This is a genomic window from Methylobacterium brachiatum (assembly GCF_900113845.1).
In the GTDB taxonomy this organism is placed as follows: domain Bacteria; phylum Pseudomonadota; class Alphaproteobacteria; order Rhizobiales; family Beijerinckiaceae; genus Methylobacterium; species Methylobacterium brachiatum.
Genome location: NZ_FOQW01000019.1, coordinates 1 through 57,293, shown reverse-complemented (window position 1 = coordinate 57,293; position 57,293 = coordinate 1). Strand labels below are relative to the sequence as shown.

49 protein-coding genes and 2 tRNA genes (1 of these 51 running past the window's edge) are annotated in these 57,293 nt (G+C 68.6%); 30 read left to right on the top strand and 21 right to left on the bottom strand.

All coding sequences use genetic code 11. From position 1 onward, the window contains the following. Positions 1-585: the 3' portion of a 3-hydroxybutyryl-CoA dehydrogenase gene (locus BMZ47_RS22455; RefSeq protein ID WP_007568718.1), read on the top strand. 297 nt of this gene lie to the left of the window's left edge; only the last 585 of its 882 coding nucleotides appear in the window; the start codon falls outside the window, past its left edge; its stop codon occupies positions 583-585. 57 nt (positions 586-642) lie between these two features. On the opposite strand, the gene BMZ47_RS22450 is transcribed toward BMZ47_RS22455, so the two are convergent. The 4 genes from BMZ47_RS22450 to upp form a co-directional block, all read right to left on the bottom strand. After that, complete coding sequence (locus BMZ47_RS22450; RefSeq protein ID WP_007568717.1) at positions 643-948, bottom strand: flagellar basal body-associated FliL family protein; 306 nt, start codon at positions 946-948, stop codon at positions 643-645. Positions 949-1,046: 98 nt separating this feature from the next. Further along, positions 1,047-2,060 carry an NAD(P)H-quinone oxidoreductase gene (locus BMZ47_RS22445; RefSeq protein WP_091864275.1) on the bottom strand — a complete coding sequence of 338 codons (1,014 nt, stop codon included), beginning with the start codon at positions 2,058-2,060 and terminating at the stop codon, positions 1,047-1,049. Positions 2,061-2,168: 108 nt separating this feature from the next. After that, the gene (locus tag BMZ47_RS22440; protein WP_091864274.1) at positions 2,169-3,410 is read right to left on the bottom strand and encodes an ABC transporter substrate-binding protein; all 1,242 of its coding nucleotides are present in this window, start codon (positions 3,408-3,410) and stop codon (positions 2,169-2,171) included. Between the two features lie 163 nt (positions 3,411-3,573). Continuing rightward, positions 3,574-4,209: a uracil phosphoribosyltransferase gene (gene upp / locus BMZ47_RS22435; RefSeq protein ID WP_007568711.1), complete on the bottom strand. Its 636-nt coding sequence runs from the start codon at positions 4,207-4,209 to the stop codon at positions 3,574-3,576. A 453-nt stretch (positions 4,210-4,662) separates the two neighbouring features. Between upp and BMZ47_RS22430 the strand changes: the two genes are divergently transcribed. After that, the gene (locus tag BMZ47_RS22430; RefSeq protein WP_091864273.1) at positions 4,663-6,354 is read left to right on the top strand and encodes a methyl-accepting chemotaxis protein; all 1,692 of its coding nucleotides are present in this window, start codon (positions 4,663-4,665) and stop codon (positions 6,352-6,354) included. A 53-nt stretch (positions 6,355-6,407) separates the two neighbouring features. Here the strand turns inward: BMZ47_RS22430 and BMZ47_RS22425 are convergent, their stop codons facing one another. Both BMZ47_RS22425 and BMZ47_RS22420 read right to left on the bottom strand, forming a co-directional pair. Further along, positions 6,408-6,869 (bottom strand): DUF2852 domain-containing protein, encoded by a 462-nt coding sequence (locus BMZ47_RS22425; RefSeq protein ID WP_091864272.1) that lies wholly within the window; start codon positions 6,867-6,869, stop codon positions 6,408-6,410. Between the two features lie 166 nt (positions 6,870-7,035). Next, positions 7,036-7,686, bottom strand: coding sequence for a TetR/AcrR family transcriptional regulator (locus BMZ47_RS22420; protein ID WP_091864271.1), 651 nt, complete (start codon positions 7,684-7,686; stop codon positions 7,036-7,038). Between the two features lie 271 nt (positions 7,687-7,957). Between BMZ47_RS22420 and BMZ47_RS22415 the strand changes: the two genes are divergently transcribed. From BMZ47_RS22415 to BMZ47_RS22405, 3 genes are all read left to right on the top strand, one after another. Next, positions 7,958-8,254 (top strand): hypothetical protein, encoded by a 297-nt coding sequence (locus BMZ47_RS22415; RefSeq protein ID WP_091864270.1) that lies wholly within the window; start codon positions 7,958-7,960, stop codon positions 8,252-8,254. Positions 8,255-8,376: 122 nt separating this feature from the next. After that, entirely contained in the window at positions 8,377-8,769 is a 393-nt protein-coding gene (locus BMZ47_RS22410) for a thioredoxin family protein (protein WP_091864316.1), read from the top strand. 288 nt (positions 8,770-9,057) lie between these two features. Beyond that, on the top strand, positions 9,058-10,233 hold the full coding sequence (locus BMZ47_RS22405; RefSeq protein ID WP_091864269.1) for a glycosyltransferase family 2 protein: 1,176 nt from the start codon (positions 9,058-9,060) through the stop codon (positions 10,231-10,233). Positions 10,234-10,310: 77 nt separating this feature from the next. Here BMZ47_RS22405 and BMZ47_RS22400 read toward each other — a convergent pair whose 3' ends face one another. The 3 genes from BMZ47_RS22400 to BMZ47_RS22390 form a co-directional block, all read right to left on the bottom strand. Then, entirely contained in the window at positions 10,311-11,153 is an 843-nt protein-coding gene (locus tag BMZ47_RS22400) for a helix-turn-helix domain-containing protein (RefSeq protein ID WP_244536908.1), read from the bottom strand. A gap of 407 nt (positions 11,154-11,560) precedes the next feature. Continuing rightward, positions 11,561-12,514, bottom strand: a complete 954-nt coding sequence (locus tag BMZ47_RS22395) for a helix-turn-helix domain-containing protein (protein WP_007568695.1) — start codon at positions 12,512-12,514, stop codon at positions 11,561-11,563. A gap of 536 nt (positions 12,515-13,050) precedes the next feature. After that, positions 13,051-13,827: a zinc-ribbon domain-containing protein gene (locus tag BMZ47_RS22390; protein WP_007568693.1), complete on the bottom strand. Its 777-nt coding sequence runs from the start codon at positions 13,825-13,827 to the stop codon at positions 13,051-13,053. Between the two features lie 198 nt (positions 13,828-14,025). Between BMZ47_RS22390 and ftsE the strand changes: the two genes are divergently transcribed. The 3 genes from ftsE (at position 14,026) to BMZ47_RS22375 (ending at position 16,776) form a co-directional block, all read left to right on the top strand. Continuing rightward, positions 14,026-14,718 carry a cell division ATP-binding protein FtsE gene (gene ftsE / locus BMZ47_RS22385; RefSeq protein WP_007568691.1) on the top strand — a complete coding sequence of 231 codons (693 nt, stop codon included), beginning with the start codon at positions 14,026-14,028 and terminating at the stop codon, positions 14,716-14,718. After that, positions 14,715-15,683 carry a cell division protein FtsX gene (locus tag BMZ47_RS22380; RefSeq protein WP_091864268.1) on the top strand — a complete coding sequence of 323 codons (969 nt, stop codon included), beginning with the start codon at positions 14,715-14,717 and terminating at the stop codon, positions 15,681-15,683. Before ftsE ends, BMZ47_RS22380 begins: the two co-directional genes overlap by 4 nt. A 316-nt stretch (positions 15,684-15,999) precedes the next feature. Next, a complete protein-coding gene (locus BMZ47_RS22375) occupies positions 16,000-16,776 on the top strand; it encodes a YdcF family protein (RefSeq protein WP_007568687.1) in 777 nt (258 codons plus the stop codon). An 82-nt stretch (positions 16,777-16,858) separates the two neighbouring features. Here the strand turns inward: BMZ47_RS22375 and BMZ47_RS22370 are convergent, their stop codons facing one another. The 3 genes from BMZ47_RS22370 to BMZ47_RS22360 all read right to left on the bottom strand — a co-directional run bounded on the left by BMZ47_RS22370 (position 16,859) and on the right by BMZ47_RS22360 (position 18,386). Next, a complete protein-coding gene (locus BMZ47_RS22370; protein ID WP_091864267.1) occupies positions 16,859-17,188 on the bottom strand; it encodes a hypothetical protein in 330 nt (109 codons plus the stop codon). After that, on the bottom strand, positions 17,188-17,655 hold the full coding sequence (gene ptsN / locus BMZ47_RS22365) for a PTS IIA-like nitrogen regulatory protein PtsN (RefSeq protein ID WP_007568683.1): 468 nt from the start codon (positions 17,653-17,655) through the stop codon (positions 17,188-17,190). Before ptsN ends, BMZ47_RS22370 begins: the two co-directional genes overlap by 1 nt. A 134-nt stretch (positions 17,656-17,789) precedes the next feature. Then, on the bottom strand, positions 17,790-18,386 hold the full coding sequence (locus BMZ47_RS22360; RefSeq protein WP_007568681.1) for a ribosome hibernation promotion factor: 597 nt from the start codon (positions 18,384-18,386) through the stop codon (positions 17,790-17,792). A 158-nt stretch (positions 18,387-18,544) separates the two neighbouring features. Between BMZ47_RS22360 and BMZ47_RS22355 the strand changes: the two genes are divergently transcribed. The 3 genes from BMZ47_RS22355 (at position 18,545) to BMZ47_RS28690 (ending at position 22,618) form a co-directional block, all read left to right on the top strand. After that, positions 18,545-20,125, top strand: a complete 1,581-nt coding sequence (locus tag BMZ47_RS22355) for a glucan biosynthesis protein D (protein WP_091864266.1) — start codon at positions 18,545-18,547, stop codon at positions 20,123-20,125. Positions 20,126-20,163: 38 nt separating this feature from the next. Next, positions 20,164-22,329 carry a glucans biosynthesis glucosyltransferase MdoH gene (gene mdoH, locus BMZ47_RS22350; RefSeq protein ID WP_091864265.1) on the top strand — a complete coding sequence of 722 codons (2,166 nt, stop codon included), beginning with the start codon at positions 20,164-20,166 and terminating at the stop codon, positions 22,327-22,329. A gap of 130 nt (positions 22,330-22,459) precedes the next feature. Beyond that, positions 22,460-22,618, top strand: a complete 159-nt coding sequence (locus tag BMZ47_RS28690; protein ID WP_167369087.1) for a hypothetical protein — start codon at positions 22,460-22,462, stop codon at positions 22,616-22,618. Positions 22,619-22,690: 72 nt separating this feature from the next. Here BMZ47_RS28690 and BMZ47_RS22345 read toward each other — a convergent pair whose 3' ends face one another. Further along, positions 22,691-22,891, bottom strand: a complete 201-nt coding sequence (locus BMZ47_RS22345; protein WP_091864264.1) for a hypothetical protein — start codon at positions 22,889-22,891, stop codon at positions 22,691-22,693. Positions 22,892-23,275: 384 nt separating this feature from the next. Between BMZ47_RS22345 and BMZ47_RS22340 the strand changes: the two genes are divergently transcribed. Then, positions 23,276-23,512, top strand: a complete 237-nt coding sequence (locus BMZ47_RS22340) for a hypothetical protein (protein WP_091864263.1) — start codon at positions 23,276-23,278, stop codon at positions 23,510-23,512. Between the two features lie 75 nt (positions 23,513-23,587). After that, positions 23,588-25,906 (top strand): Tex family protein, encoded by a 2,319-nt coding sequence (locus BMZ47_RS22335; RefSeq protein WP_091864262.1) that lies wholly within the window; start codon positions 23,588-23,590, stop codon positions 25,904-25,906. A 67-nt stretch (positions 25,907-25,973) separates the two neighbouring features. Here the strand turns inward: BMZ47_RS22335 and BMZ47_RS22330 are convergent, their stop codons facing one another. The 3 genes from BMZ47_RS22330 to BMZ47_RS22320 all read right to left on the bottom strand — a co-directional run bounded on the left by BMZ47_RS22330 (position 25,974) and on the right by BMZ47_RS22320 (position 30,364). Then, positions 25,974-27,164 carry a flagellin N-terminal helical domain-containing protein gene (locus BMZ47_RS22330; RefSeq protein WP_091864261.1) on the bottom strand — a complete coding sequence of 397 codons (1,191 nt, stop codon included), beginning with the start codon at positions 27,162-27,164 and terminating at the stop codon, positions 25,974-25,976. A gap of 713 nt (positions 27,165-27,877) precedes the next feature. Beyond that, the gene (locus BMZ47_RS22325; protein ID WP_244536907.1) at positions 27,878-29,965 is read right to left on the bottom strand and encodes a tetratricopeptide repeat protein; all 2,088 of its coding nucleotides are present in this window, start codon (positions 29,963-29,965) and stop codon (positions 27,878-27,880) included. 309 nt (positions 29,966-30,274) lie between these two features. Next, positions 30,275-30,364 (bottom strand) — tRNA-Ser (locus tag BMZ47_RS22320). Positions 30,365-30,532: 168 nt separating this feature from the next. Between BMZ47_RS22320 and BMZ47_RS22315 the strand changes: the two genes are divergently transcribed. From BMZ47_RS22315 to BMZ47_RS22260, 12 genes are all read left to right on the top strand, one after another. Then, positions 30,533-30,606 (top strand) — tRNA-Gln (locus BMZ47_RS22315). 460 nt (positions 30,607-31,066) lie between these two features. Then, complete coding sequence (locus BMZ47_RS22310; protein ID WP_139221048.1) at positions 31,067-31,396, top strand: hypothetical protein; 330 nt, start codon at positions 31,067-31,069, stop codon at positions 31,394-31,396. A gap of 34 nt (positions 31,397-31,430) precedes the next feature. Then, positions 31,431-32,612 carry a S1C family serine protease gene (locus tag BMZ47_RS22305; protein ID WP_091864258.1) on the top strand — a complete coding sequence of 394 codons (1,182 nt, stop codon included), beginning with the start codon at positions 31,431-31,433 and terminating at the stop codon, positions 32,610-32,612. 100 nt (positions 32,613-32,712) lie between these two features. Further along, positions 32,713-33,078 carry a hypothetical protein gene (locus BMZ47_RS22300; RefSeq protein WP_007568661.1) on the top strand — a complete coding sequence of 122 codons (366 nt, stop codon included), beginning with the start codon at positions 32,713-32,715 and terminating at the stop codon, positions 33,076-33,078. A 39-nt stretch (positions 33,079-33,117) separates the two neighbouring features. Next, positions 33,118-34,500: a PepSY-associated TM helix domain-containing protein gene (locus tag BMZ47_RS22295; RefSeq protein ID WP_091864257.1), complete on the top strand. Its 1,383-nt coding sequence runs from the start codon at positions 33,118-33,120 to the stop codon at positions 34,498-34,500. Positions 34,501-34,525: 25 nt separating this feature from the next. Further along, positions 34,526-34,915, top strand: coding sequence for a DUF2946 family protein (locus BMZ47_RS22290; protein WP_091864256.1), 390 nt, complete (start codon positions 34,526-34,528; stop codon positions 34,913-34,915). A gap of 66 nt (positions 34,916-34,981) precedes the next feature. Then, positions 34,982-37,294: a TonB-dependent receptor family protein gene (locus BMZ47_RS22285; protein ID WP_091864255.1), complete on the top strand. Its 2,313-nt coding sequence runs from the start codon at positions 34,982-34,984 to the stop codon at positions 37,292-37,294. Between the two features lie 118 nt (positions 37,295-37,412). Continuing rightward, on the top strand, positions 37,413-38,390 hold the full coding sequence (locus BMZ47_RS22280) for an ABC transporter substrate-binding protein (RefSeq protein WP_091864254.1): 978 nt from the start codon (positions 37,413-37,415) through the stop codon (positions 38,388-38,390). Then, on the top strand, positions 38,387-40,420 hold the full coding sequence (locus BMZ47_RS22275) for a sensor histidine kinase (RefSeq protein ID WP_091864253.1): 2,034 nt from the start codon (positions 38,387-38,389) through the stop codon (positions 40,418-40,420). The genes BMZ47_RS22280 and BMZ47_RS22275 overlap by 4 nt, the downstream gene beginning before the upstream one ends. Further along, the gene (locus BMZ47_RS22270) at positions 40,417-40,815 is read left to right on the top strand and encodes a response regulator (RefSeq protein WP_007568653.1); all 399 of its coding nucleotides are present in this window, start codon (positions 40,417-40,419) and stop codon (positions 40,813-40,815) included. The genes BMZ47_RS22275 and BMZ47_RS22270 overlap by 4 nt, the downstream gene beginning before the upstream one ends. Further along, a complete protein-coding gene (locus BMZ47_RS22265) occupies positions 40,812-42,077 on the top strand; it encodes an adenylate/guanylate cyclase domain-containing protein (RefSeq protein ID WP_091864252.1) in 1,266 nt (421 codons plus the stop codon). The genes BMZ47_RS22270 and BMZ47_RS22265 overlap by 4 nt, the downstream gene beginning before the upstream one ends. Before the next feature lie 145 nt (positions 42,078-42,222). Beyond that, the gene (locus tag BMZ47_RS22260) at positions 42,223-43,209 is read left to right on the top strand and encodes an ABC transporter substrate-binding protein (RefSeq protein ID WP_091864314.1); all 987 of its coding nucleotides are present in this window, start codon (positions 42,223-42,225) and stop codon (positions 43,207-43,209) included. 240 nt (positions 43,210-43,449) lie between these two features. Here the strand turns inward: BMZ47_RS22260 and BMZ47_RS22255 are convergent, their stop codons facing one another. Continuing rightward, the gene (locus BMZ47_RS22255; RefSeq protein WP_091864251.1) at positions 43,450-44,136 is read right to left on the bottom strand and encodes a response regulator transcription factor; all 687 of its coding nucleotides are present in this window, start codon (positions 44,134-44,136) and stop codon (positions 43,450-43,452) included. A 425-nt stretch (positions 44,137-44,561) separates the two neighbouring features. On the opposite strand from BMZ47_RS22255, the gene BMZ47_RS22250 reads away from it, so the two are divergent. Beyond that, on the top strand, positions 44,562-45,539 hold the full coding sequence (locus tag BMZ47_RS22250) for an alginate O-acetyltransferase AlgX-related protein (protein ID WP_091864250.1): 978 nt from the start codon (positions 44,562-44,564) through the stop codon (positions 45,537-45,539). Here BMZ47_RS22250 and BMZ47_RS22245 read toward each other — a convergent pair. After that, on the bottom strand, positions 45,469-46,029 hold the full coding sequence (locus BMZ47_RS22245; protein WP_244536906.1) for an STM3941 family protein: 561 nt from the start codon (positions 46,027-46,029) through the stop codon (positions 45,469-45,471). The genes BMZ47_RS22250 and BMZ47_RS22245 overlap by 71 nt on opposite strands. A gap of 196 nt (positions 46,030-46,225) precedes the next feature. Here BMZ47_RS22245 and BMZ47_RS22240 point away from each other — a divergent pair, with 196 nt between their 5' ends. From BMZ47_RS22240 to BMZ47_RS22235, 4 genes are all read left to right on the top strand, one after another. Further along, positions 46,226-46,495: a hypothetical protein gene (locus BMZ47_RS22240; protein WP_091864249.1), complete on the top strand. Its 270-nt coding sequence runs from the start codon at positions 46,226-46,228 to the stop codon at positions 46,493-46,495. A gap of 229 nt (positions 46,496-46,724) precedes the next feature. Continuing rightward, a complete protein-coding gene (locus BMZ47_RS28200) occupies positions 46,725-46,997 on the top strand; it encodes a hypothetical protein (RefSeq protein ID WP_139221047.1) in 273 nt (90 codons plus the stop codon). Further along, positions 46,997-47,143 carry a hypothetical protein gene (locus tag BMZ47_RS28685; RefSeq protein WP_167369086.1) on the top strand — a complete coding sequence of 49 codons (147 nt, stop codon included), beginning with the start codon at positions 46,997-46,999 and terminating at the stop codon, positions 47,141-47,143. The genes BMZ47_RS28200 and BMZ47_RS28685 overlap by 1 nt, the downstream gene beginning before the upstream one ends. Positions 47,144-47,286: 143 nt before the next feature. Further along, the gene (locus BMZ47_RS22235) at positions 47,287-48,384 is read left to right on the top strand and encodes a hypothetical protein (protein WP_091864248.1); all 1,098 of its coding nucleotides are present in this window, start codon (positions 47,287-47,289) and stop codon (positions 48,382-48,384) included. A gap of 1 nt (position 48,385) precedes the next feature. On the opposite strand, the gene BMZ47_RS22230 is transcribed toward BMZ47_RS22235, so the two are convergent. The 3 genes from BMZ47_RS22230 to BMZ47_RS22225 all read right to left on the bottom strand — a co-directional run bounded on the left by BMZ47_RS22230 (position 48,386) and on the right by BMZ47_RS22225 (position 57,165). After that, positions 48,386-49,456 (bottom strand): IS630 family transposase, encoded by a 1,071-nt coding sequence (locus tag BMZ47_RS22230; RefSeq protein ID WP_139221046.1) that lies wholly within the window; start codon positions 49,454-49,456, stop codon positions 48,386-48,388. Positions 49,457-49,662: 206 nt separating this feature from the next. After that, complete coding sequence (locus BMZ47_RS28195; protein ID WP_139221045.1) at positions 49,663-49,986, bottom strand: hypothetical protein; 324 nt, start codon at positions 49,984-49,986, stop codon at positions 49,663-49,665. 48 nt (positions 49,987-50,034) lie between these two features. Further along, on the bottom strand, positions 50,035-57,165 hold the full coding sequence (locus BMZ47_RS22225) for a hemagglutinin repeat-containing protein (protein WP_208601087.1): 7,131 nt from the start codon (positions 57,163-57,165) through the stop codon (positions 50,035-50,037). Between the last annotated feature and the right edge of the window lie 128 nt (positions 57,166-57,293).

Genomic DNA, 57,293 nt, shown 5'->3' with positions numbered 1-57,293 from the left:
CGCGAGATCTTCTCCAGCCTCTGCGCCTCGCTGCGGCCCGACGCGATCGTGGCGACCAACACGTCGTCGATCTCGATCACCCGGCTCGCCGCAGCGACCGACCGGCCGGAGCGGTTCATCGGCATCCACTTCATGAATCCGGTGCCGGTGATGCAGCTCGTCGAGCTGATCCGCGGCATCGCAACCGAGGATTCGACATACGAATCGGCCAAGGCGTTCATCGCCAAGCTCGGCAAAATCTCGACGATGTCGGAGGATTTCCCGGCCTTCATCGTCAACCGCATCCTGCTGCCGATGATCAACGAGGCGATCTACACGCTCTACGAGGGCGTCGGATCGGTCGAGTCGATCGACACCGCCATGAAGCTCGGCGCGAACCACCCGATGGGCCCGCTCCAGCTCGCCGACTTCATCGGCCTGGATACCTGCCTGTCGGTGATGCAGGTGCTCTACGAGGGGCTCGCCGATTCGAAGTACCGGCCCTGCCCGCTTCTCGTGAAGTATGTCGAGGCCGGCTGGCTCGGCCGGAAGGCCAAGCGCGGCTTCTACGATTATCGCGGGCCGACGCCGATCCCGACGCGCTGAGGCGCCGGCATCGACCGTCAGGCCGGGCGGCGCCGGGCGCCGCCCCTCATCACATTCTCACTTCGCGGTTCCGCCATTCGCGTTCGGCTGGGCCGGCTGCGGATAGGACGGGTTGCCGCCCGGGACTGCGCTGCTGTTCGACGGCGTCGCGCCGCCGGACTGGCCGTTGACCGAGCCGGTCACCTCGCGCCGCGACGCGTCCTGGCTCTGGCTGGCGTAATCCTTCGGCGAGTTGGCGCCGTTCCAGGTCAGCAGGCCCACGGTCGCGATCGCCAGGAGGACGAGACTGGCGACCAGGACCCACAGCACGGGCTTGCCGCGCTCACCCTGCCGGCTTTCCTGCTGATTGAGTTTCTCGGCCATATCCAGTTCCTCCCGCTCGACCGCGGCGCGCGCGACACGATTTCGTTACCGGCCGCCAACGCGGCGCCGTCGAAGCGGGTTCCTGCCGATCGCGCCGGTCAACGACCGGTGGTGAGCAGGATCTTGCCGAGATGGGCGCTCGACTCCATCAATGCGTGGGCCTTCTCGGCCTGCTCCAGCGGGAACGTGGCGTGGGTGACCGACCGGATCCGTCCGGCCTCGAGCTCCGGCCAGACATCCCTGCGCAGCCCGTCGGCGATCGCGGCCTTGTCGGCCTTCGGGCGGGGCCGGAGGGTCGAGCCTGTGAAGGTCAGGCGGTTGCGCATGATCGGGGTGATGTTCAGGCCGTCGACCTTGTACCCGCCCATCAGGGCGATCATCACCAGCCGGCCGTCGGGGGCCAGGGACTTGAGATTGCGGGCGAGGTAGCTCGCGCCGATCATGTCAAGGATCACGTCGACGCCGCGCCCGTCGGTGAGGCGCTTGATCTCCTCGGCGAAATCCGCCTGCTTGTAGTCGATCGCCGCATCGGCCCCGAGCTCTTCGCAGAACCGGCACTTCTCGGCCGACCCTGCCGTGGCGAAGACCCGGGCGCCGACATGCTTGGCGATCTGGATCGCGGTGGCGCCGATGCCGCTCGACCCGCCATGCACCAGGAAGCTCTCGCCCTTGGCGAGCCGGCCGCGCTGAACGACGTTGGAATAGACCGTGAAGAAGGTCTCCGGCAGACCGGCCGCGTCGACCAGCGACAGGGACTTCGGGCGCGGGAGGCAATGGGACGCCTCGGCCACCGCGAATTCGGCGTAGCCGCCGCTGATCACCAGGGCGCAGACCTCCTCGCCGACCGTAAGAGTGTCGACGCCCTCGCCGAGCGCGGCGACGCGGCCGGCGACTTCGAGGCCCGGGATCTCGGTGGCGCCGGGCGGCGGCGGGTACAGGCCGGCGCGCTGCATCACGTCCGGGCGGTTCACGCCGGCGGCGACCACCTCGATCAGCACCTGTCCCGGCCCGGGGCTCGGCAGCGGCGCCGTCTCGACGGCGATCACCTCCGGCCCGCCCGGTCCCGTGAAATGGATCCGGCGCATGGTCTCGGGCAGGGCAGTGCTGGCCATCGAAGCATCCTCAACGCGTGCGAATTCCGGGCCGGGCCCGGAGGCGCGGTCCGGCTGTACTTGCGGCAATGGGGGCGCTTGGCAAGCACGCGCCCCCGGGGCGCGAGCCTAGCGCGCCGCCGCCTTGACGGACGGGGGCAGCACGATCTTGCCCTGGGCGAGGCTGGTCGGCCAGATCGCCACCTGCTTGCCGTCCTGCCACTGCGCCATCAGGCCGGTGACGAAGCCCGGCCCGTACTTGATCGAGTGGGTGAACGGTTCGTCCTTGCCGTAGAATTGGGTGCGGCCGACCGTGCCGACCCAGTCGGTCTTCTCCAGGGCGTCGACCAGCTTGTCGGCCTCGGTGCTACCTGCGCGCTTCACCGCGTCAGCAGTGTAGTAGACCTGATCGTAGGCCATGTAGCCGGCATAGGACGGATCGCTGCCGAAGCGCTTCTTGAACGCCTCGCTGAAGGCGAGGGACTTGTCGGTGATCGCGGCGCCCGGCACCGCGATGCTCTGGAAGATGACGCCCTGGGTCGCCCCATTGGTGTTGGCCCAGAAGGTCGAGGAAGTCGCCTGCGAGTTCATGCCGGTCATGGCCAGCGGCACCTGCTGGTTGCGCCATTGCACGGTGGGCTGCACGCCGACATGCGAGATGCCGGTGACGATCAGGTCGGGCTTGCCTGCCTCGATCTTCTTGTAGATCGGGGTGAAGTCGCCCGTATCCGGCGAGAACCGGATGTGGTCGACGACCTTCACGCCGATCTCGGGCAGGCATTTCTCGTAACCGGCATCCAGCGGGCGGGTCCAGGCGGCGTCCTCGCTCATGATCGCCGCCGTCTTCACCTTCATCAAGTCGAGCAGCATGTCCTTGGTCGAGTCGCAGATCGACTGCGCCAACGCCGCGGAGGTGAGGTATCCGTGGAAGGTGTACTTGTTGCGGGCGTAATCCTTATGGACCGCGAGGCTGATCTCGTTGGAGGCCGCGCCCGGTGTGATCATCGGGGTCTTGAGGCGGGCCGACCACGGCATCAGGGCCAGCACGACCTCGGAGATGTAGCTGGCGATGACGAGGTGGACCTTGTCCTCCGAGACCGCGCGCTGGAACGCCCGGACGGCGTCGGAGGCCGAGCTCTTGTCGTCGTAGGAGACCACCTGGATCTGACGGCCGTCGATGCCGCCCTTGGCGTTGATCTCGTCGGCGGCGAGCTGGACCGCCTGCGGGATCGAGGCGCCGACCACCGACTGCGCCTCGGCGATCACCCCGATCCGGATCGGGTCGGCCGCCCGCGCCTCACCCGCGGCCAAGAGTCCGGCGGCCGCCAGCAGGGCCAGAGCCCGGCTCGTCACGCTGCGATCCATCGCCATGCTGTTTCCTCCTCCGGGCCGTGCGGCTTGTGGCGTCGCATCGGGGGTCGGACGATTTTTGTAGCATTCGGCGGCGTGAATACAATGTGCACTTGGCCGGACCGAGTAACACCGCCCGGAACGGCGATCGTCCTCTGCGGGGGACCGCGCCGGGAGCGCGGACCTACCGGGTGCCGTACATCCGGTCTCCGGCATCCCCGAGTCCGGGCACGATGTAGCCGTGGTCGTTCAGGTGGCTGTCGATGGCGGCCGTCCAGACCGGGACATCCGGATGCGCGGCCTGGAACTTGGCGAGCCCTTCCGGGGCCGCCAGCAGACAGACGAAGCGCAGGTCCGAGGCGCCCCGGGCCTTCAGCAGGTTGAGGGCCGCGATGGCGGAATTCGCGGTGGCGAGCATCGGATCGAGCACCAGCACGGTCCGGTCGGCGAGATCGGACGGCGCCTTGAAGTAGTACTCGACCGCCTCGAGCGTCTCCGGGTCGCGGTACAGCCCGATATGGGCGACCCGCGCCGAGGGGACCAGCGACAGCATCCCGTCGAGGAAACCGATCCCGGCCCGCAGAATCGGGGCGAAGACCAGTTTCTTGCCCTGGATCTGCCGCCCCTCCATCGGCTGGATCGGCGTCTCGATGGTGACGGGCTCCAGCGGCAGGTCCCGCGTGACTTCGTAGGCCAGCAACATGCCGATTTCATTCAGCAGCTGGCGAAAACCCTTCGTCGACCGGTCCTTGTCCCGGAGATAGGTGAGCTTGTGCTGCACCAGAGGGTGATCGACCACCGTGACCCGACCCGTCGGCATCGCACATCCCTCCATTCCGCCGGGGCAGGAATGCCGGAGCGTGCACCGAGGTGCAACGTCGAGCGGCGCGAATATGCATATTCGCGCCGCGACGATGCGACGGGTCCGCCCGGTTCGGGCTTGGTGCGCAAGTCGTGCGGTTGCGAGTTCGCACTACTTTACGGCGAGCACCCGCCGCGGCACGTCAAAAATATTTTCTCCTTCGTCTCGGCAAGTCCAATCGAATTTGATTGGGCGAAGCGGAAGGATATTTCGAACCCGAGAAACACAATTTTCGAATACGATCCTCAATGCCATAGAAGGCCATAGAATAACCATTCACATCTAATATTAATAGCGCAGATAAATTTCTCGTCAGGCCGCGGATTAAACAGGACTCGCCTCCGCCAAGGTCTTTCCAAAGAGAACCACGGGCTGCTAGCTGGCGCCGTCCCCGTGAACTCGGTCACAGCCATGCGCCTCACCGTTTCCCTCAAAACGACACTTGCCGCGATCTTTGGGCTGTTTGCACTGATGGCGGTGGGACAGGGAAGCTTATCGATCATCGAGCTGGCCGATATCCGGCAGTCGATGACGGACGTCGCGGGCAACTGGCTGCCATCCGTGACCCGGATCAACGAGGTCGAGGTCGCCACCTCGGAGGTGCGTATCAAGCAGTTCCGCCTGATGACGCTCTCCAACAATCCCGAGCACCTGCGCGCCGGCGAGGCTCAGCTTGCGGCAACGCTCGCGCAGCTCAGCGAGCGTCGGAAGGCTTACGAGGCTCTGATCTCGGGCGCCGACGAGCGGAGCCTCTACGATGCATTCGCGGATCTCTGGAGCCGCTACGAGCGGGTCGATGGCGAGATGCGCCGCATGATCGCCTCCGGGAAGCAGGCGGAGGCCCTGGCCCTGCTCAGCGGTGCCGACACGGTCAAGATCTACGACGACGCCCGCGCCACGCTCTCCCGCCTGGTCGCCCTGAACGAGCGGAACGCGACCCGGGAAGTCGGCGAGGCCGTCGCGCGGGCCAAGACGGCCTCCGCGGCCGCCTGGGTCAACGTGATCCTCTCGGTCGTCGCGGCGCTCGGGGCTGCGACCTTCTCCCTGCTGCGCATCTCACGTCCGATCCAAGGGATGACGGACGTCATGTCGCGGCTTGCCGGCGGCGATACCGGCGTGGCGGTGCCCGCGCGCGAGCGGCGCGACGAGATCGGCGCGATGGCGGCCGCCGTGGAGGTGTTCAAGGACAACCTGATCCGCACCCGCGCTCTCGAAGCGGAGGCGGCCCAGTCGCGGGTCGCCGCGGAGCAGCAGCGCAAGGCGGCCCTGCGTCAGATGGCCGAGAACTTCGAGAAGGCGGTGGGCGGGATCATCGGGCGGGTCTCGTCATCGGCCACCGAACTCCAGGCGACCGCCAGCGCGATGTCGACCATAGCGGGGCGGACATCGGCCCAGTCCGACGCCGTGGCCTCGGCGGCGGAGGAGGCGGCGAGCAACGTCAACACCGTGGCGGCCGCCGCCGAGGAGCTGGGCTCGTCGGTCCAGGAGATCGGGCGGCAGATGGACAGCTCGGCCAAGCTCGCTCAGGGCGCCGCCGACGAGGCCGGGCAGACCAGTGCGCTGGTGCATGAGCTGAGCAGCGCCGTGGCCCGGATCGGCGATGTCGTCGGGCTGATCTCCTCGATCGCCGGGCAGACCAACCTGCTGGCCCTCAACGCGACGATCGAGGCGGCCCGGGCCGGCGATGCGGGCCGGGGCTTCGCTGTGGTGGCTTCCGAGGTGAAGGCGCTCGCCGAGCAGACCGCCAAGGCGACGGAAGAGATCGCCGGGCAGATCGCCCGGGTCCAGGCGTCCACCGGCCAGGCCGTGACGGCGATCGGCACGATCACGACCCGCATTCAGGAAATCAGCACCGTAGCGACCTCGATCGCCGCGGCGGTGGAGGAGCAGGGCGCGGCGACCCAGGAGATCGTCCGCAACGTCGCCCAGGCGGCAGCGGGCACCGGTGAGGTCACCAGCAACATCGCGGGCGTCGCCGATGCCGCCGAGGGGACGGGACGATCGGCGGCGCAGGTGCTCGACGCCGCCTCGGAACTGTCGCGCCAGTCCGAGCATCTCACGGCGGAAGTCTCCCGCTTCCTCGACACGGTGCGGGCGGCGTAACGCATCCCGGGCGGGCCCCGGCTTGTCGGCCGGGGCCCGCCCGAAAGGGGCGATCAGGCGGTGAAGGAACCGCCCTCGCTCCGGCGCTTGGCCATGAAGGCGTCGAACTGCTCGCGGTCCTTGGCCCGCCGCAGCTCCTCGACGAAATCCGTGAAGGCACGGCTCTCGTCTTCCAGCGCCTTGCGCTGGGCCTCGAGCCGGTCGAGCTCGGCGCGGCGATAGGCGTCGAAGGCGGCATTGCCGGTCCCACCGCGATTGGCCGCCTCGAAGGCACGGGCGAAGCGGGAGGCCGAACGGCCACCGCCCTCGAAGCCGGCGACACCCCGGCGCGCGGCGTCCCGCATTTCGGCGAAGGCCGGGTAACCCGCGAACTTCCAGGCGATGAGTGCGAGGCCGACCGGCCACCAGTAGATGAAGCCGACGACGATCGCGCCGATCTCGAGGGAACGACGGGGAAATGGGCCGGAGCGGCAGAGCTTGCCGGTCGCCCAGGGAGAGGAGGTTTGCGTGGTCACGGCTTGGCTCCGCTGCTCATGTGAACGGAGTTAACATGCGGGTGCCCCGGCAGCCTTTCAAGGCCGGGCGGCCGTGTTCGCGAACGTCATCGCGACGCGTCGGCGGCACCTCCGCGAAACGTGACGGGGCGCGATACGGGCGGATGATCGGTCCCGGATCCGGTCGTCAGACCGCGTTCCTGGGTCCGCCGGGCTGCGCGACGCCGTGGACCAGGGCCAGCACCCCGGCGCGCAGAAGCTCGTACTTGTCCGGAAAGCCCGGCCCCCGCGGCAGATGCCCGGCAGCCGACAGGGTCGCGATGCCGTGCGCCAGCGCCCAGACTTCGAGCGCGATGAACCGGGGCGCGACGCCCCCGAACCCGTCCGCGAAGGTCGCCTGCAGCGCCTCGACAAGCAGGTCGAACGGCGATGGCCGACCGGGCGGCGCATCGGTGTCGGACGGCTCGGCGGGCATGCCCCGGGTCTCGAAGATCGCCGCGTAATAGGCCGGCTCCTCTTCGGCGAAAGCCAGGTAGGCCTCGCCCATGCGGGTGAAGCGTTCGAGGGGCGTGCCCCGGGAGGTCAATGCCCGGGCGAGCCGCGCCGCCAGTTCCGCGAAGCCGCGCCCGGCCAGTTCCTCCAGCAGCGCCTCGCGGCCACGGAAGTGCCGGTACAGGGCAGCCGGCGTCACCCCGACAAGGCGGGCGGCGTCCACCAGCGCGAAACCGCCGATCCCGCGTTCGGCGATGAACCGACGCGCGGCCTCGATCAGGGCCTCTTTGAGGTTCCCGTGGTGATAGCTCCGCCGGTCGCCCGGTCCGTCTCGCCAGGGTCGCAACTTCTCATGTCCTCTGCCCGCGCGCAGGCATTACGGTCGAGCACGTCGTTTGTTTCGGTCACGATCGGGGGCCGACTGCTTGACCCGAAGGAGAGCCTCTCACAAAACTCCCACCGCCCTGTTCAGCGCAGGACGACACGCTCCGCAACGGGCGATTTGCAAGGTCCCCTGAAAGGCGCAACACGATCGGATCGCGCTCGGTCGAATCGCATCGCGTCCCCGTGGGACGGGCATAGCAGAGCGGCCTTCGCCAGAGGGATGACCATTCGGCATGGCTTTCGTAAGTCTGAAAGCGTGGCGCGCGCGCTCGGCCGAGCGAGCGGAGATCGCGGCGCGGCTGAAACGGGACCTGATCGGCGCTCTGGGCCTGAGCGAGGCGGATGCGCTCGCGGTCAACGAAATCGCCTGCGCCGATCCCGGCTGCCCCGACATGGAGACCATCGTGCTGGTGATGCGGGCCGGAGCGCCGACGCGCGCCCTGCGGATCCGGCGGCCGATGGACGCGGTGGATGCGCAGGACATCGCGGATCTGGTCGAGCAGGACCGGTCGGGCGTGGCCTCTCGATGATGTGACGCGCCGGGATCGCGGGAGACGCGCGACCGCGGAGGCGTTCCCGCCGCTTTCGTGTAACGACCGGCGAGTGGACGCCGAAGGACGATAACAGTCGGTGCCGCCGGAGGAATCCCATGATGACGTGCCGTCGCGGCGTGCTAGCCCTGGCCTGCCTGGCCCTCACCGCCTGCCTCACGCCGGCCGAGGCCGCTGAGGCGACGCCGTTCTCGGCCGCGGCCTTCGAGGCGGCGCAGAAGGGCGGCAAGCCGATCCTGGTCGCAGTGAGCGCGCCCTGGTGCCCGATCTGCAAGACGCAGAAGCCGATCCTGGCCAAGCTCGCCGCCGAGCCGCGCTTCAAGGAGTTGCAGATCTTCGACATCGACTTCGACAGCCAGAAGGATCTGCTGCGCCGGTTCAACGCCCGGATGCAGAGCACGCTCATCGTCTTCAAGGGCACGGCGGAGACCGGCCGGTCGGTGGGCGAGACCCAGCCGGAATGGATCGAGGGTTTGCTGGAGAAGGCGCTCTGAGCGTCCGCCGGGCCCGGACATCTCGCCTGCGCCCATTCTGGTGTGACGGAGCGAGACAGGGCCCCCGGTTCCGCGATCCGCCGGAGTTTCCTTCGCGGTCTGGCAATCGGCGATGCGAGGAAACCGCGATGTCACCCGAGCTTCGCCGGCGCCACAGGGATGGACCGAGGCCGGAGACGTCTGCCTGCAAGCGCCAAAACCTTCCGGTTTCGTTCAGGCGGCATGCGGCATAGGCGAAGCGCCCCCGCGCGGACCCGTCCGCGAAGGGCCAGACGGAGACCGTAGACGGTGACGCCCACCACCCAACCAGCCGAGTCCGTGCCCAGCGCGATCATCGCGATCCCGGTGCGCAACGAGATCGAGCGGATCGAGGCCTGTCTTCGCGCCGTCGACGCGCAGGTCGGGCTGGCCCCGGGCAGCCTCGGGCTGGTGCTGTTCCTGAACAATTGCACGGACGGGACCGACGCCCTGGTGGCGCAGCTGGTGCCGACCCTGTCGATTCCGGTCCGGGTGGAGAGCGAGGATTTTTCCGGTGCGCATGCCGGCTGGGCGCGGCGCCGGGCCATGGATTCCGCGGCGGCCTGGCTCGGGGATGCGGGGAATGCGGGGATCATCCTGTCCACCGATGCCGACAGCCGCGTGCCGCCGAACTGGGTGGCCCGCAACCGCGCCGCCATCGAGGCCGGGGCCGACGCGGTCGCCGGCCGGGTGGAGCTCGACGCCGCGGAAGCCGCCTTGCTGCCGCCGTCGCTGCCGGCCCGCGGGCGCCTCGAAGATCTCTACGACGCCCTGATCACCGAGGCCGAAGCCCGGATCGATCCGGACCCGCACGATCCCTGGCCCTGCCATCGGACCGCGATCGGCGCGACGCTGGCGGTGACCCGCGCCGCCTATCGCGCGGTCGGCGGCATGCCGGAGATCCCGCTCGGCGAGGACGGCGCCTTCATCGCCCGGCTGATCGAGCAGGGTTTACGGGTCCGGCACGCGACCGATGTCTGCGTGACGATCTCGGCCCGGCTTACCGGCCGCGCGCCGGGCGGCGTCGCCGACACGATCCGGTCCCGCTGCGAGGAGCCGGACGCCCTCTGCGACGCCCGGATGGAGACGTTCCCCCGGGTCGTGCGCCGCCATCTCTGGCGTCGGCAGTTCCGGCGCCTGCATGGCGCGGGACGGTTGCGCACGGACCGGGCCTGGGCGCGTACCCTTGGGATCCCGCCCATGGAGGCGGACCGGATCGCCGCGCTGCCACTCGGGCAGGCCATCGCGGAGGCCGAGCGGGCCAGCCCGCGCCTGGCGTATCGTCCGATCGGTCCGCGTCAGCTGCCGGGTCAGATCCGGGTCGCCCGGGTCGGGGTCGCGGCGATCCGGCTTGTCCAGCGCGTCGCCGGCTCGGCCAGGGATGCGGCGGATGCCGCAACGGCTTCCGGGAATCCGGTCACCGATCCCCGCGGCGGGCGGATCTGATCGGAGCGCGCGACAGGTCGCCCGGACCGGGACCGATCCGGAGACCCGGCACTCGCGGGCTGCGCCGAGCTGCTCTGCTACGCGCGCAGAGCCAGGGGCCGTGTATCCTCGGACCGGTAGCCGCCGTTCTGGACGGCACCCCAGCCGCGCCCCTGGGCGGCGAGGTCGCGCGGCGAGAAGCCGAAGCGCTGGCGGAAGGCGCGGCTGAACGCAGCGGGGTCGGTGAAGCCGCAGCTGGCCATGATCGACCCGATCCGGGCGCCGGCGCTTCCCATCATCACGATCCGGTCATGCGCGCGGTCCAGCCGCGCGTCGCGGATCGTGGCGGCGATCCCCTGTCCGCCGGAAAACGCGGCGTAGAGGCGGCTGCGCGAGATCTGCAGGGCGGCGGCCAGGGCATTCGGGCCGAAATCGGGCTCGTGCAGACGGCGCTGGATATGGGCGAGCGCCAGCGAGCGCACCGCCTCCGTCGAGAGTTCGCCGTCCGCGGAACCGGCCTGTCCGTGAATGACGCCGCGGAGCAGGTGCAGCACGCCTTCGACGGCGATCCCGGTCTCCGCCTCCGACATGGTGGACACGGACGACGCCAGCGCGCCGAGATAGGCCTTCAGCAGCCCCTTCAGCGGCGTGTCGCCGAGCTTGCGCCCGACCACGTCCTGCGGGTTGCCGACCTGCTCCAGGAAGGCGGTACGCGGCACCATCAGGCGGATCTCATCGTAGCCGTCCCGGCTGCCGGCGGCGCCGGGCTGGCCCATGGCGCGGAACGTGAGATCGCCGGGCCGCAGGAGAGCGCCGTTATTGCCCTGCTCGACATAGCCCCGCCCCGCGGCGATCAGCATGATCGAGATCTCCTCGCTCCCGTCGCGGCGGATGTGGCGCGCCGTGCGCTCGACATCGATCGGGCCGCTGACGGTGCGCATGATCGTTCCGTGGGCGGAGACCGCCATCATACGGCTGGCCGAGAAGGGCATGACCGAGTCGAAGGGCGCGATGTCCGCGGCTGGCAAGACAGTATCACACCAGTACTCGAACGCTTTGCTTGGATCTACGTCGTCCGTACTCTGGAACAGGACCGGGACTTTATCTTTGACACGCACCGTGCCCTCGCTTCGCAACGCTCGAGCCGGCCGAAACTCTTGCCGGCATACGCTTGAGTCGCATCGGCGTTTCAGATTCGGCAGCTTCGCGCAATCGGTTAAAGGTCCGATCCGCCAGGTCTGCCGCGCTGGCGCCGGCCTCCGCACCGTCATGCGGCAGCCCTCCGGCCGGCGCGGTGCCGGGCCGCACGCGGGAACGGCCGCGCTCGGTCGATGCCGCGCCCGCCCGGTCACTCACCCTGGGCGAGGAGGTCGCGGGGCGAGCAACCGAAGCGCTGGCGGAATGCGCGGCTGAAGGCGGCCGGATCGGTGAAGCCGCAGCTGGCCATGATCGATGCGATGCGGGCGCCCGCCTTGCGCATCATCACGATCCGGTCATGGGCACGATCGAGCCGGGCGTCGCGGATCGTGGCGGCGATCCCCTCTCCGCCGGCGAAGGCCGCATAGAGGCGGCTGCGCGAGATCCGCAAATCCGCCGCCAGGGCGTCCGGACCGAATTCGGGATCGTGCAGCCGATGCTCGATCCGCGCCAGCGCCAGGGAGCGGAGCGCGTTGGCCGAGAGCTCGCCGTCGGCCCGCGCATTCTGGCTGGTGATGACGCCGCGCAGCAGGTGCAGCGCGCCCTCGACGGCGATGCCGGTCTCCGCGTCCGACATCTTGGTGACCGACCCGGCGAAAGCCTTGAGATAGGCGGCGAAGAGTTCGTTGAGCGGGCCGGCGGCGAATTTGCGGGCGGCGAAATCGTCGACATTGCCGACATGCGCCAGGAAGGTGGCCCGGGGCACCGTGAGCCGGATCTCCTCGAAATCGGTCAGGCCCGCCGCGGAGCCGGGCCGGCCCCAGGTCTGGAAGCTGATATCGCCGGGGCCCAGCAGCGACCCGTTATTGACCTGCTCGAGATAGCCGTTGCCGCGGACGATCAGCATGATGCCGACCTCGTCACGCCCATCCTGGCGCATGTGGCTCGGCCTGCGCTCCAGGATGTAGGGGCTGCTGTTCGTGTGGAAGATCGCCCCATGGCTGGAGGAGGCGACCAGGCGGGACGCCGCGAACGGCTTCTCCGAATCAGGCTGCGCCAGGTCCGTGCCGGTGATGACCGTACTGCGCCAATAATCGAACGCCCGCTTCGGCTCGACGGATTCTGTCGTTCCGAAAAAGACCGGGACCGTTGTCTTGGCGCTCACGGCAGATTGGCCCTACAACCTTGAATTCGAGCACGCGGGGCTGCCTGCCGGGGCCGCAGCACACCTAGAGTTTCAGATCCGACATCGATAAGCAATAGCGATGCGCAGGTCTCTCAAAAGACCCGAAGCGTCGTGAACAACGCCTTTTCAGAGCCTGTGCATGGGTTTTAGCCGACTTATCAGGGCAAAAGGATGGCAACGTTGCTCGACATTTAGGCTCTGAGCAAGTGCCTGCCAGCTTTCTCAGCGGAACCTGCGGGAAATGGGATCCTGCCCAACGGAACATTGCGGTCTTAACCAAATAAGTTCCGATTAATACTAGTATTGACCGAATTTATCTGAGGGCAAGCTGTTCTGAAACCTGATCCCCCGGTATCCCGACACGGTGATCGAACTGGCGGACAGACGGGCCAGGCCGTCGGCCACCCCAGCGCGGAGAGAACGGGCGACCGGATCAGCCGACATCCGGGGAGCCTGTGGCCGCGCGACCACGATCCGCGCGGGAGCAGGACGGGCGCGGCCCCTCGCGCCTCCGCTCAGTCGCTGCCCGTGCCTGCCCGCGGCACGTCGCGCACCGGCTGGGCGTCGGCGAAGCGCAGCACTACGGCGCGTCCGGCGGCGGGCGGGCTCACCAGGCTGCCGCGGAACCGGGCCGTCTCGGCCGCGCCGAGCACCGCCCGGGGCGCGGCGACCGGGAAGGTCCGCAAGGCCCGGCCGGCGGCGTCGCGGATCTCGACACTCAGGGTCGAGACCGGAACGTCGGTCCGGGCAACGCCGACGAGGTCACCCTCGATCACCAGTTCCGCCGGTCGGCCATCCTCCGCGGGGTTGCTGAAGGCCACGACGTCGCGGATCTCGATACCCCGGACATTCACCGGCAACCCGACCCGGGCGAACAAGGCGGCGCTCTGAGGCACCGTCCGGACCACGCTGGTGCGCGCCAGGCAGATCAGGGGCAGCGCGGCGAGCAGCGTCAGCCCGACGGCGAGCGACGGCGACAGGCCGGGAATGCCGCGCCAGCCCGTCGCGCGCGGCGGAGGCGGCGGTACCCGGCGACGGGCGGGCGACGGGTCGGACGTCTCGGAGGCGGCCCGGACCGTGGCCGCGGCCTCCTGCCAGGCGGCATCGGCGACCGGGTCTGGCTCTGCCCCCTCCCGCTCGGCCAGCTCGGCCTCGTGGCCCGCCAGGACGTCGGCCGGGCTGATGAACCAAGTCTCGCGGCAGGCGGCGCAGCGGACCGAGCGGCCCTCCATCCCGACCTTGCCGGACTCGATGCGGTACTCGCTCGCGCAGCTCGGGCAGACGATCAGCATACGCGCGCCATTCGTTCCATTAGGGGCCGTTTCCGATCGGACAGTCCGGAGCCCGACGGCAAAATCAGTTGAGAAACCGTGCCCGAACAGGGTTAAGCGTCGGTGAAACTGCGCTGGCCTTGAAAACGCCCGCCCATCCGGCGATTGGCGAGCGATGGATCGGCGAGACCCGGCACGGCTTTGAACGTACAGGCGAGCATGAAGAGCCTGCTGCCCGGCGCGGAACGGCCGGTTGTGCAGTTCGAGAATGTCGGCATGCGCTACGGCCTCGGGCCGGAGGTGCTGTCGGACGTGAGCTTCCGGATCGCGCCGCGCTCGTTCCAGTTCCTCACCGGTCCCTCCGGTGCCGGCAAGACGACGCTGCTGCGCCTGATCCTGCTGTCGGTGCGCCCGACCCGCGGCCTCGTGTCGATCTTCGGCGAGGAGGTCAGCGGCATCTCGGCCAAGGCGCTCACCGGCCTGCGGCGGCGCATGGGCGTGGTGTTCCAGGATTTCCGCCTGCTCGACCACCTCACCACCTACGAGAACGTGGCGCTGCCGCTGCGCGTCCAGGGCCGGTCCGAGACCAGCTACCGGGCCGAGGTGGTCGAGCTGCTGCGCTGGGTCGGCCTCGGCGAGCGCATGCACGCGCTGCCGCCGCTCCTGTCGGGCGGCGAGAAGCAGCGTGCCGCCATCGCGAGGGCGCTGATCGCCCGGCCGGACCTGCTGCTCGCCGACGAGCCGACCGGCAACGTCGATCCCGGGCTTGGCCGCCGGCTGCTGCGGCTGTTCCTGGAACTCAACAAGCTCGGGACCTCGGTGATCATCGCGACCCACGATTTCGGCATCATGGACGCCGTCGACGCCCGCCGCATGGTGCTGGGCGAAGGCCGGCTGCGGATCGAGGAATGAGCGCACCGGCCACCACCCGGAACCAGGCCGAGTCCCCGTCCGGCCCTGCGGATCCGAGCCTGCCGACCAATCTGCGCCGCAACGCCGCCCTGGTCCCGACCGATACCGCGGCCGGCCGCTCGCTCGCGGCGGTCATCGCGATCCTGACCTTTCTGGCCGGCCTGTGCGCGGGCGCCGCCGAGATCGTCGCCACCAATGCCGGGCAATGGCAGGGCGACGTCGCCCAGGAGGTGACGATCCAGGTACGGCCCGGCCCCGGTCGGGACGTCGATGCCGACGTCGCCCGGGCCGAGACCATCGCCAAATCCGAGCCTGGGATCGCCGAGGCGCGGGTCTTCTCAAAGGCGGAAGCCGAGCGGCTTCTGGAGCCCTGGCTCGGCAGCGGCCTCGATTTGTCGGACCTGCCGGTGCCGCGCTTGATCGCCCTCAAGCTTGCCGAGAGCCGGAGCGCGGATCTCAAGCGCCTGCGAACCCGCCTCACCGAGGCCCTGCCCGGCGTGGCGAGCCTCGACGACCACGCGCTCTGGCTCCAGCGGCTCTCCACCGCGGCCAACGCCTTCGTGGGGATCGGCGTCGGGATGGTGATCCTGGTGCTGGTCGCCACCGGCCTCGCCGTGACCTTCGCGACCCGCGGCGCCATGGCGGGCAACCGCGAGGTGGTGGAGGTGCTCCACTTCGTCGGTGCCGACGACGACTACATCGCCCGCGCCTTTCAGCGCCGGTTCTTCGGGCTCGGCCTGCGCGGGGGCGCGATCGGCGCCGGGCTGGCGATCCTGGCCTTCGCGGTCGCCGGGCTGCTGGCGCGCGCGGCCAGCTCGGGCCCGGCCGGCCAGGAGGTCGAGGCCCTGTTCGGCGCCTTCCAGGTCGGGTTGCGCGGCTATGCCAGCGTGATCCTGATCGGGGTGATCGCTTCGCTGGTCACGGGCGTGGTCTCACGGATCACCGTCCGCCGGTTCCTGTCCTGATCGAGGGGGCGGTACGGCCGCGACGCCCCGGCGCGTGCGGCCGAACGGAACCTTGCCTCACCGCCCGCAGCGCGCGCAGGCCCTCCCGCCCCGGCGGGCTTCGTCGGTCACACATAGGCCCGGCGGGCCGTGACACGCGCCCTCTCCCGCACGCGGCTGAGAGCCCGGCTAACGACATGGGCGCGCAGGGGAAACAGGGGGTCGCGGCGAAACGTTAACGGTTGAGAAAGGTTATCGCGGCGGTGTGGAGGGGGCCGATCGTGCTGCCTCCGGGCCGCCGCAATCGACGCCGATCCTCCGGAGGATGACCACGCGGATGCAACGCGCACCGGCACCCGACCCGACCGACGCCCTCGGCTGGGCTTGGCACGAGTGGGCGCATCCGCACCGCGCGCCCGCGGCGGACCGGTCCCGCGGCCATTTCGCTCTGTGGGCCTGCGGCCTCGGCGCCGGCCTCGCTGCCCTGGCGCTGTTTGCGGGCTTCCTGGTCTTCGTCTCCACGCTGGCGCGCCATGAGCGCAGCCCGGCCGACCGGGCCGACGGGATCGTGGCCCTCACCGGCGGGGCGCAGCGGATCGGCGACGCGATCGACCTCCTGGCCGGCGGCTACGGCCGGCGCCTGCTCATCACCGGCGTCAACGAGCGCACCAGCCGCGACGAGATCGCCCGGCTCAACCCGACCCAGCGCGCCCTGATCGATTGCTGCGTCGATCTCGACTACCGGGCGCGCAACACGATCGGCAACGCCATCGAGACCCGCCGCTGGATGCGGGCGCACCGCTTCAACACCGTCGCGGTGGTGACCTCGAACTACCACATGCCGCGCACCCTGATCGAGCTCGACCACGCCCTCCAGGACAGCGACCGCATCCTGCCGCATCCGGTCGTCACCGAGGGACTCGACGCCGACCGCTGGTGGCAGAGCCCGCCCGCGGCCAAGCTCCTCGCATCCGAATACGTGAAGTTCCTGGCGAGCTGGGTGCGCACCCGCTTCGAGGACGACCCGGAGCGCTCCCGGGCGGCGATCCTGATCGGCCGAGGCAAGCCGGTGAAGATGGTGGCCGAGCCGCTGATGCTGCGCGGCATCGATTGAGGATCTGACCGCGGCCTTCCACCCTGAGGATGAGCGCGTGGATCAAAGAGCCGCCGCGCGCGGTTCGGCGGTCGGTCCCGCCTCAATGCCCGCCGCAGCGCGCCTTGATGGCCGCGGAAAACTCCCGGTCGGATCCCTGCACCTGGGCGAGCCGCTGCGCGCGTTCCGAGCCCGAGAGGCATCGGCCGTAGACGCTCGCGACCCGGCGCATCGTGTCGACGTGGCGGCGCCAGACGCGGCAATTCTTGGCGTCGTCGCCATCCGCCTGCTCCAGCTGTTCCAGGGCCTGGCGCTGCATCGATTGGGCCACCAGGACATCGCGCCCGCAGGTCGCCTCGCTCTGCGCCCGCGCGATTCCGGACAGACTCACGAGGATCGTGAGGCTCGCGGCGAGACGAAACACCGTCGACATCAGGCGGCCTGGGGCGCCGTGGAGCGGGTCAGAAGCGCGTAGAGGGCGCCGGCATCGCGGGCGGCCCGGATATGGGTGAGCATGCCGGGCTCGCGCAGGACGCGGGCGACCTGGGCGAGCGCCTTCAGGTGGTCGGCCCCCGCGCCCTCGGGCGCCAGCAGCAGGAACGCGATGTCCACCGGCTGACCGTCCAGGGCCTCGAAATCGATCGGCCGGTCGAACCGCGCGAACAGGCCGAACAGGCGGTCGAGACCCGGCAGCTTGCCGTGCGGGATGGCGACGCCCTCCCCGATCCCGGTCGAGCCCAGCCGCTCGCGCTGGAGCAGCGTGTCGAAGACCGGCCGCTCGTCGAGCGCCGGCAGCCGGCGCACCGCCTGCGCGGCGAGTTCCTGAAGCACCTGCTTCTTGGCGCGCGCGCGCAGGGACTGCACGACCGATTCGGGGTCGAGGAATTCCAAAATTGGCATCGATCGACCGTTGCCCCGTCGCCCGTCCGCGTCGGAGCGGGCCTCGTCGCAGGGGCGTCCTGTCCGGCGCCCCTGACTATCAATGGGCCGGAGAACGGGCCGGTTCCGGCTCCGTTCCTCCCGGTCCACACGCGTCAGTCGACGGCGCCCGGCGGGTCCACCCAGCCGATCGCTCCGTCGCTGCGCCGGTATACGACGTTGACGCGCCCGGTGCCAGCGTGGACGAACACAACCACTGGGGATCCCGTCATATCGAGGGCGGTCACCGCCTCGCCGATGGTCCGGCGCTGCAGGGTCTTGGTGCTCTCGGCGACGATCGGCGGGTGGGCGTCGCCGTCCTCGGGCTCGTCCTCGTCCACCTCGTCCGGCGGGGCGAACACCGCGTAGGCGGCCTCGATGGCCGCAGCCTCGCTCGGACCGCTGGCGTGCTGCTTCAACCGATGCTTGTAGCGACGCAGGCGCGTCTCCAATTTATCGGCGGTCTGCTCGAAGCTCGACCGCGCGTCGTGGGACACGCCCACCGCCTCGATGGTCAGGCCCGACGCGAGATGCAGCACGCAACCCGTCCGGTACGCAGTTCCGTCGCGCCTGAGCGTGACGTGGCCGGTGCAGGAATCGTTCATGTGCGAGTCGAGGTATTTGTCGAGCGTTCCCGATATCCGCTCGTCGATACGGCCGCGCAGACTCTCTCCGAGATCCACGCCGTGGCCCGTGACCCGCAACGATCCCATGCTGCCTCCCCCGTGCGATTCAGTCCCCGGAATTAGAGAGCCGGCTTGCGCTAAGTCAACGGAGGCACGCCCGTTCCGTCCGGAGCGTCGCTTAACCCTGGGTTCAGCCGGTCTCCCGGTATACAGGCACCGTTCCGCCCTCTGAGACGCAGGCCCGCATGACCACCGCCGCCGGATCCGCCGCCGTTCCCACCCGCCGCGCCGTCCTGGCCGGAGCCGTGGGCACCGCCGCGGGTTTCCTGCCGGCGATCCCGCGCGCGGCCGAGCCGGATCGGGGCACCAACCCGGCGACCACGCTGCCGGGCGCCGGCGCGCCGTTCGAGGCCAACACCCTGGCCGACATCGCCCGCGCCCGCGCCGCCGCGCCCTACGCGGCGCCCCGGACCGACGACGTGCCGGCGGTGCTGAAGGGCCTGTCCCGGGACGCCTACGAGGCGATCCACCCGGTGCCCGGCCGCGCCGTCTGGGCCGGGCGCGATTTCGGCTACGAGATCGAGCCGCTCCTGCGCGGCTCGATCTTCGACACGCCGGTCTCGCTGTTCACCGTCGAGAACGGGCGGGTCCAGCCTCTGGCCTACGACAAGGACAGCCTGATCGCCGCCAACATCGCGCTGCCGGAGCTGACCGCCGACACCGCCTTCTCGGGCTTCCGCCTGCGGGCGCGCTTCGGCGACGGCGGGGACGTGTCGAACTTCGCGCTGTTCCAGGGCGCCTCGTTCTTCCGCCTGGTCGCCGAGGGCCAGGATTTCGGCATCAACGCCCGGGCGCTGGCCCTGCGGCCGGCCGATTCCCGCGGCGAGGAATTCCCGCTGTTCCGGGCGCTGTTCATCGAGGCGCCCGCCCCCGGGCAGCCGATCGTCGTCCACGCACTGGTCGAATCCGAATCGGCGACGGCCGCGTTCAAGCTCACGCTGACGCCGGGCCGGGAGGCTTCCGTCGCCGGCATCGACGGCACCGTGTTCGCCCGGGCCGAGCTCGACCATATCGGGCTCGGCGGCATGCAGGGCAGCTACCTGTTCGGGCCGCTCGACCGCCAGAAGGTCGACGACCTGCGCGCCGCCGCCTTCTCGGTAGAGGGGCTGGCGATCCGCAACGGCTACGGCGAGCCGATCTGGCGCCCGGTCCACAACCCGGAAGCGCTGCAGGTCTCGGCCTTCCTGGACCGGGGTCCGAAGGGCTTCGGCCTGATGCAGCGCGCCCGCGCCTACGACGATTTCGAGGATGACCGCCGGCACTGGGAGCAGCGCCCGTCCCTGTGGATCGAGCCGCAGGACGATTGGAGCGAGGGCGCGGTGACGCTCCTCGAGATCCCGAGCGATTCCGAGCTGAACGAGAACGTGTTCGCCTATTGGCGCCCGAAGGCGAAGCTCGCCAAGGGCGGCGAGATGCGCTTCCTGTGCCGCCAGCACTGGTCCAAGGGCTGGCCCGATCCACTGCCCCCCGAGCTCGCCCGGGTGAAGGACAGCCGCTGCGGCCGTGGCAGCACCGGCACGCGCCGCCTGTTCGCGGTCGATTTCCAGGGCGACGGGCTGGCCCGGCCCGAGGAGATCGAGGTCGCGCTCAGCGCCTCGGCCGGGACGATCACCCGGCAGGACCGGTTCCACTACCCCGAGCGCCGGACCCTGCGGGTGCTGTTCGAGCTCGATCCCGGCAGCGAGCGGGCGAGCGAGCTGCGCCTCGGGCTCCGGCGCGGCCAGGACCGCGCCAGCGAGACTTGGCTGTTCCGCTGGACGCCGTAATTCCTATCCGCCCATCACCCCGAGGATCACACCCGACCGTGCGCCTGGACGAGACCACCACCCTGCCGCCGCCCGCATCCCGCCCGGATGCCGGCGCCGCGCGTCCCGACACGAAAGCCGCGATGCCGCCCGAGGCGCCCCTGGCGATGCCGGTGCAGGATCTCTCGACCTGGGATCGCGCGGCCGCCCACCGGCCGGCGCGCAAGGCGAGAAGCCCCTGGGCGGCCCGGCTGTTCGTGTTCGGCGGTGCCCTGGCGCTCACCGGCTACGGCGGCTGGCAGATGGTCGAGACCGTGTCGGTCTCCGGCAGCCCGACCGCCCTCCAGCTCGTCCTGGTGGTGCTGTTCTGCCTGACCTTCTCGTGGATCGCGCTGGCCTTCACCAGCGGCCTGCTCGGCTTCGCGCTGCTGCTGCGCCGGAAACGGCCGGACCCGGTCCCGACCGCGCTCCACAGCCGCACCGCCGTGCTGATGCCGGTCTACAACGAGGCCACGGCCCGGACCTTCGCGGGCGTCGAGGCCATGCGCGAGGCCGTGGAGGCCACCGGGCTCGGCGACCATTTCGACTGGTTCGTCCTCTCCGATTCGACGCAGCCCGATGCCTGGATCGCCGAGGAGCGGGCCTTCCTCGACCTGCGCCACCGCCTCGGCCCCGGCGCCCGGCTCTACTACCGGCACCGGCCCAAGAACCATCACCGCAAGGCCGGCAATATCGGCGACTTCGTCACCCGCTGGGGCGGCCATTACGACCACATGCTGGTGCTCGACGCCGACAGCCTGATGAGCGGCCCGGCGATCGTGGCGCTCGCGGCCGCCATGGAGGCCGACCCGGATGCCGGCATCATCCAGACCCTGCCGCTGATCATCAACCGCAACACCCTGTTCGCCCGCCTCCAGCAATTCGCGGCCCGGATCTACGGGCCGGTGATCGCCGCCGGGCTGTCGGCCTGGTCGGGGCGCGACGGCAATTACTGGGGCCACAACGCCATCATCCGCACCCGCGCCTTCGCGCAATCCTGCGGCCTGCCGGACCTGCCCGGGAAGCCGCCCTTCGGCGGCCACATCCTGTCCCACGATTTCGTCGAGGCGGCCCTGATCCGCCGGGCGGGCTGGGCGGTCTACATGCTGCACCGCCTGCCGGGCTCCTACGAGGAGAGCCCGCCCTCTCTGATCGACGTCGCGGTGCGCGACCGGCGCTGGGCGCAGGGCAACCTCCAGCACGCACGGGTGATCGGCGCCGCCGGTCTGCACCCGGCGACCCGCCAGCATTTCGCCACCGGCATCGCCGGCTACCTCGCCTCCCCGCTCTGGCTGTGCCAGCTCGTGGTCGGTATCCTTCTGGTCCTGCAGACCGCCACCGAGCGGCCGGATTATTTCGGCGGTGCCGGGTTCTCGCCGGTCTTTCCGCGGTTCGACCCGGTCCGCGCGCTCCAGCTGTTCGGCCTGACCATGGCGGTGCTGCTGGCCCCGAAGGTCCTGGGCCTGATCCTGGCCCTGCTGGACGGCCCGGTGCGCCGGGCCTGCGGCGGCGCCGGCCGGCTGGTCCTATCGAGCCTGGTCGAGATCCTGCTCTCGGCCCTGGTCGCCCCGGTGGCGATGGTGATCCAGTCCGGCTCGGTGATGGGCATCCTGCTCGGGCGCGACACCGGCTGGAACCCGCAGCGGCGCGACGACGGCTCGATCCCGATGCGCGACATCGTCGCCCGCCATCGCTGGCACACCGCGCTCGGCCTGGTGGCCGGGATCGCGGCCTTCGCGCTCGCGACCTCGCTGTTCCTCTGGATGAGCCCGACGATCCTCGGCTTGGTGCTGGCGATCCCGATCTCCTGGGCCAGCGGCCAGCTCGGCCTCGGCCTCGCCCTCAAGCGCCGCCTGCTGCTCGCCACCCCCGAGGAGGCGACCCCGCCCGAGATCGCCCTCCGGGCCGGTGCGCTCGCGGCCCGCAACGCCGCCCAGGGTCTCGACGATGCCGACGCCCTCGAGGCGCTCCACGCCGACCCGGCCCTGGCCGAGGCCCATGCCCGCATGCTGCCGGTCGGCCTGTCGCGCCCCCGGGGCGCCATCAATCCGGACCAGACCCTGGCGACCGCCAAGATCTGCGAGGCCGAGACCGTGGCCGAAGCCCGGGCCTGGCTCTCGCCCAAGGAACGCATGGCGCTGCTGCACGATCGCGCGCTCCTCGACCGGCTGGTGCGGCTGAACTAGCGCCGGCTGTCGAGGGGGATGCCGGTTCGGCGGCGTGTCGTGTCGGCTCGAGCGCTCGAACCCGGGCCGCCGCCGACAGGAGTGATTAACCATCGGGCCCTAGTTTCGGCTGGCCCGAAGGGAGCTCTCCATGACCCTGCTGCTCGCGTTCCTGCTTCTGCCCCTCGCTCTCGCCATCGTGCTGGCCCGCGGGGAGCCGGTGCGCACCATCAGCTGCCTCGGCGCCATGGGCGTCGGCTGCTTCATCGCCTGCTGGAGCGTGATGGGATTGCTGCGGCACCGGGCCTGAGCGCCCCAGTCGCCTCCGTCTGCACGGTATGACGCCGACGGCCTTTTGCGAGCGTCCTGAGGCCGTTTCGTTTTAGAGAAAGCCGCCGGCGCGCGGGACACCCGCGAGATTGCGCCCGGCCCGGGCGACCAGCTGCGCGAAGGCCATCGCGGCCGCCGTCGCCTGCGCCTGAGAGGGGAAGCCGCGCCGGGACTCGACCACCGTCTCCTCGGTCTCGTTCACGAGGACCCAGGACCAGTGCGACCGGTTGCTGGCGCGGATCTCGAAGCGCACGGGCTTCTCGCCATCCAGGACGTGTTGCCGAGAATCGAGCACGCACCGGTGACAGGGCGATGACGCCCGCGCGGCGCGGGGCTCAGGCGCCGCCGATGCCGGTCCACACCCTCACCGTTCGATGGTCTGATTGCGTACCGTCACCGGAAGGTTTCCCCGCGCACCTTGACCGTAGAGGCCCGAATCGGTTCGATCCCGGCGCGATGGAGCGCGGGCGCGTTGCAACGCTTTGCAGCCCCGGCGCGTCTCGGCCCGCGCGTCGCTCCAGGTCAAGCAACCCGGCGGCGATCGGTCCGACCGGATCTCTCGTCCATCACGAGCTGCGACTGTTCAGCGGATACCTGTGCGGCATCGCTTGCTGAGGCGACGAATCGGACCCAATTCATGGCGAATGGCAGCGAATCCTCGGCCGAACGGTCGCGCCTGACGCTCCAGAACCTCGCTCGGACGCTCGGCTGCTCGACCGAGGATTTCTTCGGCGAGACGACGCCCGACCGCCTGGCAGACGCCGAGGAGTTGCTGCGTCTGTGGCTCGCCCTCGAAAACTCATCGGAGAGACGGCGCGTCCTGGACTTCGCCCGCTCCGTCAAATCCGCCGACGAGCCGCAGCGCGACGACTGACCGGCACCGCCGGCGCCTTGCATCCGGGCGTCCGGTGGCTATGGCAGGGCCCCGCCCCTCGCTGCCGGAGCCCGCATGACATCCGTGAACGCGCTGATCGCCGAGGAACTCGGGGTCGGAGAGGCGCAGGTCGCCGCCGCCGTGGCGCTGCTCGACGGCGGCGCCACCGTCCCGTTCGTCGCCCGCTACCGCAAGGAGAATACCGGTGGCCTCGACGACACCCAGCTGCGCAAGCTGGACGAGCGTCTGGCCTATCTGCGCGATCTCAACGACCGGCGCGCCGCCATCGTCGAGAGCGTCCGCGCCCAGGGGAAGCTGACGCCGGACCTCGCCGCCGCCCTCGCCGCCGCCGACACCAAGGCGCGCCTCGAGGACCTCTACCTGCCCTACAAGCCCAAGCGCCGATCGAAGGCGCAGACCGCCCGGGAGGCCGGGCTGGAGCCCCTGGCCCAGGCGCTGCTCGCCAAGCCCGAGCTCGCGCCCGAGCGCGCCGCGGCGCCGTTCGTCTCCGAAGCGAAGGGGGTCGCCGACATCGAGGCCGCCCTGGAGGGCGCCAGGGCGATCCTGATCGAGCATCTCGCGGAGGACGCCGATCTGGTCGGCCGCCTGCGCGCGGATTTCTGGCGGATCGGTCAGCTCGCTTCGAAGATCCGCAAGGGCAAGGCGGCCGAGGGCGCGAAATTCTCGGATTACTTCGACTGGTCCGAGCGGCTGGAGCGCATGCCGTCGCATCGGATCCTCGCGATCCTGCGCGGGGAACGCGAAGGGATCCTCGATGTCGCCTTCACCGCCGAAGGCGAGGATTCGGAACCGGGCCGGCCCGGACCGTTCGAGGCCGCGATCTGCAGCCGGCATCGCATCGCCGCGCGGGGCCGGCCGGGCGATGCCTGGCTGATGGAAACCGTGCGCACCGCCTGGCGCACCAAGATCCGAACCGGGATCAAGCAGGATCTGCGCACCCGGCTGTTCGAGCGGGCCGAGGACGAGGCCGTGAAGGTCTTCGCCGGCAACCTGAAGGACCTGCTCCTCGCCGCCCCCGCGGGCGGCCGGGCGACGCTTGGGCTCGATCCCGGCTACCGCAACGGCGTGAAGGTCGCGGTGGCCGACCGGACCGGGCGAATCGTGGCGGTCGAGACCACCTATCCGCACGAGCCGCAGCGGCGCTGGAAGGAGGCGGTGGCGAGCCTCGGCCGGCTCTGCCGCCAGCACCAAGTCGAGCTGATCGCCATCGGCAACGGCACCGCCTCCCGGGAGACCGAGCGGCTGGCCGCCGAGGTCGTGGCCGCCAATCCCGACCTGACGCTCGCGAAGGTCACCGTCTCGGAGGCCGGCGCATCGGTCTACTCGGCCTCGGAGATCGCGTCGCGGGAGCTGCCCGATCTCGACGTGTCCCATCGCGGCGCCGCCTCGATCGCCCGCCGGCTCCAGGATCCGCTCGCCGAGCTGGTGAAGATCGACCCGAAATCGATCGGCGTCGGGCAGTACCAGCACGACGTCAGCGAGACGAAGCTGTCGCGCCAGCTCTCGGCGGTGGTCGAGGACGCGGTGAACGCCGTGGGCGTCGACGTGAACACCGCCTCCCCTGCCCTGCTCGCGCAGGTCTCGGGCCTCGGCGCGTCGATGGCCGACCGGATCGTCGCCCACCGGGACGCGAACGGCCCGTTCCGGACACGGGCGGCGCTCAAGAAGGTGCAGGGTCTCGGTCCCAAGACCTTCGAGCTGGCCGCGGGCTTCCTGCGCATCCAGGGCGGCGACGATCCGCTCGACGCCTCCGGCGTCCATCCGGAAGCCTACCCGGTGGTGCGGCGGATCCTTCAGGCGACCAAGAGCGATATCCGGGTGCTGCTGGGCAATAGCGCGACCCTGAGCCAGCTTTCCCCCGAAGCCTTCACGGATACGCGCTTCGGCCTGCCGACCGTGCGCGACATCATCGGTGAGCTGGAGAAACCCGGCCGCGATCCGCGCCCGGCCTTCCAGACGGCGCGTTTCCAGGAGGGCGTCGAGACCATCGGCGACCTCCGCCCCGGCATGCAGCTCGAAGGCGTGGTCACCAACGTCGCGGCGTTCGGCGCCTTCGTGGATATCGGCGTCCACCAGGACGGCCTCGTCCACATCTCCGCCATGGCCCGCCGGCGCATCGCCTCGCCCGCCGAGGTGGTCCGGACCGGCGAGGTCATCCGGGTGCTGGTGCTCAGCGTCGATGTCCCGCGCAAGCGCATCGGCCTGTCGATGCGGCTCGACGACCCGATCGAGCCGGGCGCGCAGCCGCGGCGCTCCAGCGAACCGGCGCCCGACCCGCGTCACGCGCGATCGAAGCCGGCTCCGGAAACCGGCGGGGGTGCCCTCGCCGAGGCCCTCCGGCGCGCGGGGGCGCCGTCGTCTCGACGCAGCTGAGGCCCGGGGCCAAAAAGAAACGGCCGGGGCGAGGCCCCGGCCGTTCCGACGTTGATGCGGCTGACGCTTAGCGCAGCAGCTGCAGGATGCCCTGCTGGGCCTGGTTCGCCAGCGACAGGGCCGAGATGCCCAGCGACTGACGGGTGGACAGGGCCTGCGAGTTCGCAGCCTCCTGGTTGAGATCGGCCGCCGTCAGGTTCGACGAGCCGGTATCGAGCACGTTGATCAGGTTCTTGCTGAAGTCCTGACGGTTCTGCACCACCGACAGGTTCGAACCGAAGGTCGAAGCGTCGGTCCGCAGCTGGCTCGATGCGGTCGTGAGCTTGTTCAGCGTCGTGTTGATGTCGGCGTTGAGCAGGAAGTTGCCCTGCCCGACCGTCGACGTCTTCGTCGAGGTGCTGGTGATCGACGTCAGGCCGAGACCGCTCGAGGTCTCGTCAGTCGCGGTGACCGTGAGGTTCGAGTTGCCCTTCGGATTGAAGTTGATCGTCAGGTTGTTGTTGTCGCCCTTGCCGTTGATCAGGTTCGTGCCGTTGAAGCTCGAATCGCCGGCGAGCTGATCGATCTGGGTCAGCAGGCTGTTGTACTGCGAGGCGAGCGTCGCGCGGGCCGTGACGCCCGACACGCTCAGGTCCGAGCTCTGACCGACTGCGGTGGTGGTGCCGTAGGTCGGGCCCGACGCGGCCGTACCGGCCGAGAAGCCCAAGATCGTCTGGTCGCCCGCGGATGCAAATTCCACGTCCGAGGACGCGTTCATCACGATCTTGGTGCCGTCCGTGCTCTTTGTGAAGCTGCCGGCGCCGACGACGGCGTTGAGCTTGGTCAGAGCTCCGTCGAGCGTGTCCGTCGTTGCCAGTGCGACGCTGGTGGCCGCACCGTTGACGAACAGGTTAATCGTGCTGGCGGATGCAGCACTGTAGGCGGTCGAGGCGGTGCCGGTGGTGGTGATCTGCGTGGACAGCGCCTGGTTGGCAACCGACTTGGCCTGATCGACCAGCTTCTGGATCGAGGTGATGCCCTGGTTGGCGGCCTGGATCGACTGGATCCCGTTCGAGATACCGTCGAGCAGGTTGCCGAGGTCGCCGGACCGCTGGCTGAGAGCTTGCGAGGTGAAGAAGCTCACCGGGTTGTCGAGCGCCGAAGAGACCTTCAGGCCGGTGGAGAGCCGGTTCTGGGTGGTCGCTGTCAGCGAAGCCGTATCCTGCAGCGAGAGCAGGTTCTGGCGGGTGGCGGCGGTGAGGGTGACGCTGGAAGACATCGTAACGATCCTTTTGATCGAGAAGCCGTCTTATTGGCGGCTCCGGCGGTGTATCACCCAAGGGCTTGCCGAGATATTGATTTGATAGCCGAAAAAGGGCGTTCGATAAACGTGGTTAACGAGTTTTTTCTGGGATCGCACAACAATCGGGAAATTGATGATCTTCCGGCTGCACCAGAAAAGCGGGCCCTATATTTCAAGAGCAGCAGAAACAACGCATCGCTCGACAGGATCCACGGTCACGGCCGCAACTTCTATTCGCGCACTCGATAGTGCGCAGATCAATGTGATCGGTCCAAATTGCCGCTCTCAGCGGGCCGGAGGTTCGGATCGCACGGTTCGACCACGGATCCGCGCCCGGTCATGAGCGAGCGTTCGGCGAGAGCCGCGCCCGGTGGCGTTACCGCACGACACGACACGACAGGGCTCGCTCCGGAACCGAAGGGCCCCCCACCGACGCGAGCGCCCTCCCTCCGGAGGTGCCCGCATCGCCGAGCCCCGAAAGCGTGCTTCTGACGGCCACGCGACCCGTGACGGCTCGCTCCTTCAAGCCTCTCGCCGACCCCGACGACGAGGACAGGAGGAACCGTATGCTGTGCCTGAGCCCGCTCGGACCCGCAGCCCGGTCCTCGAATCGACGGCTTCGCGACCGCCGAACCGGTATCCGGATCGGCGGCGGGCGGCGGTTTCCGCACGTCGCGCCGAATCGCGCCTCAAACCTGCTCCTCGGAGAGCCAGTTCCGCCACATCGCCCGGAACGCCGCGTCGACATCGGCGGCGAGGCCGCCATGGTCCATGAGCGGGCTGGCATAGAAGCGCTCGCGCAGCCCCGCCCTGACCGTGCGCAGGCGATCGCGATCGTGGGCCAGATCCCGGGCGATGGCCACGTAATCCGCCTCGCTGTCGGCGATCAGCTCCGGCAGGTCCATCGCGGTGAGCACCGAGACGCCCGTGCGCGCCGCCGCATGGCCGCCGCGCAAGGTCACGAACGGCACCCCCATCGATAGGGTGTCGTAGCTCGTCGTGCCGCCGTTATACGGGTACGGATCCAGGGCGATATCCACCCGGTGATAGAGCTCGTGGTAGCCGGTGTTGACGCGTGGCTGGAAGATCACCCGGTCGAGCGGCAGCCCGGCCGCAATCAGACGGGTTTCCACGGCTTCGCGGACCTCGGGGGTCCCGATGTCGCCCACCACCATGAACAGCCGGGATTCCGGCACCGCGTCCAGGATGCTCGCCCAGGTCGTGAGGACGGCGTCGCAGACCTTGGTCAGGCGGTTGAAGCAGCCGAAGGTGATGTGGCCTTCATCCTCGAAGGGCGCCCGCTCCCGCACCGGCGGCAGGTTGTCGACGCCGGCATAGGTGGCCGTGACCCGCGGCAGGCGCCACAGACGCTCGGCATGCAGGGGCTCGGCGAGGCCGGGCGGATCGGTAATCGCGTCGGTCAGACGGTAATCGATCGCGGCCAGTCCGGTCGTGCCGGGATGCCCGATCCAGGTGACCTGGACGGGGGCGGGCTTGCGCGCGAACACCAGCAGCCGGTTGCCGGCACTGTGGCCCGACAGGTCGACGAGGATGTCGATCGCGTCGGCCTCGATCCGGTCGGCCGCCTCGTCGTCGTCGAGGTTCGCGAGATTGTGCCAGCCGTCGAACAGCGGCTTCAACCGCCGCGAGAACGCGTCCTCGCTCGCATGCGTCATGTAGGCCAGCACCGACATGCTGTCCCGGTCGATGGCGCGCAGATACGGCTCGAAGAAGCGAACCAGGGCGTGGTTGCACAGATCGCCCGAGACGAAGCCGACGCGCAGCTTGCGCTCCGGGTCGCGATCGTTGGCGAAGGGGCGGCGGCGCAGGAGCGGGTCCGCATAGCGGCGGCCGTAATCCAGGGCGTCGGCGGCATATTCCGCGTGCGGAATGTCGGCGGCGTAGAGCTTGGCGAACAGGCGGTTGGAGGCGACGAACAGCTTGGACGGATCGAGGCCGAGGGCCCGGTCGAACGCCTCCACGGCCTCGCCCAGACGCCCGAGGGCCAGCAGCGCGCTGCCGCGGTTGCTGTGGGCGCCGGCATTGCCGGGCTCCAGCACGATCGCGCGCTCGGCGTGGCGCAGGGCCTCACCGTACCGGAACCGGCGCTGATAGACCCCGGCGATGTTGGCATGCGCCATCGCGAGGTCGGGATCGAATTCGAGGGCCTTCTCCAGGGCGGAGATGGCGCCGTCGTGGTCGCCGCGATTGGTCAGGACCGTGCTGAGGCCGCTGAAGAACAGGGGGTTCTTCGGCTCGCGGTAGAGCGCGATGCTGATCAGGTCATAGGCCAGTTCGGGCCGGTTGGTCCGGGCCGCGATGACGCCGGCGAGATAGGTGGCGTGCGCGTGGGTCTCGTCGAGGAGGAGGACGAGGTCGAGCAACGCCTCCGCCGAGCGGTATTCACCCCGGTCGTAGCGCAGCTGCGCCGACGCGAAGGTGCTCTCGAGAAAGGCCGCGTTGAGCGGCTGCGCCTCGGGGTTGAAGCTCTGCGCCTTGTAGCGCTCCAGGATCGCGCGCGCGTCCGGCTGACGATCCATGGCGAGCAGCGCGGTGGCCAGGGCCAGCCAGTAGTTCGGCCGTTCGGGCGCGCCCCGCAGCGCCGTGACGAAATGGGTCACGGCCTTCTCGGGGGCGTGGCGCGCCGCGATCTGGCCGAGCTCGTAATGCGCCTCGGGATGGTTGGGCTCGGCGCCCAGCACCCGCCGCAGGGTCGATTCGGCCCGGTCGAATCGTCCGCGGGCCCGATGGTCCCGTGCCTTGGCCAAGCTGCGCATCGCAGCCCCACCGGACGCGGCGCCGCTTGCCCGCCCGCCATATTGATCGAGCATTCCGCGCCCTCCCGTCGCGCGGAGATTGCGATCGCAGCGTTAAGGACGGGTAAATGCGTGGGAGATTTGGGTTATCAGCGGTATCGTCGGCGCTCGGACACCCGGCCGATCGACACTGCGTCGTAACATTGGAGCGCCGGAGACGTGTTCCGAAGCGCGAATGCTGGACACGCGGTCAGCGGTTACGACCGGCCCATGGCGGCTGCTTTGACTTCCACAGAGGTCGCGGCCGCTCGCCCGCGATGTGTTCTGATTTGGCGGAAGGGGTGGGATTCGAACCCACGGTGGAGTTGCCCCCACGGCGGTTTTCAAGACCGCTGCCTTAAACCACTCGGCCACCCTTCCCGGCCGCAAACGCGGCGTCCCGGTTATGGACGCCCCGGGCGCCGCGTCAACCGCAGAACGCACGGTTGACCTGCCGCGGCATTCCGCATATCCCACCGCCCACGCCCGGAGCCGCCAAGCCGGCAGGGGCGCTGTCCGGTCGCGTGGGTTATGGATCCACCGGCCTGTTGGGGGATAGTTTAACGGTAGAACGGTGGACTCTGACTCCTCTAGTCCTGGTTCGAATCCAGGTCCCCCAGCCACCTCACGTCACTTACATCGCTAGCGAGACCGCCGGACGCCGCTGAGCGTCGGGCACAGGATGCGTGAGCGCCGCGCTTGGCATTGCGCTGCCGCCTCCTGCCGGCGCGGCATGACCGAATCGTTCGGATCGCGTTGCGGCGGCGCCCGTCACCCGTCCAGGCAATCAATCTCGGGCCGCGTTCGGCGTGCTGCTGCGCCATTGCAGACCCCTGCGGTTGGCCAGATGGCCGCGTGTTCAGCATCCCGTCGCGATATCACTCAGCATTGTTTACGCACCGGCGCGCGAATCAATTAGTCTGTCGGCAACCTTAAATACGTAGCCCTCAACGAAGCCACTTCACAAGACCGGGCGTCGAGATAAGCTTTCACCGGATCCTGATTCGATTCTGATCTGATGAGGGCAAGCTTATGACGGGGCGTTTCCTGGTTGCCGCCTGTGCGGCCGGCGCGGTTGCATGGATGGGTCTCGCGCCCGTGCCGGCCCAGGCGCAGAGCGCCGGTGCCGTGTTCGGGGGCCTGGCCGGCGGCGTGCTGGGGGGCGTCATCGCGGGCTCGATCGCCGCGCAGGCCGCGCGGGAGCGCCCGGTGGTCATCTACCGTGCGCCGACGCGCACCGTCCGGGTCATCCACGAGGTGCGGCGTGCGCCGCACCGGCGGGTCGCGCGGGCGCGTCAGCGTCCGATGCAGCCGGCGGCGGGACCGTCGGGGGCGCAGGTGGTGAATGCCTCGGCCGATCCGTTCGCGCCGTCGCAGGGCAGCGCCACCACGGCGGTGAGCCAGAAGCGCTGAGCCGCTTCCCCCTGACGCAGACCGGATCGCCCCCATGCCCCGATCGAAGCTTGCCTGGTCTGCCCTGTTGACGGCGAGCCTCGCGGCGACAGCCGCCGCGGCCTCGCCGGCCCCGCCGAACCTGACGGTCGACAAGACCTTCGGGAAAGTCGCCGGCTGGTCGATCGGCTACAGCGAGAGCCTCGGCGGCTGCCTCGCCGCTGCGAGCTACGGAGACGGCACAACCCTGTGGTTCGGCTTCGGCGGTGCCCGCGGCTCATCCTATCTGGCGTTGACGAACCCCAAATGGCGGTCGCTGGAGGTCGGCGGGCAATACGAGCTGCAGATGCTCGCCGGCCGCGAGAAATGGCGCGGCACCTTCACGGGCTTCGAGCGCGGGGAGGCCCGCGGCCTGTTCCAGTCGGGCCTCAAGGAACGGTTCGTCGCCGATCTGTCCGCTTCGGGCACGATCAGCGTGATCTTCCAGGGGCGGCAGATCGCGGTCCTGTCGCTGGTGGGATCGACCGAGGCGTTCGACGCCGTGATGGGCTGCCAGAAGGACGTGATCTCCGCCGCCGCGAAGGAGGCGCCCGGCCTTCCCAAGTCGCGCAAGCTCGAGGCCGGCATGGTCAGCACCGGCACCGGTTTCTACGTGTCGGAGCGCGGGCACCTGCTCACCAACAATCACGTGGTCGAATCCTGCTCGGAATTCTCCGTCCGGCAGCCCGGCCGCCCCTCGATCCCGGCGCGGCTCGTGGCCAAGGACGCGACCAACGATCTCGCGGTGCTGGCCACCGATACCCCGCAGAAGGTCGTCCCGCCCCTGTCGGTCCGGGCGCGGCTCGGCGAGAACGTCTATGTCTACGGCTACCCGCAGAGCGATGTCCTGGCCTCGACCGGCAACTTCACCATCGGCAATGTCACCGCCACTGCGGGCTCGGGCGACGACACGCGCAAGATTCAGATCTCGGCGCCGGTCCACCAGGGCAACAGCGGCGGCCCGGCCCTGGACCAGTACGGGAACATCGTCGGCGTGGTCCAATCGAAGCAGGTCGCCTTCGCGTCCGGGGACGTTCCGCAGAACGTCAACTTCGCCATCAAGTCGACGATCGCCCTGAACTTCCTCGAGGCGAACGGCGTCGAGGCGCCGATCAATGTCCGCACCACCGACCCGATGGACGGTGCGGGCATTGCCGAGAAGGCCCGGGATTTCACGGTCCAGATCATCTGCCACTGATCGCGGGGCCGGTCGCGCCTGTCTGCGGCGACGCGATCGACACGTGAATGCGCCTGCGCCCCGTTGACGGTGGGCGGCGGCGACGCCTAACAAAAGACCCATGCGCCGGTGCCTGCCCCAGACGGTTCAAGGCCGCGCGATCATCGGGATGGTCGCGCTCTACGCGCTGCTGCTCCAGGCCTTCCTCGGCTTCGCCACACCGGCCCACGCTTTCGGATCACCCGGGGCGGTCCTGTGCGCCGAGCACGCGTCCGGCGCGCCGGAGGATGGTCCGGCCCCGCTCCACGCCCATCCGTGCTGTACCCTGGTGCAGGTGACCGGCGTGGCGCTGCCGGCATCGGAGCCGGTTGCCGTGGCCTGGCCGTTCGCACCGTCCCTGCGCCTCGTCTGGCGCGCGGAAGCGGCGCATCCGAAGACCGGGCCGCCGCTCACCGCCACCAGCGCCCGAGGTCCGCCCGCCGCCTGACGATCCCGTCTTCCGATCGTTCAGGCCCGGACCAATCCCATGTCGATTCTCCTGCACGGCAGCGCCCCCGCCTTCGGGGCCGTCGCCGCTCTGCGCGCCTCCCGCGAGGCGGTCTATCGCGCCGTGTGGCGCTGGCATTTCTATGCCGGGCTGCTGTGCCTGCCGTTCCTGATCACCCTTTCGGCGACCGGCGCGCTCTACCTGTTCAAGGATGAGATCAATGGCAGCCTGTTCGCCTACCGGACCCGCGTGGCGATTGAGGCCACGCCGCCGCTCGGGCCGGACCGGCTGATCTTCAACGCCCTGCAGGCCGAGCCGGACGGGGTGCCGCTCTCCTACACGGACCCGGCCGCACCCGACGCCTCGGCCCTGGTCACCCTCTCGGAAGGCGGCCGCAAGCGTCTCGTCTACCTGGACCCCTATACCGGATCGGTGCTCGACCGCGTCGACCGCGACGGCGAGTTCATGATGGTCGTGCGCGGCCTGCACAGCCTCAGCTATGTCGGCACCTTCGCGAACGCGGTGATCGAGGTGGTGGCGGGCTTCGCCATCATCCTGGTGATCACGGGCGTGTATCTGTGGTGGCCGCGGGGCCAGGTGGGCGGCGTCGTGAGCCTGCGCGGCAGCCCGCGTCGCCGGGTCTGGTGGCGCGACCTGCACGCCGTGACCGGGTTCATCGCCGGCGGCGGATTGCTCTTCCTGGCGATCACCGGACTGCCCTGGTCGCTCTGGTGGGGGCAGCAGCTGCGCAGCTGGTCGAATGCCGCGGGCCTCGGCCAGCCCACGATCCTGTGGGCCGGCCGGCCGGTCTCCACGGTGCCGATGCGCGCGCGTCTGCCGGATGCCGGCTGGACCCTGCAGGATGCGCCGGTGCCGCGCTCGCAGCCCTCCGGGAGGGCAGCGGAGCCCATCGGCATCGATCAGGCGGCCGCGATCCTGGCTCGGCTCGGCATGCCGCGGGGCTACGAGCTGGCGCTGCCGGTCGGCGCGGACGGCGTCTACGCCGCGGCGTCCTATCCCCACGACGTCGCCCAGCAGCGGATGATCTCGCTTAATCAATATACCGGGGCGCCCCTCGTCGACGTGCATTTCGCCGATCTCGGGCCGGTCGGTCGGGCGATCCAGTACGGGATCGGCATCCACAAGGGCGAGCATTGGGGCCGGGCCAACCAATTCGCCATGCTGGCCTTCTGCCTCGCCACGATCCTCCTCGCCGTCACCGCCGCCACGATGTGGTGGAAGCGCCGGCCGGCCGGCGGGCTCGGCGTCCCGCCCTGGCCGCGGGATCGGCGCGTAATCGTCACCGTCACCCTGGTGATCGCGGGCCTCGGTGCGCTGTTTCCCCTGACCGGCTTGGCGATCCTCGGCATGATCGGCCTCGACCTCGCCGTGCAGGCCGCACGCGGTCGCGGGGCGGCCTGATCCCCGGCCGACGGGCTCGAAGCCCGTGTCGACCCACGTCGATCCCCCGCGCAGGCGGCCGGGTCCCCTCGGGACCGGACTGATCCTGCTCGCCCTCTGGGTGCAGCTGCTCGCGCCGATGGCAACCCTCCGGATGGCTCTGGCGGCACCCGACATGCCCGGCGCGATCCTGTGCGGTCACGCGCCCGGGGATGACGCGATTGCCGCCTCCGCGAACCGGCCGGTGGCGCCCCACGACTGCGACGTCTGCCGGCTGTGCCGCGCCGGCATGGTCCCGCCGCCCCTTCCGGCGGTCCCGAGCGCGGCGCGCCTGCTGCGCTGGACCGCGCCGGCCTGGCCGATCCCCCCACCGTCGGATCCGAGGCCGGTGCCGCGCGTCGTCGGCCAGCCGCGCGCACCGCCCATCACCGCCTGATCACGGCTCCTCCCCGTGCGGCCGCCGCGCCGTCCGGCCCCTTGATTGATCAGACGAGAAATTGGGATGTCGATTCACCAGGCCGCCGCGCGGTTCGGAACATTGGCGCTATTGGTGGCCGGCGGCACGCTGCCCGCCTCGGCGCAGCAGGCCGTCACGCTGGACGAGCTGTCCGTGGAGGGCGAAGCCGCGCCCGGCGCGGGCCGAACCGCCGTTGTCGTGCCGTTCGGCGTGGCCGCCCCCCAGGGCTCTGCGCCCTCGGTCATCGAGCACCCGGTCGGCCAGGTCGTCACCGGGATCGGGCGCGAGAACACCATCGCCAACCGTCCGGCGACCAGCATCGGCTCGGTGCTCGCGAACAGCCCCGGCGTCACCGTCCGCCAGGGCAATGGCGGCCGCGACGTGATCATCTCGATCCGCGGCAACAACGCCCGCTCCAGCGGCGTGATCAAGAACACGGTCGTGCTGGAGGACGGGTTCATCCTCACCCAGGCCGACGGGGCGTCGCGCTTCGACCTGACCGACCCGCGGGCCTACAGCCGGATCGACGTGTTCCGCGGCCCGCAATCGCCCCTGTTCGGCAACTATGCCACGGGCGGCGCCATCGCGTTCCGCACCCGCACCGGCCGCGAGATCGACGGCTACGAGATCGGGACCGACGCCGGGAGCTTCGGCTACCTCAGCAATTCCTTCACCGTGGGCAAGGCCAGCGGGCCGTTCGAGATCAGCCTGTTTGCCAGCGACGTCCGGGCCAACGGCTACCAGGACCATTCAAGCTACGACACGCAGACCATCAACCTGCTGGCGAGCTACACGCCGACGCCGGACAACCGCTTCACCTTGAAGGTGATCAACAACAATCTCGACGCCAATATCGCGGCCCGCTCCTCGTTGGCGCAGTATCGGATCAATCCCTACCAGCGGGGCTGCGCCGCGGCCGCGAGCGCGGCGCCCGGCTGCACCACCTTCGCCCTGTTCGGCAACGGCGCGTTCGGTGCGACCGTGCCGGTGACCGCCGACGAGGGCGGGTTCGGACGCAAGGACCGGCGGACCATCGTGGCGGCGCGCTGGGAGCACGATATCGACGCGTTCACGACCTGGCGGACGCAGCTCGGCTTCGACGAGCGGAACTTCGACCAGCCGTTCTACACGACCGCGAGCCAGGGCTCTTACCCGTCCTGGAACGTCCTGACCGACGTGACACGCCGCGGCGACCTGTTCGGCCTCCCGGCCGTGGGCTACGTCGCGCTCGCCTACAGCACGATCGACACCCACATCGCGACCTACAACCGCGCCCCCTATGGCGGACCCCGGCTCGGGGCGCTGATCGGTGTCCAGGACGCGGTCCAGTCGAATCTCGGCGGCCGGGCCCGCCTCGAACTCGCCCTGTCCGATCAGTGGACCGGCGTGCTGGGCATCAGCGCCGAGGGGACATCCATCACCGGACGCAACCTGGCCTACAGCTACAGCGCCGGCGGCGCGAACCGGACGGTGGCGGATGCCGACCGGACCTTCCTCAACGTCGCTCCGGAGTTGGCCCTGGTCTACCGGTCGGACGAGGCCTGGGCGATCCGCGGCCGGGTCGCCACCGGCTACACCACCCCGGCGGCGAGCAACCTGTTCGTCACCCCGGCGGGGCTGCCGGGCAACAACACCCAGCTCCAGACCCAGGAGAATCTCGGCTTCGATCTCGGCGCCGACTGGAGCCCGACCGAGACCCTGCGCCTCAGCGTGACCGGCTTCTACGAGTTCTTCCGCAACGAGCTGGTCTCGCAATCGCCGGGCGCGGGGCTCCAGACCTACTTCTTCAACGCGCCGGCCTCCGAGCACCGGGGCCTCGAGGTCGGCGCGGACTGGGCCTTCGCGCCGGGCTGGCGCGGAACGCTGGCCTACACGTTCGATGATCAGATCTACACGCGCTACACGGAGCAGCTGAGCGCCGGCAGCCTGACCCGCCGGTTCGACCGGGCGGGCAACCAGATCCCGGGCGTCCCGGCCCATCAGCTCCTGGCGCGCGTGGGCTACGACGTGCCCACCGGGCCGCTTGCCGGCCTCGGAGCCTTCGTCGAGACCGTGGTGCAGGGCGATTTCTACATCGACAACGCCAACCTGCTGAAGGCGCCGGGCTACGCGATCGTCAACGCCAACGTGCACTACGTCACCGAGCTGACCGGCGGCTACGCGAAGCGGCTGAACCTCTATCTCGAAGTCCGCAACCTGTTCGACACGACCTACGCGGCCTCGGCCCAGAACCTGGCCAACTCGATCAGCGGCGCCACCGGCCTCCAGAACGGCGCCGGGGTGCTGGCCACCTCCACCGGCTCGGTGTTCGCGGGTGCGCCACGCAACATCGTCGGGGGGATGCGTCTGGCATTCTGATAACCGCGTCCACGGGTTCGCCGTGGTGCGGTGGCCGGGCCTGCACTAAGCTGCCCGGCCGAGCGGCGGGGGTATCGGGTTTGAGTCGCGATGACGGAAGAGCCGGCGCGGTGATCGGATGAGGCGGCGGACCATCATCGCCGGCTTGTCCTGGGCCGCGGCCGGCTGGCCGCTGGCTCCGTGGGCGCAGGAGCAGCCGCGCGTGGCCGCGCTCTGGCCGTTCGTGGACGGAGGCGCCGAGGGCCGCTCGCTCGCGCACACCTTCCGGTCGGCCCTGCGCGATCACGGACGGACGACGCTGCAGATCGATGATCGCTGGGGCGGCGCGGATGTCGAGCGCACGCGCGCGCTGGCGGCCGAGATCGTGCAGTCGAACCCGCAGGTGATCTTCGCCTTCCTGAACGCGCAGCTCTCCGCCTTGTCCGCCCTGACAAAGACGATCCCGATCGTCTTCGTCGGCGCCTCCGATCCGGTCACGTCCGGCTACGTCGCCAGCCTGCAGCGGCCCGGCGGAAACATCACCGGCTTCACCCTGTACGAGGCGTCGCTGGCGGGGAAATGGCTGGCCGCACTCCGGGAAGCTGCGCCGACGATCCGCCACGTCACGCTGCTGTCCAACCCGAACACGGAGGTCCGGCGCGGCGCCTTCTACTCGGAGGCGCTCACGACCACCGGGGCGGCCATCGGCATCGAGACCGAGGTGGTGTTGGTCACCACCGCCGACGCGATCGACCCGGTCGTCGCAGGCCTCGGCCGGCGGGGGGATGCCGGGCTGATCGTGGCGCCCGGCACCTTCAGCGAAGCCAACGGCGACCGCATCGTCGCCCTCACGGCCCAGCATCGCGTCCCGACGGTCTTCGCGATCCGGCGCTTCGCCCACCGGGGCGGCCTGATGTCGTACGGCCCCGACCCGGCCGACGCGGTGCGCCGCGCGGCGTCCTACGTGGATCGCATCCTCCACGGCGAGAAACCCGCGACGCTCCCGGTCCAGGCGCCGACGAAATTCGATTTCATCGTGAACCTCAAGACCGCGCGCACTCTGGGGCTGACGATCTCGTCGGCGCTGCTCGCCCAGGCGGACGAGATCGTCGAATGATGGCGCGTGATGCGGCTCCGTCGCAGGGCAGCACAGCCGCCGAGCGCTTCCGCCTGCCGCTCGCGGCGAAGTTCGCGGTCGCCTTCGTCGGGCTGGTGACCCTCGTCCTGCTGATCAACGGTGCCGTCGACCTGTTCCTGAATTACGGCGACGCCAAGCGGAACGCGATCGAGGTCCAGCGGGAGAAGGCGCACGCCGCGGCGGAGCGGGTCGAGGCCTTCATCTCCGAGATCGAGAGCCAGATCGGCTGGACCACCCGGGCCGAGTGGCGCCGGATCTCTCCCGAGCAGCAGCGCTACGACTTCATCCGGCTGCTGCGGCAGGCGCCCGCCATCACGGAGGTCGCCTATCTCGATCCGAGCGGCAAGGAGCAGCTGCGGGTCTCGCGGCTGGAGCCGGACGCGGTCGGCAGCGGCAAGGATTTCTCGACGGCGCCGGCCTTCACCCAGGCGATCGCCGGAAAGGTCTGGTTCGGCCCGGTCTACTTCCGGCGGGGCTCCGAGCCGTACATGACCGTGTCGGTGGCCCATGCCGGACGCGACCCCGGCGTGACGATGGCCGAGGTCAACCTGAAGCTGATCTGGGACGTCGTCAGCAGCATTCACAACGGCTCGGGCGGCTACGCCTTCGTGGTCACCGCCACGGGCCGGTTGATCGCCCACCCGGATCTGAGCCTTGTCCTGCGCGACACCGACCTGTCGAGCCTGCCGGAAGTGGCGGCCGCTTTGTCCGCACGCGGCTCCGCGGGGAACGCGGACGCGGCGGATTACGAGATCGCCACCGCGTTGGACGGCGGTTCGGTGCTGGCGGCCCATGCCACCATCCCGCGCGTCGACTGGATCGTCTTCGTCCAGCTGCCGCTGGGCGAGGCCATGGCGCCGCTCTATGCCTCGGTCGTTCAGACCCTGTCGCTGATGGGGCTCGGGGTGATGCTCGCGACGGTGGCCGGGACCTTCCTGGCCCACCGCATGGTTGTGCCGATACGGCAGCTCGAGGACGGCGCGGAACGCTTCGGGTCCGGGGATCTCTCGGAGCGCATCGTGATCCGCACCGGCGACGAGATCGAGACCTTGGCCGACCGCTTCAACCTCATGGCAAGCCGGGTCCAGGAATCCTACGAGACCCTGGAGGCCAAGGTCGAGGAGCGGACCCGCGACCTCAACACCTCGCTCGAGGATCTCCACAAGGCCCAGAACCGGCTGATCCAGTCCGAGAAGCTCGCCTCCCTGGGGCAGCTCACGGCGGGCATCGCGCACGAGATCAAGAACCCGCTGAACTTCGTGAACAACTTCGCGTCGCTATCGTCCGAGCTGGTCGACGAGCTTCAGGAGGTGTTGCAACCTGCAAACCTGGACGCGAAGACCCGCGCGGAGGTCGACGAGATCGCCGATCTGCTCAAGGGCAACCTCGGCAAGGTCGTGCAGCACGGCAAGCGCGCCGACTCGATCATCAAGAACATGCTGCTGCATTCCCGCTCCGGATCCGGCGAGCACCGCCCCGTCGAGATCAACGCCCTGGTCGAGGAGAGCCTGAACCTCGCCTATCACGGTGCCCGGGCGGCGCAGCCGAGCTTCAACATCACCCTCCTGCGCGATTACGATCCGGCGGCCGGCTCTGCCGATGTCTACCCGCAGGAGTTGACCCGCGTCCTCCTGAACCTGATGTCGAACGGGTTCTACGCCACCGAGAAGCGCAAGGCGGCCGGAGCCGAGCCGGGCTATGAGCCGACCCTGTCGGTGACCACCCGCGATCTCGGCGACAGGGTCGAGATCCGGGTCCGGGACAACGGCACCGGGATCCCGGACAGCGTGAAGGCCAAGATGTTCGACCCGTTCTTCACCACCAAGCCGGCCGGCGAGGGCACGGGCCTCGGCCTGTCGCTCAGCCACGACATCTTGGTGAAGCAGCATGGCGGGTCGATCGATGTCGCCACCGAGCCCGGGCACTTCACCGAATTCACGATCACGCTGCCCCGCGATGGCGCGACCCAGGCGCACCCCATCGTCGCCCCAGCCAAGAGCGAGCCATGAACGTCCTCATCCTCGTCGTGGACGATGAGCCCGACGTCACCGACCTGTTCCGGCAGCAATTCCGCCGCGAGCTCCGCGCCGGTCGGTTCGCGATGGAATTCGCGCATTCGGCCCCCGAGGCGCTGGCCTGCGTCAAAGCTTCGGACGGTGCGAGCCTCATCCTCATGTTCTCGGACATCAACATGCCGGGCATGACCGGGCTCGAACTCCTGCCGCTCGTGCGCGAAGCGCGCCCCGATGTCCCGGTGATCATGATCACGGCCTACGGCGATGCCGAGACCCGCCAGAAGGTCCTGGCCGGCGGCGCCGTGGACTTGATCACCAAGCCGATCGATTTCGACCTGCTGCGGACCGAGATTGAGAGCCGCCTCGCCTCCGTCGCGGGGCCGGCATGACCTCAGACCTGCCGCCCGCCAAGATCCTGGTCGTCGACGACGAGCCGGATCTCGAGGCGCTGATCACCCAGAAATTCCGGCGCCAGATCCGCGGCGGCCAGGTCACCTTCTTGTTCGCGCATGACGGGCACGAGGCCCTGGAGCTGCTCGGCGCAAACCGCGACGTCGACCTGGTCGTGTCGGACATCAACATGCCCGGCATGGACGGGCTGACGCTGCTCGCCAAGCTGCAGGAATCCGACGACAAGCTCTCGACCATCATCGTCTCGGCCTATGGCGACATGGCCAATATCCGCACCGCCATGAATCGCGGGGCTTTCGACTTCCTCACCAAGCCGATCGACTTCACCGATCTCGAGACGACGATCGAGCGGACGCTGCGGCACGTCGGGAGCCTGCGCGAGGGGCGCCGACGGCAGATGATGGCCGAGCGCGCGCACGCTTCGCTGGCGCGGTACTTCTCGCCCAATCTCGCCGAGCGCCTGGCGGGGGACGCGTCGGGTCTGGAGCTCGGCGGCGTTCGGCGCGAGGTGGCCTCGCTGTTCACCGACATCGCCGGCTTCACCGGGCTCGTGGAGAGCCTGGACCCGGCGCAGCTCGCCGAGATCCTGAACGGCTACTTCGCCGAGATGACCGACCTCGTCTTCGCCCATGAGGGCACCGTCGCCAAGATCGTCGGCGACGCGCTCCACGTCCTGTTCGGGGCACCGGGCGACCAGCCGGACCACGCGGCCCGGGCGGTCGCCTGCGCGCTATCCCTCGATACGGCCTCGGAGGCGTTCCGGGCCCGCTGGCGGGATCGGGGGATCGAGATCGGCGCGACGCGGATCGGCGTCCATGCCGGGCCGGCCATCGTCGGGAATTTCGGCGGCGGCCGCTATTTCGACTACACGGCCTACGGCGACACCATCAACACCTCCGCCCGCCTGGAGAATGCCAACAAGGCCTTCGGAACCCGGATCTGCGTCAGCCAGAGCGTGGTGATCCGGGCGGAGCAGTTTCGCGGCCGGCCTGTCGGCGACCTCCTCCTGCGCGGGAAGCAGGGCGCGCTGCGCGCCTTCGAGCCTTTGACCGAGGAGGAATATGACGGCGAGACGCTGAGCCGCTACCTCGACGCCTTCGCCAAGCTGGAGGCTGGCGAGGCCGGGGCCATGCCGGCCTTCGCGGCGCTGGTCGGATTGCGGCCCGACGATGCGTTGTCGGCCTTCCATCTCAAGCGGCTGCTCAACGGAGCCTCCGGAACGCGCATTGAGGTGCGCTGAGCACGATCGCATCCTCGACCCGCCGGCCGCGATGGCGGACACTCGAGGCCCCCTGCCCCATCCGTCGAGCGCCCTGCAGGATGCCCCGTCCTTCGACCAGCCGACAGCACGACCGCCCATGCCCCCGCGCAGCGAGGGCAGCCGGATGAGACGCCGCGACGTCCTCGCGAGCCTCGGCGGCGCGGCCGCTTGGCCGGCAACCGGACATGCGCAGACCCCGGCGCGGCGCCGGCTCGGCATCCTCCTGGTCTACGGAGAGAGCCATCCCGACGTGCCGATCATCGTCGACACGCTCAAGGACAGCCTGGGGCGGCTCGGCTGGACTTGGGGCCAGAACCTGACGGTCGACCTGCGGCTGGGCGACGGCGATGCCGAGAAGATGCGCCGCCAAGCCAGCGAGCTGCTGGCGGCGAAACCGGACCTGATCTTCTCGCAGGGCGTCGTCGGCACGACCGCCGTCAAGCAGGCCACCACGACGACCCCGGTGGTGTTCATTCAGGTGCAGGATCCGGTCGGCGGCGGTTTCGTGACCAGCCTGGCGCGGCCGGGCGGCAACCTCACCGGGTTCAGCAACTTCGACTACACGTTCGTCGGCAAGTGGCTGCAGCTCTTGAAGGAACTCAGCCCGAGCGTGACGCGGGCGCGCGCCATCATCAACCCGGATTATCCGACGCGCTTCGCCGGTTACGCCGCCGAACTCGCGCGGACCGGCCCAGGTCTCGGTATCCGGGCCGAGGCCAGCGGCGTGCACGACGCCGCCGAGATCGAGCAGGCGATCACCACCTTGGCCGCGGAGCCCAAAGCCGGCCTGATCGTGCTGCCGGATGCGATCACGGGCGTCTACAGCCGCCAGATCATCGATCTGACCGCCAAGCTCCGGCTGCCCGCAGTCTATGCCTATGCGGCACAGGTCCAGCTCGGCGGCCTCGCCGCCTACACCACCAGCGTGGCCCGGGACGTCCAGCAGGCGGCCGGCTATATCGACCGGATCCTGAGAGGGGCCGCGGTCGGCGACCTGCCCGTGCAGGCGAGCGAACGCTTTCTGACCGTCATCAACCTCAAGACCGCGGCGGCCCTGGGCTTGACGATCACGCCCTCGCTCCTGGCGAAGGCCGATGCTTTGATCGAGTAGGGCGCGCTGGAGCGCGCGAGCGGTTTCGCCGCGGAGCGCAGGGAAGATCGGCGCTCCCGCATGGATCGCGTGATCGGACGACGCCACGGACCCACATGGTGCAGGCACCGTAAAACGCGGACCGGTGTCCGTGCGCGGTGTGCCTCAGACATCCCGTGGCTTCGGCTCCCGCTCTCCTTCGATAGCGGGGGATGGCCGGGCGAGGGATCTGCCGTCCCCCGGGGATCCGGTCGCGTCCGATCAGCTCACGAACGCGTATCCGAGGTAGCGCCGCACCTCGATCGGATCGAAGCTCAGCTTCTCACGGAGCTTCTTGCGAAGCTTGCTGATGTGGCTCTCCACGACGCTCTCGTCGACGTCGCTGGTGAAGGCACCGTAGACGGCGTTGAAGACCTGTTCCTTCGTCAGCCTGCGGCCGCGATTGCGGATCAGGAGTTCGAGGATCTGCCGCTCGCGTCGCGGCAGGGCGATCTTCTCCCCGTCGATATCGGGGTCGCGGCCGTCGAAATACACTCTCAGCCGCTCGGTCCGATCCGCCGCTTCCTTGGCCGTCGTATGCTGTGAGCGCTGCGAGCGCCGCCAGACCGATTCAGTCCGGGCCATGATCTCGCGCACGTGGACCGGCTTGCGGACGACGTCGTCGATGCCGGCCGTGAACAGGTCCAGGGTCTCGGTCAGGCTGCGCGTCTCGATCATGGCGATGATCGGCGCCCGGGACCGTTTGTGGATGAGGTCGGGGAGGCTGGATCGCTGCGCGCAATCACCGAGGAGGAAGCCCTGGACGGCGTCCAGATCCGGTTCCCGAGCCGTCTGCAGCCAGCCCTTGAAATCGGATGCCAGTAGTCCGACCGCGGATACGCCTTCTCTGCTGAAGCTCGCAACGTAACCGTCGGTCACCATCGACCGCTCATCCATGACGACGTACACTACCTCGGCACTCCTCTACTACCCGATGCGGACCGAATGGCCTGACCACGCTGACGTGGTCGCTCCTTTACGCTCCGCTTCTGATCAAACCGCTAAGGCCAAAGATTAAAACTTGATGTGAAATTGATTTATGCTGCGTTTATGGCATTTTTCCGTCCGGTTAAGGGTCTTTATGATTCATGTTCCGGCAAAATCGCGCCCTGATGCATAGTTATTGGGTGTATTATCGAGAAATTTTCTGTCGGTTCGATTTTTTTAACCTTCGAAATCCTCAGCTGTATGGATATTCGGACTTTGAATGAGATGGACCACGACCTGATCGGCGAAACATATTGGCATTGGGGGCATGCCGTCTGGGCACAGGCACAGGCCGAAGCTTAGGCGGGCCGCCGATGACGGTGGTAAGCTTGGTGGACCCTGAGTAAGTGAACGCGATGCCTTCGCTCGATCCACCGCCTCCCAACTTTCCACGCGTCCTGATCGGCAACGCGGGGTGGCGCTTTCTGGGCGACGGTAACAATTTCTCCCTGTCGCAGATGGTGGGCCTGATCCGCGCTTCGGGCAGCGTCACCCACCAATGGTCGAACGTCCTGCGGTCAAGAACGGCACGCTACGGTGCGCAGACCAAGACGTTCATCATGCCGGAGAAGACCTGCCTCTATCAGAGATATCTGCCCGACAATCTCCATGTAACGCCCGAGAGATTTGCGACGTTTCTCGCCAATGTCGGATGGGCGCATTACATCTTTTACGACCACGTCAAGCAGCAGAATGCCGGTGACCTCTATCACCAGGGCGATAGCCACACGACGGCGTATGGCGGCTATGAAGCGTCGCGCGAGATCGTTCGGACCTTGGGTCTGGATGCGGACGCCTTCGAGCCGACCTGGTCGACGAGACCCGTTGTGAGCTTCGACCTGTTCGAACCGGGCGAGGACCATCCGACCCTGAGCGAACGCGTCATCGCGAACGGCCCGAGCCTGGAAGTCACGACCAACGGCGTGCAAAACCGGGGATGCGTGACGCGGATCGTCAATCCACAGGGCGCCGCCCATCGCTTGCTGATCTTCGGCGACTCGTTCGCGAACCTGTATCTCTGTTACGGCATCGCGCTGTACGTCCGGGACGTGACGTTCGTGCATTCCGTAGCCTTCGACTACGAGATGATCGAGCGCTATCGGCCGGACTTCATCGTCGGCGAGATTGCCGAGCGGTTCCTGATCGAAGCCCCGGCCGAGGGGGCGTCGCTCGCGGCGATCCTGCAGAGCAAGCTCGTGGACGACGCGCTGAGCCCCGCGGAGGCCGCGCAGTTCATAACCAGCTACGAGCCGCTCAAGGATCTCTACGGGCCGGCGATGGTGCCGACGCTCCAGGAGATTCAGCGCAGGTTCGGCCCCGCGTGACGGCCTCGGCCAATGCCGGGAAGCCGCCGCGCAGATCGGCGGCGGCCATCCAGTAGCCGTACGGCCCGAACGCCCGGTTCACGCGCGCCATACGGCGTGCCCAGGTGGTCCACGGCAACGCCGCGTCGGCGTTCGGATCCACCTCAAGGACCAGCATGGACTGCCGCTGGATCTGCACGGGCGTGATCGCGCGGATCGCCTCCCACGGGATCCAATCCGTCGACAGCCTGCGATCGAAGATCCCGCGCGGCCCGACGGACACCACCGGGCCACGCTGAAACAATTTCGGGAGGAGCAGGACCGCGCAAAGACCGAAGAGGGCGATGCTTCCGTACGCGACGAGTTCGGCGAAGCTACCGGGTGCCACGCCGCGCCGCCCGGTGCCGGGATGGGCATAGAGCATCCCGATGCCGACGGCGACGAAGCCGCAGCTGACCACGAGCAATCCAACGATGCGCAGGGGCGAGCGCCGGATGTCGATGCTGTTCACGGACCTCACTCCGATCGACCTCGAGCCCCATACCAGATCCCGCGTGTGACCGGTCAGAGGGTGATTACACACCGCCAGGGCTCCACCCGAAAAGCCATATTCCGCCGATCTGGTGCCGTGGCGGTGATCATACCGATCGAGGGAACCTGCAGCATGCCTATGATCGCGCCGATGCGATTCGACCGAGGGGGCGGCGATGCCTGATCTCCGCTGGGTCGCGGGCCCGGTCCACTGCACCGACCTCGTGGACGCGTTCGGCAAGGTGTTCGGCTATGTTGGACCGTGTTCGACCGGCGCCCGCGGCTACGTCGTTCAGTCGGGCTCGGAATGGCCGCCGAGGCCGGCGGCTTTCACCGACCACGCGCATGCCGATGCGGCGCGCCTCTGGGTGGAAACCGAAGTCGCCGCGCGATCCCTCCGTCCGATCCGCGTGATCCGAGACAGGGAAGCGGCGGACGGCACGTGAGCATCACGGTCACGCCGCGCAGCAGCGTCCCCCGGCAGGATACTAAGTGTCTGAAATACAGAGAGCACCGTCGCGCGCGACGCGCATTTGCGGCGTAGTCCGACCGCGCGGACACGGGTACAGCACCAACTACCGGTCGATCGCTGTCAAAACTTGCTGAAAATTGCGCCGGTGGCGCTCCCAGGGGAAGCGCGAAAACTCAATCCAGAACAGGCACTTACCTGAAGGTTTGGGCGAAATCCGCCCCATTGATTCTCAAGGCATTTCGGATCGGCCGCCCAACCCGACCAGCGTTCACACGAATGAAAACGCCGTCGCGGGGGTAAAGGCCCGCAACGGCGCTGAGAAGATCGGCTCCCGCAAAAAAACCGAGCGTAGAGATAGGGCCGTCCGCCCGGTCCTGGCAAGCGCCCTGACGGCGGTGCTGGACAGCCAGGGCATGGTCGTCAGCGTGCTTGCCGGCCGCACCGCGGCCCGGGCCTTCCTGCGAGGAGGCGTCTGATGCCGACCATCCTCTGCCAGCTCGAAGCGGTGCTCCGCTTCCTGTCGAACGATCCCGGCGACCCGAACATGCAGGCTTGCCGCGACGGCCTGCGCCAGGCGATGGCCGCCCTGAAGCGCCACATCCAGATGGGGTGCTCACGGTGAGCGCCCCGCGGACGATTCCGCCGCTGCCGGTGCCGGGGACCAAGTTCCCGCCGCTGCCGGCCGCCCTGGACCCAATGCGGGCCTAGCCCCGCTGGGTCGTCTGGCGCTGGGAACCGCATCCGAAGTCCGGCAAGCACACCAAGGTGCCGTACAAAGCCGACGCCCCGCAGGCCAAGGCGGCCAGCAACCGACCGAACACGTGGTGCATCTTCGAGGTTGCGGTCGCCGCCTACGAGGCAGGCAAGGCGCACGGCGTTGGCTTCATGCTCGCCGGTTCGACCTTCGGCATGTTCGACTTGGACGATTGCCGGAATCCGGGGACGGGCGAGAGCGCGGATTGGGCCCAGGCACAGGTCAACCGGTCCGGCAGCTACGCCGAGGTCACCACGTCGGGCACAGGTCTGCGCATCATCGGACGCGCGACGGGCCCCAAGGTCCACCGCGACCAGGCGGTGCTCGGCTCGGGCGGCGGCCGGATTGAGACCTACCGGAGCTGCGAGCGGTACGTAGTGGTGACCGGCGACCATCTGCCGGGTTCGCCCGACTATCTGGGCGAGCTGGATGCCGAGATCGACGCCACGGTGGAGCTGCTCGACTTGGCGGGCTCCGGCAGCCGCGCCGACACGTCGGCCGAGGATGTGCAGCCGTCAGCGACGCGTGAGACACCGCGGCGGGATCTGCCGCCCGAACTGGTGCAGCTGATCGAGTGCGGGACGCCCGGAGACCGCTCCAAGGAGTTCCATCATGTTGTCGGCTGGCTCAAGGACTACGGTTGGGAGGTGGCCGAGATCGTCGACTTGCTGGCGCGCCACCCGGCCGGCATCGGTGAGAAGTACGCGGACCGGCTGCCCGAGGAGGCCAAGCGCTGCTGGGACAAGGCGAAGGTGAAGCCCCGCCGGCAGCGGAGCACACTGCCGTTCGACGAACTGGTGACCGAGGACTCGGCCACGATCCGCTTCGTGGAGCTCTACGGCGATAGCCTCCGCTTCTGCCACGACCACAGGGCTTGGTTCGAATGGACCGGCGCGGCGTGGAGCAAGAACCGGATCGGGATCGCCCTCCGTTGGGCGCGCGAGTTGGCCCGGGAACTGGGGCGGTCGCTCGGGGACGATCCGAAAGCTAAGGCCATCTTGGGCAAGACGGCCTTCGCCGCGGGCGTCGAGAAGTTCGCCTGCACTGATGCGGCCTTCGCGGTGACCCAGGAGGCCTGGGACGCCAACCTGTGGCTGCCAGTGCACTGACTCAGACGGATGGTTCAGGGGATCGGCTGACGGCTGCGATGATGTCGGTGGCGGGCTTGGTCCAAACGAAGGGTTTGGCGCGCCGGTTGTGTTCGGCGATGTAGCGTTTGATGGCCGCCTGCAGGTCGACGACGCCGGTGAAGGAGCCTCGCCGCAGCCGACGACGGGTGAGCGCTGAGAAGAAGCCCTCGACCGCGTTGAGCCACGAGGCCGAGGTCGGGGTGAAGTGGAACGTCCAGCGCGGATGCCGGGCGAGCCAGGCGCGCACCTTCGGATGTTTGTGGGTGGCGACGTTGTCGAGGATCGCGTGGATCGCCTTGCCGGGCGGGACGGCGGCCTCGACGGCGTTGAGGAACCGGATGAACTCACCGTTCCGATGGCGCTGCATGCTGCGGCCGAGCACTGTACCCGCCAGGACATCGAGGGCAGCAAACAGCGTCGTCGTGTCGTGACGGGTATAGTCGTGGGTCTGGGCGGCGGGATGGCCGGGGGCGAGTGGCCGGTCGGGGCGGGTTCGCTCCAGCGCCTGAATCTGGCTCTTCTCGTCGATGGACAGCACCACCGCATGGGCCGGCGGATCCATGTAGAGGCCAACGACATCCTCGACCTTGGCGGCGAAGGCGGGATCGCGCGAGCGCTTGAACGTGCGCAGACGATGCGGCTGAAGACGGTGAGCGTCCCAGATCCGCTGCACGGCCCGTAACGAGATCCCGACAGCACGAGCTACGGCACGACCAGTCCAGTGCGTGACCTCGCCCGGCGGCTCCGAGCAGGTCAGCGCCAGGACCTCGGCGACCGTCTCGGTCGAATGGGGCGGCGTGCCGGGTGGACGTGTCTTGTCGCGCAGCAGACCTTCGACGCCCGCCTCGGCGTAGCGCTGCTGCCAGCGCCACACGGCCGGGCGGCTGACGCCCGCCCGCCGGGCGACGTCCTGGACGCTCAGGCGCTCGGCCGAGAGCAGGACGATGCGGGCGCGCTGGATGTGTTTGAGTGGGCGCGATCGATCCTGCGCGATTGCAGCGAGCCGGGTCACATCGGCTGCATCGGGAAGCACGCACACAGTCTGAGCCATCGGCCAGACTCGCACACCTCATCCCGCCCGTGAATCCTTCGTCCGCGTCACTGCACTAGCTATCGAACGGTCCTCTTCTTCGGTTGGAGGAACAGCAATAAGGCGCCCTATAAGTTCAATTAACTCGTCTCTTTTTTCATAATTATTTTCTTCGGATCTCATTGGGCATAGCTCAAATTGTGATGATGTCCGTGGCGCATAAGTTTTTATTGTCCCCTCCTTTCAAAATAACCTTCAAGACCATCAACTTGTTCTGCTAGTTTTTCCGAATCATCAAGATTGTCGGCCACGAGCATAAACAGGCCGCGCTTACCAACAGCATATGCCATATCATCAGAAAAACCTTGGTTCGGAGGCGGCGACAAGATGATTTTCCTGTTGCGGAAAAATAGCCAGAATGTCTTTCTTTCTATTACGAAATCTTCAAATAATTCGCCTGTGTGTAAATTTATTAAGTGCTTCAAATTATCCCTAGCATGATTTTCGGCGATAATTCTAGCTTCTTCTTTAGACAGCTGCTCGGTATTCATTTTAGCACTAATCCAGATTGAGATAGACGATTTGGAGTAAGCGTAATTTTATTCTCTATATTTTGAATCTCCAACTCTCACTTGAAAATTCGGAGATAGTTTTACAATGCTGCCTGATTGAGGATCTATAAATACTGCCCGGCCTTCTAAATTAAGGAAACCTATGATGTGCCGGGTTCCAGGTTGAAGAATTACAACTGCGCCATATGCACCGTTACCCTGAGATACGATATCTTGAATGGCAGCTTCGACAGTCAAAGGACCCCTTGTTCCCCAAACTTTGATATCTTTCTCATATCGAGTACCCCCCGGCTCTGCGGTCGCATTTAAATCACCTGCCTTTCCATCGGTCGAAGCAGCAGCCATTCGGTCCATGAAAGCATTTACGCATGAAACACAGTTCGTGCTCGTGCCGGCCTCACCCTCGGTGTATCCTGGATTTATACCCTTCAATAGCGGAAACTCGGCATCGAGTGGCCTCATTTCCGTGTAGATGGATGGGAGAGCGCTGCCAGATCTGCCTCCGACTTCCGTCGGCGCCCGCTCGGTATCGCCCGCAGAAGGCTTGGTAGATCCTTCTTTATCCAACGGACTAGCGGCATCTCCCGCAAACCGCGTGCCGAGCACCGTCGTCACGATTGTATTCGCAAGCTCGGCGCCCATCTGCGCCGCCTGTCCGGTGACGAAACAGCCCGAAGCCTGGCCGTTGGCTTCACAATTGGCCGCCCCCGCCAGCACACCATCCACGCGCTGGCTCAAAACCGAGGAACCGCCCACCGGCACCTGATTGGCAATTAGCCGCTGCGCGTAGTCGTCCAGGCCCAGTGACTGAAGCGCCAGGATCTCGCCGTACAAGTCGTTTTTGTTGAGATCCTCTCGGTCGATCAGGCCGTTCACGCAGGCGATCGTTCGGCATGCGTCGAGAGCGCGCTCCTGGTCGAAGTCGATAGCCTCGTATTTCTTGGAGACCTCGCTTTTGCAGGCCGCCACATCGGCCGCCGCGTCGCACGCCTTCAGGTCCGTGGCCAGATCCTGGCGCTGCTTATGGTTCAGGTAATTGTGTGTGACGTTGTCATACCCTAGGGCTGCTCCGAGCCGCCCGCTGGCGAGGCCCCCGACCAGCGTCCCGACCCACTGCGTGATCGCCGCCTGCTGTGCATCCGTCAGGTTCGGGTTCGCCCGCAGAACCTGCTGGAGCACCCCGTTGGCCACCTCGCTCGCCCCGCCCGCCAGCGCCCCGCTGGCCACGTTCCCGCCGGCCAGTTGTGCCGTCAGCGCCCCCACCGCCGCGTGCAGCACCGTCTTCTCCGCCGAGCCCTCCTCCAGCCCGAGGCTCTTCGACAGCGCGCCCACGCCGATGTTCATCAGCTCGGACAAAGCCGCCACGCTGCGCTGGCGTGCCTGCAGCCGCTCGATGTCGAACGGCCGGGCCTCGCGGTTGGCCGCGCTCGCGTCCCGGTTCAGGCCCGAGAGGTCCTGACCCTGGTTGCGCAGCTCCAGTGTGCCCGGTGACAGCGTCGCCCGCGCCACGCCCGAGCTCGATTGCCGTACCGGCATGCCGACCTGCGGCAGCGGCAGCCCGCCCGCGCCCAGGCTGAACCCCATGCTCGAACTCATCGCCCGGGTGCTGCCGAGCAGGTCCGAGAAGGTCAGGTGATCGGCCGACAGCCGGTTCTGCGACGGATCCGCCGTCGCGCCGATCACCCCGCCGATCAGGTTCACCCCGCCGCCGACCGTCAGCTGGTAGCCGCCCGCCCCCGCGAGCAGGCCGCTCTGCTCGGACACGTTGCGTGAATCACCGCGCACGCTGCCGCGGCTCGCCCCGCCCGAGACGCTGCCGCCGCCGAAACGCGCCTGCGCCTGGAGGATGCTCTCCCGGTAGCGCGCCGTGTCGAACCGGCTCTCGATCGTCAGGTCGCCGCCGACCGAGGCCACGATCTGCCCGCCCGTGACCGTGGCCCCGCGCAGGCTCGTGTCCCCGCCCGAGGTCAGGCTGACCGTGCCGGTGCCCGAGACCTGGCTGTCGACCTGCCGGACCTCGTGGCTCTGGCCGGTGTCGCTGGCGTAGCCGGCCGAGCCCGCCGGGCCGCCCTTAACCGGATCGAACCCGGCCGCCGCCCGCGTGGAGCGGGACCCGAAGATCCGGTCGATGGCAGCCTGGGCGCTCTCCAGCAGGATGTCCTGCCCGGCCGTGAGGCTGACGTTGCCGGGCTCGCCCGTCGGCCGGCCCCGGGCGTCGACGCCGGCCGCGATCCGGGTTCCGACCGCGTGGAGGCTGCCCTGCTCGGCCTCGATCGTGGTCGAGCCGCCGCCGCGCAGCGACGTGCCCACCGGGGTCGCGCTGTCCTGCAGCATCCGGCTGGAGCTGTGCTCGAACCCGGCCGTGATCGAGACGGAGCCGAGATCGGCGGGCATGTCCCTGAGATCGCCGCCCTTCTTCTGCCAGGCGTTGTAGGCGTCCTCCGCCTTGCCGAGCGCCTGGACGGTCCGGTAGGCGGCCAGCGCGGTCGGGGCGATGCTCTCGGAGCCGATGCGGCCGCCCAGGCCGTCGGCGGCCTGGGCGAGGGTGTTGCCCGCCCCGATCAGCGGCGAGGACAGGTTGCCGCTGATCCCGGCGAAGAACCGGTCGTGCTGCGACGCCGCGATCGCGTGGTCGAGGGCGGCCAGCAGGTTGACGTTGCGGCCGGCCTGCAGGCGCAGGTCGCGCTCGGCCGAGGCGTCGGTCGCCGCCAGGGTGATGTCGCGCCCGGCCACGACGGTCAGGTCGCGCCCGGCCCGCAGCACCGCGGGCACGTTGTCGTTGTCGGCCTGCAGGCTGCGGTCGGTGGCCGTGCGCAGGCCCACGCCGACCGACACGGTATCGCCGTTCAGCGAGGCCTGGATGCCGAACCCGCTCCGGCGCCGGTCGGTCGTGACCGTCCGGCTGTCCGTGCCGGGGCTGACGGTGACGTCCCGCCCGGCCGTGATCGCGAGGTCGCGCCCGGCCACGATGGCCGAGCCGACGATGTTCACGTCGAGCCCGGCGATCACCCTGGCGTCGCCGCCGGCCACCAGGGTGGAGGGTGCGTTGGTGGCCTGGGTGACCGATCCGGTGGTGCGCCGTGTCTGGTAGACGTCGAGCCCGCCGTCGCCGCCGAACAGGCCCAGGCCCGCGCTGCGCCGGGCCAGGATCGTCTGGCTCAGATCCTCCCCGGCCAGCACCGAGATCGAGCCGGCCGCGCGCATGTCGAGGTTGCCCCCGGCCACGAGGTGGCTGGCCTTCACGGTGATGTCGCTGCCCGAGACGACGGCGAGGTCGCCTCCGGCCGCCACCAGGGATGGCACGTTGATCTGGCCGGTCTGGCTGATCAGGGTGCGCGAGGACGAGAACAGCCCGTCATGGCGTGAGAACGCCGTGGTCGCAGTCGTGTCGAGCGCCGACGCGATGGTGATCGGCCCGCCCGCGGCCAGCAGCCCCGCGCCACCGGCCGTGAGGGTGGAGCCGAGCACCGAGAGCGCGCCGCCGGCCAGCACGGTGAGGTCGCCCCCGGCCGCCACCAGGGCGCCGTGGTTGATCGTGCTGGCGGTGGCGATCCAGGCGTTGCGGTTGCCCACCAGGCTGGTGTTGGTCACGGCTTGCGCGGCAATCAGGATGTTGCCGCCGGCGCTGAGGGTGAGGCCGTCGCGGGCCAGGAGCGCGCCGCCGCGGTCGATCAGGTCGCCGCGGGTGAAGATCCCCAGGGTGCCGGCGCTGACCACGCCGCCGGGCTGCAGGACGTTCTGGGCGAACAGGCCGCTGCCGAGCCCGACGCGGCGCTCGTTGAGGAAGGTGCCGGCGTCGATGATCATCGTGCCGGAGGCGAGCAGCGAGCCGGTGTTGGTGATCTGGTCGCCCGAGAGGAAGACGCTGTTGCCCTGGATGACGCCGCCGGCTTGCTGGGTCCAATCGGCGAGCCGGCCCGGGGGCAGGATCAACTGGGGGGCGAGCGTCGGCTGTCCGTCGATGGTGCGCTGCTCGTACCAGAGCATCGGACGGGTGAGGCTGGCCTTCTGTTGGGCCGACAGGCTGTCGCCGAGGTGGATGTCGGGGTTGGCCTGGAGGAACTCGACGGAGCCCTGGTACAGCGCCTCCTGCTGGGCGCGGGGGTTGCGGTAGCGCTGGTCGAGGATGGGGCTGCCGGTCTGGTCCAGCAGCGCCTGGCCGATCAGCCGCTGCTCCATGGTTTGGTCCGCGAACACCGACACGCCCGGCGGAAGCGCGCTCCCGCCCGCCCGCGCAAGGATCGTCGCCGGGCCGCTGGCCTCGCTCCCGCCGGCGAACGGGCTGGCATACCGGTAGGTGGTGCCGCCGACCTGGGTGGGAGACGGCGCGTCGAAGCCCGCGAGGTTGGCGTCCACGCGGCCGCCGCGCAGGCTGGCATTTCCGACGTCGGCGCCTGCGAAGCTGTTGTCCTCCAGTCCGTACGGGCCGTAGCTCAGGCGTCCGCCCATGGCGCGGCCCCCGCCGATGCCATAGCCGCCCAACGCGCCGCCGATCGCCCCGGGTGCGAACCCGGCACCCTGGTCGAGCGGCCCTGCGGCGACCCCATAGCCGTAGATGTTGCGCCCGAGCCGACCGCCCATCGCCCCGGGTGTGAACCCGGCGCCCTGGTCGAGCGGCCCTGCGGCGAAGCCGGAGCCATACCCGTTAAGAGCGCGCCCGAACCGGCCGCCGGCCGCGCCGGGCGTGAATCCGGGGCCCCGGTCCATACGCCCTGCGGCGACGCCATAGCCGTAGATCTTGCGCCCAAGCCGACTGCTGCTCGCGCCGGACGTGAAACCAGCGCCCTGATCGAGTCGGCCCGCGTCAACGCCCGCCGGGCCGACCTCGTCGCCTGCGACCGAACCGCTTTGTGCACCGCTGTCGAAATTGTGGCCCGAGAGCCCGCTGCCTGTTGCATAATCCGTGAGTTCGATGGTGCCGCTCGGCGGCCCCGTCGGCGTCGTTATGATCGTACTGCTTGAGCGGTTGACGATCGTGTTCGCTTGGATCGCGATAGTATCGCCGGTGATCAGGCCTGTGTTGGTCAGGCTTCCAGCCGACAGGACGACGTTTTGGCCCGTGAACACCGCTTTATTATTTTTATAAGTATCTTGTTCCCAGCCCCCTCCTGGAAGCTCGCCAGAGCCTACTTTCGCGAGGAAATACCTGAAATGCACCCCTGATTCGCGGTTCAGATTTTCGATTGATCCCGCTTTGGCGTATAGGGTGCCTCCAGCCTGGATGACCGACGCAACATTTCTGATCGCACCCGCCTCGATAGACAGATCGCCGCTGGCCATAATATAGGCGGGATACGAAGTTTCTCGGTAAAGAATACGCTCTTTGACGACGTTTTTTTCTTGAATTTTTACATCAAGAACGACAGGGCCAAGATCATCAATTGCCTGCGGTGTTCTTGTGTTGAGCAGGGTCCCACCAATCTTGATGCCGAGTGAACCCCCTGCGTTAATGACGCCGGCGGTGTTGGTGAGATTGCCGGCCGAAATAAGGGTCATATCGCCGGCAGACGTGAGCGCGCCGTTGATCGTGATGTCGCCGGAGAACGCGAGGTAGAGGCGGCCTTTGATATCGAATCGCTGGCCGGCGGCGACGGTGAAGCCTCGGTCGCCGAGCGAGACGGCGAGATCACGTCCGTATTCGAACCGGCCCTGGGCGATGCCATTGACGCCGAACAGATCCAGTTTGGCCTGCCTGGCGCTGATTGCGGCGAGTTCGATGCCTCTGATCAGCGAGTTGGGCTCGTTGCCGAGTGCACCAGCCACATTAATCGTCAGGTTTCGCGCTTCCAGCACGGCGATCTGATCCGCGGAGCCTGCGTTCGACAGGTTCGCAGCCTGGAAGACCAAAGTGTCAGCTTGGATCGTACCGGCGTTCCCAGCATCGCCCGCAACGTTGATGCCCATTTGATTGGCGCGGATGCTAGCCCCGGCTTTATTAACGAAAGTATTTGACGAAGCGATCAATGTTCCGCTCGCCTCGATCTCCTTACCATTGGCGAGCGACTGTCCAATTTGAAGGGCGATGTCTGTCGCTTTGAGCGTACCGTCGTTTTCGAGATCGCCGCCGGTGCTGAGTCCGAGGAGGCCTTTCGCCATCAGAGTTCCGGCATTGTACGCCTTATCTGATATGACGAGGTTCACGGCCTCTCCGGTGATGCTGCCGTCGCCGCGATTCTTCAGATTCTGAGCATGGACCTCGACCAAGCCGGCAGCTGAGATTTCGCCGGAATTGCCCAGATCTTTTTTGACGTTTAACTTGAGGTTACGGGCGCTTAGTACGCCAGCATTATCGCTGTCATAATTTTCAGCACTGATCGTCGCGTTTCCGCCGAATTTTAAGCTTCCCTTATTGCTGAGGAGACCGGCGATCTGAACGCTACCCAGGCCGTTGCCCAGGATGGCATTAGTATTCGTGAGGCTTGCGGCCGAGAGGGTGAGGTCTCCGGTTGTCTCGATACGGCCCCCGTTGTCGGCTGCGCCGGTGAGCGCGAGGCGGATGGATGCGCCCGAGAGGTGCCCGGCCGGGCCGTTGGCGAAGTCGCCCGCCTCGACATCGAGGCCGTTGGCGGCCACGAGTTGGCCGAGGTTGGACAGGTGGCCGGAGCCGAGGCGCACCACCACTTCGGTGCCGCCCGTCTTGGCCGCGCCCGCGGTGGCCTCGTAGCCGCCGGCGGTCAGCGCGAGCCGGCCGCCGGCGATGATGTTGCCGCTGGAGGCGACGATGCCGCCGGCGGTGAGGTTGAGGTCGCCGTCCCGGGCGATCAGACTACCAGCGTTGTCGATGCGGCCACCGACTGCAACCGTCAACGCATTGAGGGCGCCGATCTGGCCGTTGTTAGTGAGGTCACCTCCAACATTTAGGGTGTATGTGCGGCCGAGGAGACTACCGTTATTGATGTACGAACCGGAGATCTGGAGCGCCAAAGCACCGCCACTCACGATTACACCACTGTTAGTGAGGGTCGTGGTCGTGAGAGCGAGGTCCCCGGTGGTCTCGATACGGCCCTTGTTGTCGGCTGCGCCGGTGAGCGCGAGGCGGATGGATGCGCCCGAGAGATGCCCGGCCGGGCCGTTGGCGAAGTCGCCCGCTTCGATGTCGAGGCCGTTGGCGGCCACGAGTTGGCCGAGGTTGGACAGGTGGCCGGAGCCGAGGCGCACCACCACTTCGGTGCCGCCCGTCCGCGCGAAGGCCGCGGTGGCCTCGTAGCCGCCGGCGGTCAGCGCGAGGCGACCCTTGGCGACGATGTCGCCGCTGGAGGCGACGATGCCGCCGGCGGTGAGGTTGA

Coding starts and splice junctions, on each gene's coding strand:
- BMZ47_RS22450 (WP_007568717.1), bottom strand. CDS start 948: ATGGCCGAGAAACTCAATCAGCAGGAAAGCCGGCAGGGTGAGCGCGGC.
- BMZ47_RS22445 (WP_091864275.1), bottom strand. CDS start 2,060: ATGGCCAGCACTGCCCTGCCCGAGACCATGCGCCGGATCCATTTCACG.
- BMZ47_RS22440 (WP_091864274.1), bottom strand. CDS start 3,410: ATGGCGATGGATCGCAGCGTGACGAGCCGGGCTCTGGCCCTGCTGGCG.
- upp (WP_007568711.1), bottom strand. CDS start 4,209: ATGCCGACGGGTCGGGTCACGGTGGTCGATCACCCTCTGGTGCAGCAC.
- BMZ47_RS22430 (WP_091864273.1), top strand. CDS start 4,663: ATGCGCCTCACCGTTTCCCTCAAAACGACACTTGCCGCGATCTTTGGG.
- BMZ47_RS22415 (WP_091864270.1), top strand. CDS start 7,958: ATGGCTTTCGTAAGTCTGAAAGCGTGGCGCGCGCGCTCGGCCGAGCGA.
- BMZ47_RS22410 (WP_091864316.1), top strand. CDS start 8,377: ATGACGTGCCGTCGCGGCGTGCTAGCCCTGGCCTGCCTGGCCCTCACC.
- BMZ47_RS22400 (WP_244536908.1), bottom strand. CDS start 11,153: ATGCGCACCGTCAGCGGCCCGATCGATGTCGAGCGCACGGCGCGCCAC.
- BMZ47_RS22390 (WP_007568693.1), bottom strand. CDS start 13,827: ATGCTGATCGTCTGCCCGAGCTGCGCGAGCGAGTACCGCATCGAGTCC.
- ftsE (WP_007568691.1), top strand. CDS start 14,026: ATGAAGAGCCTGCTGCCCGGCGCGGAACGGCCGGTTGTGCAGTTCGAG.
- BMZ47_RS22380 (WP_091864268.1), top strand. CDS start 14,715: ATGAGCGCACCGGCCACCACCCGGAACCAGGCCGAGTCCCCGTCCGGC.
- BMZ47_RS22375 (WP_007568687.1), top strand. CDS start 16,000: ATGCAACGCGCACCGGCACCCGACCCGACCGACGCCCTCGGCTGGGCT.
- BMZ47_RS22370 (WP_091864267.1), bottom strand. CDS start 17,188: ATGTCGACGGTGTTTCGTCTCGCCGCGAGCCTCACGATCCTCGTGAGT.
- ptsN (WP_007568683.1), bottom strand. CDS start 17,655: ATGCCAATTTTGGAATTCCTCGACCCCGAATCGGTCGTGCAGTCCCTG.
- BMZ47_RS22360 (WP_007568681.1), bottom strand. CDS start 18,386: ATGGGATCGTTGCGGGTCACGGGCCACGGCGTGGATCTCGGAGAGAGT.
- BMZ47_RS22355 (WP_091864266.1), top strand. CDS start 18,545: ATGACCACCGCCGCCGGATCCGCCGCCGTTCCCACCCGCCGCGCCGTC.
- BMZ47_RS28690 (WP_167369087.1), top strand. CDS start 22,460: ATGACCCTGCTGCTCGCGTTCCTGCTTCTGCCCCTCGCTCTCGCCATC.
- BMZ47_RS22340 (WP_091864263.1), top strand. CDS start 23,276: ATGGCGAATGGCAGCGAATCCTCGGCCGAACGGTCGCGCCTGACGCTC.
- BMZ47_RS22335 (WP_091864262.1), top strand. CDS start 23,588: ATGACATCCGTGAACGCGCTGATCGCCGAGGAACTCGGGGTCGGAGAG.
- BMZ47_RS22330 (WP_091864261.1), bottom strand. CDS start 27,164: ATGTCTTCCAGCGTCACCCTCACCGCCGCCACCCGCCAGAACCTGCTC.
- BMZ47_RS22325 (WP_244536907.1), bottom strand. CDS start 29,965: ATGCGCAGCTTGGCCAAGGCACGGGACCATCGGGCCCGCGGACGATTC.
- BMZ47_RS22310 (WP_139221048.1), top strand. CDS start 31,067: ATGGGTCTCGCGCCCGTGCCGGCCCAGGCGCAGAGCGCCGGTGCCGTG.
- BMZ47_RS22305 (WP_091864258.1), top strand. CDS start 31,431: ATGCCCCGATCGAAGCTTGCCTGGTCTGCCCTGTTGACGGCGAGCCTC.
- BMZ47_RS22300 (WP_007568661.1), top strand. CDS start 32,713: ATGCGCCGGTGCCTGCCCCAGACGGTTCAAGGCCGCGCGATCATCGGG.
- BMZ47_RS22295 (WP_091864257.1), top strand. CDS start 33,118: ATGTCGATTCTCCTGCACGGCAGCGCCCCCGCCTTCGGGGCCGTCGCC.
- BMZ47_RS22285 (WP_091864255.1), top strand. CDS start 34,982: ATGTCGATTCACCAGGCCGCCGCGCGGTTCGGAACATTGGCGCTATTG.
- BMZ47_RS22280 (WP_091864254.1), top strand. CDS start 37,413: ATGAGGCGGCGGACCATCATCGCCGGCTTGTCCTGGGCCGCGGCCGGC.
- BMZ47_RS22275 (WP_091864253.1), top strand. CDS start 38,387: ATGATGGCGCGTGATGCGGCTCCGTCGCAGGGCAGCACAGCCGCCGAG.
- BMZ47_RS22270 (WP_007568653.1), top strand. CDS start 40,417: ATGAACGTCCTCATCCTCGTCGTGGACGATGAGCCCGACGTCACCGAC.
- BMZ47_RS22265 (WP_091864252.1), top strand. CDS start 40,812: ATGACCTCAGACCTGCCGCCCGCCAAGATCCTGGTCGTCGACGACGAG.
- BMZ47_RS22260 (WP_091864314.1), top strand. CDS start 42,223: ATGAGACGCCGCGACGTCCTCGCGAGCCTCGGCGGCGCGGCCGCTTGG.
- BMZ47_RS22240 (WP_091864249.1), top strand. CDS start 46,226: ATGCCTGATCTCCGCTGGGTCGCGGGCCCGGTCCACTGCACCGACCTC.
- BMZ47_RS28685 (WP_167369086.1), top strand. CDS start 46,997: ATGCCGACCATCCTCTGCCAGCTCGAAGCGGTGCTCCGCTTCCTGTCG.
- BMZ47_RS22230 (WP_139221046.1), bottom strand. CDS start 49,456: ATGGCTCAGACTGTGTGCGTGCTTCCCGATGCAGCCGATGTGACCCGG.
- BMZ47_RS28195 (WP_139221045.1), bottom strand. CDS start 49,986: ATGAATACCGAGCAGCTGTCTAAAGAAGAAGCTAGAATTATCGCCGAA.